This window comes from Desulfitobacterium sp. THU1 (genome assembly GCF_038181555.1).
In the GTDB taxonomy this organism is placed as follows: domain Bacteria; phylum Bacillota; class Desulfitobacteriia; order Desulfitobacteriales; family Desulfitobacteriaceae; genus Desulfitobacterium.
In genome coordinates this window covers 1-57,671 of sequence record NZ_JBBWUA010000003.1, presented here as the reverse complement: position 1 = coordinate 57,671, position 57,671 = coordinate 1, and the positions used below count along the sequence as shown (strand labels likewise).

Sequence of the window (57,671 nt, the reverse complement as noted above, 5' to 3'; positions counted from 1 at the left end):
TCAGGTTTCCCACAAGACTGGACAGTCTTCTACTGGGCATGGTGGCTGGCTTGGGCAGTATACGTTGGCCTTTTTGCAGCTCGGATTTCCAAAGGCCGTACGATTCGTTCCCTGATTGTTAACATGGTCTGTACCGCTACCGGAGGATGTATGTTATTCTATCTCGTTTTCGGTAGTTACCAAGTTGATGCAATCATGAACCATGGAGCACAAATTGCTGACATACTGGCCAATGAAGGCGGGCCAGCCGTAATTTCTTGGTTCCTCAACTCATTGCCTTTTGCTAAAGTTGTTATCCCTTTCTTTATCTTCGTAATGGCAATCTCCCAAGCGACAGGAGTAGACGCAGCTTCCTTTACCATGGCGAATATGGCTTGCTCTGAAGTAAAAGACGGCGTTGAACCTCCAAAATGGATTCGTCTTACCTGGGCAGGAGTACTCTTTGTAGCTACTGTGGCTCTACTCCTTGTTGGTGGGATGCAGGTCGTTCAGTTATCTTCAGTCTTAACGGCTGTTCCCGTGTTATTCCTGATGGTTATTCTTGCTGTTTCTACAGTGAAGTGGTTACGTGAGGATTTTGGGTATGATAAAGCTCTCACAACTACCAAGTTTGATAACGAGAACTTAGAGTCGATCCCTGTCAAAGTGGACGGGACTTCAAACACAACCAACATGTAATGATGTACCTTCTCCCTTGCTAGTGAACAATAATGCGTTCACTAGCAAGGAGATAGAAGGGAAGCTTTGTTAGAGAAAAAAATTCCCCCCTTTTTAAAGTGGAGGATTTTTATAACTTAATTGTAATGCAGAAGAGGAGATGAGTATTTTGAAAAGAACAGCACTAACCAACAAGTTAGTTGTATTAGGTGTTGATGGAATGGATCCAAGAATTAGCAAAAAGTTCTTGGCTGAGGGGAAAATGCCTAATCTACAAAAATTTATTGAACGTGGGTCAGCTAGAGAAGATTTGCATCTACTCGGAGCAATCCCGACTATTACCCCACCCTGCTGGACAACCTTGGCTACCGGTGCGTATCCTGGAACCCATGGCATCACTTGCTATTGGAGACAATCACCAGAAAGTCTCGATGCGGTAGTTTACAATATGGATTCTCGTAATTGTACCGCAGAACAAATTTGGAATATTACTTCTGAGGCCGGTCTCAAGACTCTTGTATGGCACTGGCCCGGGAGCTCTTGGCCTCCGACCTCACATAGTGAGAATCTTAGCGTAGTCGATGGTACACAGCCAGGTTCCGTCAACATGGGTGTTGCGCAACTTGACTGGGAAAAAGTTATCGTGGCATCACCTGAGATTCAAGAAGTACGCTATGCACCACGCGTGGATAAACCCGCAGGTGTAGGTTGTATCATTACCGATTTGGAAGATTCTTTAGACGCTGATGTTGATGACGAAATGATGGAACTTTGGTGGGGCGATACAGCTCGCCAAGGGGGAGAAATTCGCACCTATGTTATGGATGATGAAGATACAGAAGTTGTCATCGGCAGTAAGGTCGCCTATGATATTGTGAACTCTCCTCTTGTAGAAGCAAAAGGTTGGGCTAATGCTCCAGAGGGCGCTAAAGAATTTACGGTTTTAACTTCTGGTGGTGTTATGAGACGTCCTGCCTTAATTCTTAAAAATGAAGCGGGCGAATATGATCGGGTGGCTATTTATAAGAACAAGAAGGCAGAAGCGCCACTTGCTATTTTAGAACGAAATAAGATGGTAACTGGAATCATTGATGATGTGACTAAGAAAGAAGTGACAAAACCTGCTTGCCGTTCGATGAAGATCCTCGAACTTGATCCAGCGGGTAACAAAGTCAGACTTTGGATTAGTAACGCTCTTGATATCGAGAATGACCAATTGTGGCATCAGAAATCACTCTATAAAGATATCGTAGAAAATGTTGGAAACGTTCCACCGGTCAGCTTAATTGGCGGGGAAGATGCAGAATTAGTTGGTGAAATCTTTGAGCCATCTTGGGACCTTTACAACCAATGGCAAGCTGATTGTCTGAATTACTGCATCAAGGAACAAGGGTACGAAGTCGTTTTCTCACATCTTCACAATATCGATTGCGCAGGCCATCAGCTATGGCATCTTGGCAAGACTTTGCAACCCTGGGACTATACAGATGAAAAAACCTATCAAGGGTTCATTGAGCAGTTCTATATCCAAACCGACAAATATCTTGGCGAATTCCTGCACTTACTCGATGAAGATTTTACCGTCTTAATCTTAAGTGACCATGGCCTTATTGTAGGGGAAAACGTACCTCCAATCATCGGGGAATATGGTGGTCTCAATACAAAGGTCATGGAAGCACTAGGCTATACAGTTATGAAAAAAGATGAAAATGGCAATTCCATCAGAGAAGTTGATTGGGAAAAGACACGCGCCGTTCAAATCCGTAGTAATTACATCTACATTAACCTTAAGGGACGCGACAAAACAGGTATCGTCGATCCGAAAGATAAATACGATTTAGAAGAACAAATCATTTCGGATTTGTATAACTACAGAGATGATCGGACAGGTAAACGTGTGATCGGTATCTGCCTCCGCAACAAAGACGCCGTGTTAATCGGTGCTAATGGACCTGAATGTGGCGACATTTTCTTCTCAGTTGAAGAAGGCTACAACAGATTGCACGGAGATAGCATTTCCACCTCAGAAGGATACTTCGAAACCTCTGTTTCCCCGATATTTGTAGCAGCCGGTGCCGGAGTTAAGTCTGGGTTCACAACCGATCGGACGATTCGTCAAGTTGACGTTGCACCCTCTGTGTCAGTACTACTCGGCTTAAGGTATCCTGCACAATGTGAAGGGGCACCCATTTATCAGATCTTTTCGGAAGAAGTTTAACAAATAAATAGGTTAACTAATAATGAAGTATTTGGCAAAGCGCTCGAAAGAGCGTGACGCAAAGCTATAGGGTCTAAATTCATTTATGAACATGACAGCCTGGTTGCTATAAGTAGCTTAAAAAGTAGCCGAATTCCGGCTACTTTTTCTGTTTTTTTAGAAAACGCAATTTTAATTATCTCATCTCCATTTATGAAACAAAGTGACTTATGAGCGGCCAGACAAAATCTTCGTTTATGGTTGGAGCCGTAAAATTGCTGGAAGTTTGACCTAATTCTAAGACGGAAGGGGATTGCTGGATGAAATTTAAGAGTATTCAAACTCAATTTTTGGTGATTTCGGTCGTAATCATTTTAATTGCCTTAGCAACTGTCGGCGGCATCTCAAGTTATAAGATCACTCAGCAAGCGAGAACGGATTATTTTAACAACTCTAGTGAGCAAATGAAAGTGGCAGAGAATTCGATTGGAATTTTTTACGATCAGATTGATAAGAACATCAACATGATGGCTACCAATCCGTTGGTTATGGAAGCTGCAAACAGCGGTATTACATCCTATGTTAATACCACTGAAGAGATCCCGATGACCCCCTCTAAGAATGGAGGAGTCGAGCAAGAAATATACGAGATGTTTGATCACTATGCCTCAAGCCATCCGGGCACAATGTATGTATATTTTGGCACTGAAAATGGTGCATACCTCCAATGGCCGGAAACCAACGTACCAAGCATGAATTTCTTTCCACCTGAGAAGGGCTGGTATACCTCGGGCAAAAGCGGAAATGGCTCCATTGTGAGGACGGCGCCATACATTGACGGTATCTCTAAAACGATGATAACGAGTAATGTAAGATCCTTTGTGGATAAGAATGGAAAATTGGTGGGTACGATCGGAATCGATGTGGAGCAGTCCGTGATCAGTGATATGTTGAACTCCATGAAAACCGGCGAGACTGGTTTTTCGATGATTGTCCACAAGACAGGAATCGTGTTAGCAGATGGGAATAACCCAGAGAATAATTTTAAAAAACTAGAAGAAATCAATATGACAGGCATAGAGAAACTAATATCGGAGGATTTAGTTCCCTTTGAAGTAACCATAGAGGGAGAGAAATACATAGTTAATCCTCATCAAGTTTCAGGAACCGACTGGATTTTAGCCTCCTTCATTTCTGATAATGAGTTAACCGAGGGCGCAAGGAGCATATCCCTTATGGTCCTAATTGTTTCAGCCATCATGCTATTATTAACAATTCTCTTGATCACAATATCGACAAAGAAAATAACGACTCCTATCATTAAATCTACGCAGTATTTGGAGGTTATCGCTGGCGGGGACTTCTCACAAGAGGTTGATCCTAGATTCCTAGCTAGAAAAGATGAAGTAGGATCAATTGCGAACGCTATCAATGACATGAAAAACTCAATAAAGAAATTGGTTAATAGTATTAAGCATGAATCTTTGGAGATCGAGGAAAAAGTAAATGATGTCATGAATAACGTAATAGTTTTAAGCACGAGTCTAGAAGAAATTTCAGCTACAACTGAAGAAGTAGCTGCTAGTATGGAAGAAACTTCTGCTGCATCTGAAGAAATGTCTGCTACGACTCAAGAAATCGAAAAAGCGGTTCAGTTAATCGCTGAAAAATCTCAACAAGGAGCATCTTCGGCAAGGGAGATTACCATTAGAGCGGAAGACACAAAGAGAAATGTGACGGCTGCCCGCAAGAAAGCAACGGATATATTCATGGACACTCAAGAGAAACTGGAACAGGCGATTATTGAATCTAAAGTGGTCAGTCAAATCAATTTATTGTCAGAAGCCATTATGCAGATTACCGAACAAACCAATTTGCTTGCCTTAAATGCGGCTATTGAAGCGGCAAGGGCCGGGGAGGCAGGGAGAGGATTCTCAGTTGTTTCGGATGAAATAAGAAAGCTAGCCGAACAATCAAGAGGAGCTGTAATGCAGATACAGGAGGTTACCACAAAGGTAACAGCCGCAGTGGATAATCTCTCGCAGAGTTCTAACAGTTTATTGACCTTTGTGTCTGTTGATGTAAATAATGATTATGACGTTATGTTAGAAGTGGCAGACAAATACAGTGAAGATGCGATTTTCGTTGATAAGCTCGTCAGCGACTTTGACGACACGTCTGAACAACTTCTGGTATCTATTCAAAACCTAACTTATGCAATCAATGGGGTAGCTCAAGCGGCCAATGAAGGAGCAAGTGGAACCTCAGATATCGCAAATCGAGCAACTGAGGTCAATCTCAAAGCTAACGAGGTTAAAGAGCAGACTCTGAAGACAAGAGATAGTGCGAATAGGTTAGAAGCGGAAATTACGAGATTCAAAGTGTGATTTAGTAACTAACTCCATAATTCTATGAATGAATGAACGCTTTTTTAGGTATACTGATCGTAAACTCAAATGGAGGGGATCAGTATGTCTGATAAAAGTAAGAAAACCAAAAAGAATGCTAAGCAATCGGAAAAGCAGAACAATTTAGGAGAATAATCCGTGGAGTAGCCAAAGAGCTTGACACCAATCATTTAATTATGGTTGGTGTCATTTTGAGTTACAGCGGATTATAATTTCTAGAAACTAGGTAGTAATGACTATAAGGTTTTACTTAAAGAAAGTAAATATTATCTTTATTAAGTAGTTTCATTGACACAAAAAGACTTCAGTGCTACCATTATTACAAATATTAAAATAATAGAAAATTCACTTTATTACAAATGTGAAGCAGAGAAAGGGGTGCTATGTATGAGAGGTTGGGTATTTACAGAAACGCACGTTCCATTAAAGATGGTTGAAAAACCAGATCCGGTAGTCGTGCCCGGAGAAGTCATCATCGATGTTAAAGCCACTGGATTATGTCACTCCGATGTGGCTGCCCTAGAAGATCCGGGCTGGATGAATCTGATTACTGCTGCTCCAGTATATATGGGTCATGAGTGTGCCGGCGTCATCACTGAGGTCGGCGAAGGGGTAACCGGATTTAAAGTAGGGGATCGAGTCGGCGTTTGTCCTATTGCGAAAAGCACCGGGGAAGCGATCGGCTATCAACGCGATGGGGGCTACGCTACCAAGTGCTTGGTTCCTGCTGAATGCTTGGTTCATATCCCGGATAATGTTAGCTTTGAGCAAGGGGCAGCGGCTACAGATGCAGGAATGACTTCCTATCATGCCATGTTCAGGATCGGCGGTGCCAAGAAAGGTATGAAGGTCGGCGTTATCGGGATCGGCGGATTAGGTCAATTTGCGGCACGTATGGCTGTTCTAAGAGGCTGTAAGGTTTATGCGGCTGAAATAAATCCACAAGCACGCGAACTCGGTAAGGAACTTGGTATTAAAGAAGTTTATGAAAATGCTGCGGATCTGGCTCAAGTTGGCTGTGAACTCATCGTTGACTATGCCGGATTTGGTAGTACCACAGCTCAGGCCCTTGAAGCTGTGGCTAAATTTGGACGGGTTGTCGTGGTCGGTATGGGTAAGCTTGAAGCGACAATTAGTACCTACACCTTGATCCTTAAACAAGCCCAAGTATTAGGTAGCAATGGTGGCGACACTGAAGATATCAAGGAGGTCTATGATTTCTTCGCCACCGGTAAGCTCAACCTACAGCTTAGTACAATCACATTTGATGAAATAAAAGATGGCCTTGATCGCCTCAAGCGTGGCGAAGTCAAAGGACGGTTAGTCGCTTTACTCGATTAGTTTTTCTTGCAAATTTCCCCTAAAAATAATACTATACCTTAGCGAAACCTCTTAGGCCTTGGGAATAGGTCAAGGAGGTTTTGCTATTAATTCAATTATTATTAAAGCAGGAGATAAACAAATGTTTTGGCATATAAATTGAGAAAATAAGTGTATATCCTCGATTATCTCGTTTGGGATTTGATGCAAACTGCTTTATAATGTAATTGTGGGGACATTCACATATAAAGATCTGTCAGAGATAAATTTATATTTCACAAAACAGATTGAAATATGTAAAAAGGAAGTGATAATTATGTTAAAAGGAAGATGGTGTTGCTTCAAAGGTTTAGCGCCAACCTTCCCGGTTTCTAAAGCAAATAATAATGAATCTCTTCAGTGGAATGATCCTGTTGAAAGGGCTAAAGCAGCAGATGGGCAATTTAAAGCGTATTTAGAATGTAATTGTAAAGTGAAAAAATAATGCTTTGGAACATTTGAATGATCGAAAACCCGCTTGATTCTAGCTTTTAAAGCTAGCAATTAAGCGGGTTTTACATAGATGCAAGTGATACTTACCTACCTTTACAGGTAATACCAAAATACTTTACACACATCCGACAGTTCCAATCCGAACCCATTCTTGATCGTGAGCAGGTGGGTTTTCCGTCTTGGATGGCAAAAAGTGGCCAGCCATCGGTGCGTCCTTTAAGGATAGCTACGAAATGCTTGTCGGTCTGGATCTGGCGAAGAAGAAAATCATAAGGAACTTCCTTAGTCCAATTGATCCAGCCGATAACTTCAAACTTGTTATCTTCACTAGAATCAACTTCATTAGAAATAGATCCAATGAACTCGGCCTCAATTGAGTCAGCTCCAATGGGTTTATCTATATAAGTGGGTACTATTTGAAATATATGTCCGTTATTAAGCACATTATTACTAAGCTCATCATTACCTAACTCATCATTTTCTATCTTATCACTATCTAGCTTCTCGTGCCCCTTTGAAAGGGAAGCACTTGCTTGTTCCTCTGTTAGGTCGTCACGATTTCCGCGATAATGTATTTCGCGGATTTTATCGACGTATTTACTTTCGATCACCGGTCTCTTCAGCATGGAGATCCTTCTTCCGTTGCTTAATTTGTGGGGGTGCCATCCCAAGGAGCGTCTATCTGTTCTTGAGGCAAATCAAAAAGATCTCTCAACTCCTGCTCAGTCAGCTTTGATAGCATGGTCTCACCAGGCTGAATAACGGCATCAATAAGTTTTTTCTTTTTGGCTTGCATGGCATTGACCTTTTCTTCAATAGTCCCTTGGGTAAGAAGCTTAATAACTTGGACAGAACTGTTTTGGCCGATGCGATGAGCTCGGTCTGTAGCTTGATCCTCAACAGCCGGATTCCACCAAGGGTCAAAGTGGATCACTGTATCAGCGCCAATTAGGTTTAGACCTGTCCCGCCGGCTTTTAAAGAAATCAGAAAAACTTGGCCTTGGCCATTATTGAAGGAAGCTGCCATTTGGGTTCGGGCAAAGGCTTCTGTAGAACCATTGAGATAGAAAAATTCAATGTTTTCAGAGCTTAAATAGTCACGAATAATATCTAGCATGGAAGTGAACTGCGAGAAGACTAGTACTCGGTGGCCACTGCCTAAGGTATCGGCTAGAATCTCCTGGAAGAGCAGCATTTTTCCGCTTTCTCCGCTATAGTTTTCGATAAACATCGCCGGATGGGAACAGATCTGGCGCAGTCGAGTTAAAGCGGCCAGAATTTTAATCTGGCTCTTGGCAAATCCAGAGGTGGCCAAATCTTGAGCGATTTGACGTTTGGTTTGCTGCAGATAGGCAAGATAGATTTTCTGTTGCTCGTCAGTTAAGGATGCTTTGATCTCTGTCTCTATTTTGGGTGGAAGTTCTTTTAAAACTTCCTTTTTAAGTCGGCGCAAAATAAAGGGTTTGATGTGACGACTTAATTCTTGAAGAGCTTGAGGGTCTTCCCCTTTAAGAATGGGTAGGGTGTATTTGCGCTGAAATTCTTGGCTGGAGAGCAGGTAGCCGGGCATGATAAAGTTAAACAAGGACCAGAGCTCCGCAAGTGAATTTTCAATGGGTGTTCCGGTTAAGGCAAAGTAGCTTTTAGCTTTAATTCTTTGCACAGACTTGGCATTAAGGGTCTGAGGATTCTTGATGTTTTGAGCTTCATCCAAGAAACAATAAGAAAAAGTAAATTCGGAGAAATGCTCGATGTCTCGCCTTAATAACGCATAGGAGGTAATCACCAAATCAGCTTGATCTATGGTTTTGAACTGTTCCTGACGTTCCTGCGGTGTACCATCGATTACCAATATTTTTAAGTCGGGAGTGAATTTTTCTGCTTCCGCCTGCCAGTTGTAGGTCAGAGAGGTTGGCGCGATGACAAGGGCTGGGGAGATAGTATCAACATCTACAGCAGTAGCAGAGGATTTATCCTTCTCTGCTAAGATAAAAGCGAGGACCTGCAAGGTCTTGCCTAAGCCCATATCATCCGCTAGGATACCGCCAAGACCATAAGAAGCCAAGGTCTTAAGCCAGCGGAACCCCGTCTTTTGATAATCTCGTAGCACATTCATAAGTGAAGTGGGGGGATCATATTCTCCGTCCTGTGGTTCGAGGATGCTTTGGACGAGCTGCTTAAAAGCTCGATTGCGATGAATCCCGGGTAAGTTGGCTTGACGAAGAAAACTATCGATATACATAGCTCTGAATTTGGGTAACTGGAGAGTCTCACCCGTGAGATCATCTTCCTTGAGGTTTAGATAATCGAGTAGCTGGGCCATAGATTCCAGCTCAGGCTGCTTTAGATCGAGAAAAGATCCGTCCCGCAGGCGGTAATATTTTCTCTTCAAATGTAAGGACTGAAAGATTTGCGCCAATTCACCCTGATCAATATCGCTATACTGAAAGGATATTTCCAGTAGGTCTAAGGATTCATCTAAACGTACCCGACCAGAGAAGCTGGTCGAGGTCCTGATTTTGAGCTTAAAGTCTTCGGAATAGAAGGCCTCGACCAATTCTTGTAATTGGGGCAGCCACTCCATGATAAAGTCGAAAATCTTCTCATCATCTTCCAAACTGATGGTGCCTTGGGAAACGGTAAACTCCGCATGCTCGAAGATTCCTAAGATTTTCCTCTCCCGTTCAATGTCGCGGATGAGAATTTGTGAATGAGCCCCTTCCGCCAGTTTGAGATTTTTTTGCGAAGCGAAGGGATTGACCATATGGTCTCCGTAATGGAATTCCAGACGAGCACGGATACCGTTTTCGCCGATCCTATCGAAGAAAATCTGTGGACGAAGCTCTTCCCGGACAAATTGCTCAGCGAGCTCAGGTTCGATAGAGACAGATCCCAGCTTTTCCATGAGCGGTATGGCTTCCGAAGCAAAATGATCTTTCTGATTCGCGGGAAAGGTGAGGGTCAGATGAGATTTACCGGACAGGGTTTTAATGAAGTTTGGAAGGAACGCCTTTTGTTCGGGAGATACCTGGTAAAGCATCTTTTCATAAATATAATAGCGTCCATCATCGGTAAGCTGCAGAGGCAGTTTGCTTTTTAAGGCCAGAGCAAGATCGCGCTCTTTTGACTGGACCGCAAAATCCAAGGGGATGTCTCGGCGGGCGATTTGGACAGAGTAGGGATGACAATTAATGTTTTCATGGGAAGAAGTAAGTGTCAAGGTAAAACCCTTATCACCCAAGGCATCAAGAAATACCCCCAAGTAATATTTGCTTAAGATGAAAGGTTTTTGGCAGAAAGGGGAAGTGTAGGAAGAAGGGTAAATACTGCGAAGATTATTGACAGCTTCATATTGCTTGAGCATCTCATGAAGCATATCAATTATTTGCTGATCCTCCTCACTGAAGAAATGTTGATGAGGATCATAGGTGAATTTCATTCCGAATTCCAGTGCACGTCGGTCGTGGATTGCCGATAAGAACTCTGCTAAATTCTTAACCACATAAAGACGTTTTAGCCCTACCTTAAGTTGTAGGTAACCATAAATTTGCCGATTGCATACGACTTCTAGCTCGAGCTCGAGATTTAACTGCTCTTGAGTGTTTTTTTGCTCAGGTTTCGCAAATAAGGCCACAAAATCAGCTACTGTCTGACGCAAACCAGTATCGCCCGGCGCATCTATCTGTCTCTGAGCCGCTTTAAGGGTGGCAACAACGTGTTTACAGGCTCCTGAGTATTCATTAAATGCAGGACAAGTGCAATTATAAGAATAGACGGAACCGTTGTTGCGCACCTTGATATAAACATCATAAAGCCAATTGCCAATGACGACGGCTGAAATTATTTGTTTCTCAGGATTGAGAGATAAATGACTCACCTTTTGGTCAGATGCATAGGCTATACCCTGATCAAAAACCCTTTTACTAGAAGCAAGGGTGCGGATTTCTTGTTCCGTGATATGAATAAATGACATGAATAGATTCCTCCAAAAAACGAACAAAGTGCTACTAGCATAGCATACTCCAGCATTCTTCATCGAGTCAAATAAAGATATAGAATAGGCTGCGGAGAACTTCAATCTAGATTAATCAAAAGGACCTCCTAAACCTATTCAATTGGATAGGTTTAGGAGGTCACGGCTAGATTTGTTTAGCTTACTTTAGCCTAGCTTAGCTTAGCAGCATTGGTGCCCGCTTTACGGCCCCAGTGTATACAACCCATAATCGCAGTTCCAGAACCAGGATAGAAGGGCCCAATCCATCCTGCGGAGTTCATGCCAACTGCAAATAAACGGGGAATGGTTTTTCCATTGACATGGATGACTTCGGTTTGTGCATTGATTTTTAGTCCTCCGATAGAGCCCAAGTTGTTTGTTGTGTTTTTATAAGCGTAGAAGGGTCCTTGAATCGGTTCAAGTCCAGTTTTTCGGTCAAACTGGTTATCCTTTTTATTTTTCATATCTGCATTCCAAGTGGCTAAAGTGGCAGCCAGATTAGTCGGATCAACTTCTATTTTCTTAGCAAGCTCTTCAATGGTATCAGCCGTGACCAGAAAACCGCCTTCAATTTCTTTCTTTACGCTTTCGTCATTCCAGGGAGCCCCTGGTGCGGTTAAACTGCTCTTGCCAAAGATTGTGTAGGTTGGACTATCAAACATTTTTTCCTGTTGAAAGATGGCGCGGAAATTGAAGGCATAGGTGGTATCTTCGCAGACGAAGCGTCTACCTTTTTTATTAACATAAAACGCCGGGAGCATGGGAGCGATATTGGATAATCCAGCCCTTGTCCTTAGACTGATATCTATGGTTCCGCCTGTAAATACGGCGGCGCCGACTTCCATACCCATGCGTATACCATCACCGGTATTGGTCTTTGCTACGAGAGTTTGCTGGGTTGTTAATGCCCAATATTGCTGGGGATTTAGTTGTTTGGCCAGTTCGACATTTTGGTCAATGCCGCCACTCGCTAAGATTACACCTTTTTTAGCCTTAACGTTTATTTCTGAGCCGCCTTGCTTGGCAAGGACACCTATTACTTCGCCCGACTCGTTTGTTAAAAGCTTAGTTACTTCTGTTTGATATTCTATTACAGCACCCTTTGCCACCGCCGCATTTAATAAGATCTCTGCTAAGGCTTTACCGCCACCTTCGACATTATGCAGACGATCTGCATATAGCGACTCATCAATATAGGGAATATGAGAGTGTCCAACAATACTCTTGAATTTTACCCCAAGATTTGTTAACCATTTAATATCATCAGGAGCTCCATAGGCTAAATCTTTCACTAAACTTTCGTCAGTTGTTCCTTCGCCAGCTTTTAACCAGAGCTTGAAGTGTTTCTCAGGGGTATCGTCTTTGAAGGGTGTATTTGCTTTTTGGTAATCAGTTGAGGAAGCTTGAATTACGCCACCACACACGGCAGTGGTACCACCGGATTTTTCAGCTTTTTCTAATATAAGTACCTTTGCCCCGGCAGTTATTGCTTCTATAGCAGCGACTAATCCACTACCACCCGCACCAACGATAACCACATCGCTTTCTTTTTTCCACTCCATCTCGTCTTTGGGGGGTGCCGGAGGCGGTGCTGGGGGTGTTGCTGTCTTGCTATTGCAGGCAGTCAGTACTCCAAGAGATGCTACCCCTAATGCTCCAGCGGCAGCATGTTTAATAAAGTTTCTCCTGCTGGTTCCTTTTTCCACCAAGTTCATTTTTTCTCGGTCTTCCTTCATTGATATCCACCTTTCCTTTGATCCTTAAACTTTGAAATAGTTTTATGTGTACATGTTTATTCTTATTAAAATTTAATGAAATATATTACAAGCAGTTGATAGGTTACATCCCGGCGAAGGCTGAGCCGACTAATCGCTCTGGTATTTTTTGTTCATAATGTAGAGGTGATAGACCAAAAGAATGGATCTTGATAAAATAATGAGGATATTCAGGAGGAAACGGGGAAAATACCCTAGTAAATCATAGAGGTATTATGATAAACTATATAAAACATTTATTTCTTGATCTTAATTGCTTAATTATATATCGAATAGATTGCCGAGGAACGATCTAGTAGGTTACTCGTTTTATGAGAGAGGGAAGGGTTGGTGCAACTTCCTAAGGATGCGTGACTGAACCCAATCGTGAGGCTTTGATGAGGAATCAAACGGATCCCACCGTTATCGGGCTTGAGTGGCGTATTGCAATAAAGGTGGTACCGCGGAAGGCTTCTTTCGTCCTTGGAAAAGGAATGAAAGGGCCTTTTTTTAGTTGCTTGAGTCCGGTACGGACAAGAAGGCATAATACTATACCATCCTAGAGGAAGAATGACTGAGGGACCTTATTAATATAGTAGAAAGATTAGAGGGTGATACGAATGAAAAAAATCGGGTTTATAGGGGCTGGTAACATGGCTGAAGCTATTGTTAAGGGTCTAGCTCTGGCAGGTCATTATGAAATTCGAGTGACTAACCGTTCCAATCAGGCTAAGTTGGAAAAAATGAGGGAAGATTATGGGGTAATCCCAGCTTCCTTTGTGGAAACAATTAGGGATTCAGAGATTATCCTTTTAGCGGTGAAGCCTAAGGATGTAAATGAGGTTATGGCGAACATCAGCGAGATCATTTCGGATAATCAGCTGTTTGTTAGTGTAGCGGCAGGAATTCCTTTGGCATTACTGAAAAGACATTTGCCCCAGAATCCCCTTGTTAGGGCCATGCCCAATACCTCCAGTGCAGTCATGCATTCCATGACCGGTTTGGTCAAGGGGCAAGGGGTCAATCAAGGTCATACAAAAGCTGTAGAGGATGTCTTTGGCGCCGTCGGGAAGTTCATCTGGGTAACCGAGGAACAGATGAATCCCCTGATTGCCATGAGTGGAAGCGGACCGGCCTATTTTTATCTATTCACAGAGGCCTTGGTCAAGGCAGGGGTGGAGATGGGCTTCACTCCAGAGATAGCGGAAACACTTGCTAAGGAAACCATCCTCGGGGCAGCGAAAATGTTGGCTACCAGTGGCAAATCACCCGGCGAGCTGCGTGTGGCAGTTACTTCGCCTAATGGAACAACACAAGAAGCTCTGAATGTATTTGGGAAAAATGGTCTAGAGAAATTAGTAGCACGAGCAGCTAAAGCTTGCAAAGCTCGTGCTGAAGAGATGGAAAGGGTGTATCTTGAGTGAGTGAGCTACGGCGAATTATTATAAAAATTGGTAGTAGTAGCTTAAACCACCCTGAAGGTGGTCTTGATGATCGAGCAATTGATCGAATTGCACGATTGGTTGCGGAGATTCATAAGGTGGGTGTGGAATGTGTTCTGGTCAGCTCAGGTGCCGTGGCTGCAGGTGTTGGGAAACTGAAGTTAAAAGCTAAGCCAAAGGATGTGGCAGGTAAGCAGGCTGTAGCCGCAGTTGGTCAAGGAGTTCTGATTGAGAAGTATGCACTTGCTCTCGAAGCTTATGGTCTCGTCAGTGCTCAGGTTTTGCTTTCAAGAATCGATCTGGCGGAAGCTTCTCGTTATAAGAATGCTCAAAACACCTTAGAGCAATTGCTCCGTTTTCAAGTGGTGCCTATTATCAATGAAAATGATACGGTTGCCGTGGAGGAGCTTTGTTTCGGAGATAATGATCGTCTTTCGGCCTTAGTGGCTGGACTGGTGCATGGAGATTTGCTGGTGATTCTCACAGATGTGGAAGGCCTCTATTCCGCTAACCCCAAACTGGATCCTGCGGCTAAGCTCATTACGGAGGTTAAGGATCTTGCTGAAGTAATAGGTGTAGCAGGTGGAGCGGGAAGCTCCTTAGGAACCGGTGGAATGCTTACGAAAATTAAAGCAGCAGAGATTGCCACCCGTTTTGGTATTGGTATGTTTCTTATGCACTCCAAGCATATGGAGGATATGATTAAGCTTATTCAAGGTGAACGCCCCCTGGGTACTTATTTTCTACCAGCAACGCACCGTATTGTGGGTAAAAAACGCTGGATTGCCTATGGCGGTCTTTCCGAGGGGAACATTTTTATCGATCAAGGGGCAGTCAATGCCTTGCTTAAGGGAAAAAGCTTATTAGCCTCCGGTATTACGGGACTTGAAGGAACCTGGGAGCGCAAAGAGCTGGTGCGCATCAATAATCCAGATGGGCTTGAGGTTGCCCGGGGGCTTGTTGAACTAAATAGTGATGAACTAGAGCGGGTCCGCGGTATGCATTCCGATGTAATGTTAGACTTAATCCCTAATTTGGAGGGTGAAGAGGTCGTGCATCGTGACAATATGACGATGATGCTGGAAGGTTAGAAAGGAGAGATTAGGATGGATTTTTCACCGGAGCTGATGACAATTGGGCAAAAGGCTAAGGATGCCGCGCGTAAATTAGCCTATACAAGCACAGCGAACAAGAATAAAGCTCTTTTGGCCATGGCCGATGCGCTTATAGCCCAGGAACAGGAAATTTTGGTGGCTAATCAAAGGGATGTAGAGGGTGCTATTCAGAAAGGAATCAAAAGCTCCTTAGTTAACCGCCTAACCCTGACTTCTGAAGGGATTCGTCAGATGAGTGATTCCTTACGGGAAGTAGTAAACTTAGCAGATCCCGTAGGTGAAGGGGAGTTTTGGACTCGTCCCAATGGTTTGCGTATTCAGCGTACCCGTGTCCCCTTAGGTGTTGTGGCCATGATCTATGAAGCGCGTCCCAATGTAACAGTGGATGCGGCAGCCCTCTGTCTAAAATCCGGTAACGCCGTGATTTTGCGGGGAGGCTCAGAGGCTATCGAAAGCAATAAGGTTTTAAGTAGGGTTATTTCGCAAGCTGCCGAAGGTCAAGGGCTACCGACAGCCTGCATACAGCTCCTTGAAAATACCGATCGGCAATGGGTCCAACAATTGATGAAGATGAATGGTTACGTAGATGTCATTATTCCACGAGGGGGAGCAGGACTCATACAGACAGTGGTCAAAGAATCCACCGTACCTGTTATCGAGACAGGTACCGGGGTTTGTCATGCTTTCGTGGATCAGGAGGGGAATTTAGATAAAGGCGTCAGCATCGTTTTTAATGCTAAAACCCAAAGACCAGGGGTGTGCAACGCCTTAGAAACTGTGCTTATCCATGAAGCGGTTGCCTCAGAATTCTTGCCCTTGCTGGGCACTAAGCTCCGGGATTACGGAGTGGAAATTCGCGGATGTGAAAAAACCTGCTCTATCTTGCCCTATGCAGCTAAAGCGAAGGAAGAGGATTGGGGAACTGAGTATCTGGATCTTATCATCAGCGCTAAAGTTGTAAAGGATGTAGATGAGGCCATGGATCATATCTACCAGTATGGTACCAAACATTCGGAGACGATTATCACCGAGAATTACACGACAGCCCAACGCTTCTTAAATGAAGTAGACGCAGCGGCTGTTTACGTCAATGCCTCCACCCGCTTCACTGATGGAGGTCGATTCGGTTTCGGTGCAGAGATTGGTATCAGTACCCAGAAGCTACACGCTCGTGGACCGATGGGACTACGAGAGCTCACAACTATGAAATACATGATTTATGGAGAAGACCAGATTGTAACTTGATACGGCTAGCATGCTATCGATATATAAGCTTTATAATTTAACGATTCTTCATGGTTTCAATTGCCATTATAATTAGATTCCGACTCATGCATACTAATTTTGAGTTCAATGTGTATCTTTTCGTTGTATGAGGAGGAATCGATAATGGATAAGAGAATCCTGGAAAGCGTCAGGGAATTTTACAGAAACGTTAAAAATCAAGAATTCTCATTGGATTTGTTTCCATACCAAGCTTACTCACCCTATGAGCATGAGGGCAAGCATAATCATTATGAAATCTGAGGCTATTGGGGCAGTGTGAAATTTCGATTTTTATACGGCCTCCTTACATAGTCTTGAAAGATTTGGGTCGGGTAGCTTCTCACACATCGTTCTCTCAGTAAGCTGCGTGCACCCGTTCTAACGCTTAAGCACTTCGCTCCGTCGGGTGCCCCGCTAAATCGCCATCCTTGGCTCTCTAGCGGGTTGGAAACGTCCTGTTTCCAACCCGACTCCGCTGCGTGCTTTTCGCGAAGAACGGGTAGCTGCTCGCTTAAAATCGTTCACTATTGTGTGAGAAGCTACGCTTACAAGTTTTTAAAAGTTGGATTATTTTTTTTGTAAAGGGGCAGTGTGAAATCGAAATTTCACACCGTCCTTTTTTTCGACAGATTGCTATAAATTATATCAAAGGAAAATAATACATTATGTAGAATTCTACAGATTAGAATTTGAATAGGTCTAGGAGGAAACTTAATGAGAAGTATTCGTGGCAAATTTCTACTAATTATTGCAACAATCTTTCTATTTGTGACACTGGTTCAAGGATTTACTTTTGGTTCTTTCTATTTTGTAAGCCAAGGGATTCAGACGACGATCAAGACTGAGGAATTAAAGATTTCAGTGATTCAAGTCCAACAATGGTTGACAGATATAAGTGCAACGAGAGCGACCGGAGGCTATAATGACGGATACGATGAAGCAGAGTCCTGGGCCCAAAAATTTCAGCAGCAGCTCGATGAATTAAAGCAGCTTAATCCTTCTCGTGAGGTAGAGTATGAGGAAATCAGAACTTCCTTTGAAGGATATTATTCTGTAGGAAAGAAGATGGCCCAAGGTTATATAGACGGTGGTCCGGAAGCAGGAAATATTATCATGAAAGAATTTGATCAGACTGCTCAAGACATCAATGGCAGGGTAGACCTACTCCGCCAAGAGGCCATGGCAGGTGCTGATGTTAAGGAAGAGATGCTATCTCTAGTCGTACGAGTCTTAGTAGTAGGAGCAATTTTATTTGTGGCCAGTGTTCTAGTGAGCATTATTATGAGCAATCGTATCATTAAACCCATCCAGGAAATCCTTAAGGAGATGGAAAGGGCTGGGCAAGGAGATCTTCAAGTGCAGGTTCAAGTTCATGGAAAAGATGAGACTGCTCGTTTGGCGCAAGCCTTTAATGATATGCTCGCAAAACAAAGGAAAATTGTCACCAATGTAATTCAGACTGCCCAAGCCGTTTTAGCATCCTCACAAGAACTGTCTGCCACCGCTCATGAAAACCGAGGCAGGATGCAAGAAATCACTGTTTCCATAGAGGAGATATCTGCGGGAATGCAGGAGACTGCCTCCAGTACTGAGGAAACTAGAGCCGTAACGGAAAACGTTGCAGAAAACGCCGAAATTGTAACCCATCAGGTCCAGAAGAGTGCAAATGCCGGTCAACGAGTGAGAGATTTAGCCATCGAAGGAAAAGAAGATGTTAATCAGAACTTAGAGACCATGAGAGGCATTGAAATCGTGACCCAAGATATTGCAGGAACTATCGAACAACTGCGCTTAAGTTCTGAAAAGATCGGAACTATCTCCAACACGATCAGTGGTATCGCTGACCAGACTAATTTACTGGCCTTGAATGCAGCTATTGAAGCAGCACGGGCAGGAGAGCAGGGCAGGGGATTCGCGGTCGTTGCTGAAGAAGTTCGCAAGTTAGCCTCGGAAAGTAGTAACGCTGTGGAGGGCATATCCACATTAATTCTTTCTATTCAAAAAGAGATATCGGATGCAGTAGACAAGATGCATAAGGGAGCAATGGAAGTTGCTCAAGGCAAGGAAGTAGCTTATAAAGTTCAAGCGAAATTTGAAACCCTTGGGCAATCAGTTCAGGAATTGGATTCGATAATGGACACTATTTCTACATCGGCACAGGCCCAGTCCTTGGCTGTCAAACAAGTGGCTGAAGCGATCGTTGTAATTAGCACCACAACCCATCAGGTTGCCGTGAATAGCGCCAATGTAACCGGACATGTGGAAGAGCAAAATAATATTATGAACCAGTTAAGTGTTGCTAGTGAAGAACTGGCAAAAATGGCTGAGAGCCTAAGCGAATCAGTTCAAGATTTTAAAGTATAAATTGGGAAGAGAATTGCCGCTAAGGGAATGCAATAAAATTATTTATGGACAAGAATATTTAATCAGGAAATTGCACACTATAATGTCGAAGGGTACGTAATGGTTGAGCCAAGATTTATATATGCTTTGTCAAAGAGGTATGTATAAGTCGGTCAAAGATGATTTATAGGCTCCCGTTTATAAATTGTCGGAGAGAAGATTCTTTTAGGTAGGGAAAAGCTTTTAGTTAGTCGATTAAACCTTGATTATCTGAGGGTTCCAACTTATCTGCAAGGGTCGAGTTAAGATCATGCTGGGTTTTGGAAAATCTTTTGTATATAGACATACACCTCATGGCGCGTGGCTATATATAAAATTTTCGGTCTTACTTAGCCGCAAGGTTAAATAAGGTCGGGTAGATATCCAGTATGGTCGAACGAACCATCATTTGAGGTGGCGATTCTGCTTGGCTGTAGTCGAAAGATTATTACCGGGTAATAAGTTATCTCACGTGGTGTAAGATAGATCATTACGTGCTCTTCTTTTTCAGAAATAAAAACCTCCTCATCTAAATTGTAGGCTGAGGAGGTTTTTTGGTTGAATTTGAACGAATGCAGTCAATCTTCATTGGAAGTTTACCTAAAAACTATGCCCCTTGATTGCTCGGTGGGATATGGTGGACGTTAAAACTCCTCCGTACTTAATTCAAACCCTTCAAGGTTTGCTGCTTCCTCGATTTCGATAAGTAAATAACGCCTGCCATCTTTCTTGACCTGCTTAATGTTTTTTAAGTCCTGTGGACTGACAGAGATGCTCACGGAGTTATTCTCAATTTTAATCGATTTGCCTTTGAAGTTGGGTATGAGGTTGGAGGCTTTAAACTCATACTTCTCCGTCCCGGTGACTTTCAGGAAAGCGGTCTCCAGCCCTTCAGTGTTTTCAACTCCACTGGTCTGAAGGATTTTTTCCATATCCTTTAATCTCACACTAGGGACTTCTGGGCTTTCTTCTTCCTCATTTCTCTCAATAATCGTGTTCACACTTTCATAGATCCTAGCGATCTTCTCAGGCTCGATTTCTCTACCCGCGACTTCTTGAACAATTTCAAGGAACTGCTCTTTTTCCGTTTGGGCGGTAGTATGTAATTCGCAGCCCAGAACCTGAGTGAAGAATTCTGTGTTAGGGTCATTGGCTTTATTGGAGTAATAAACGACCTTATTCACATCAGCGGAATTGTCACTCCAGGAGGGGAACATAAATCCATCTAAGGGAGAGGTTAGATTGATCGTCACGTCCATCGGGATATCTGCTTTAAATACTTTACCTTCAAAGTCGAATTTAAGGGCAGTCTTGGGGATGGCTACTGGATTAACACTGCCCATGAAGAATTCAAAGGAAAATACGATATCATCGATTCCTGATTCATCTTCTCTGCTTTCCCTTTTCATGAGCTTATAGACTTCACCCCGTAGGAAGGAAACCATATAATCACCTTCGTAATGACAATTCTCAATGATTTTGAGAGTGATTTCTTCGGCTTGCTCCATAAAATCTTCGGTTTTTAGGGTTTCGAATAATACTTTTTGGCGAGGGTTTTGCCCTAATTTATTATCTGCGAATTCCAGTCCGAAGACTTTAGAATCTAGAGGGCCGGTAAGGAGCTTTTTAAAATTCTTGATATAAAGCTCTTGCTTCTCTGCATCCATTCTGTCAAAGTATTCTTTTTCGGTGCCGATAATCTGTTTGAGATCCCCTTTGACATAAATACTAACAACATCACCTAGTTTTAGCTTTGTGTTGTCTTGTTTAAGCTCTTTACGTATACTTGCTACATCGTTTCGGTTCATCATTTATTCCTCCTTATAAAAAAGCAAAAAGGCAACTTATATTAAGGTAGCAAATTTTACTGAAGATAGTCAATGAAGAAATAACGGATTAGTATTTGCTTTTTTGTTTGTCAAACAATAAGTGTCAAAAATACTGCGCCAACTTAGCTTATTTAGCCAACTTAGCTAATTTAATAGAATATTAGTATATGAAAGAAGAATAGCTTGAATCGTGTGTGAAAATATTAACAAGTAATCATTGACAGTAAATGGGAGGAATGCTATGTTTAATGTGTGGGATATTTCACAATAAAGTGACAACCGCTACCTGAAAAAGTAAAGGGAGGTTTAAGAATGTCTAAGGAAAAGAAAGATGAACTGAAAAGGGAAAGACTTTCTCGTCGAGATTTCTTAAAAAATGCGGGTCTCATGACAGCCGGTACTGCAGTAGGTGCTAGCTTCTTGCTATCAGGATGCAGCCAAGGAACGCAAACTCCGGCTAAAGATGCAAAGCCTGCTACTCAAGCAAAGCCTTGGTTACCCGAAAAATGGGATAAGGAAACGGATGTAGTAGTTATTGGTACGGGCTGTGGATTAGCAGCTGCTATTGAAGCTAAAAATGCTGGTTCTGATGTTATCGTTCTTGAAAAAAATGATTGGGCTGGCGGGCTGTATAAAACCGCAGGGGGTCATGCCATACTTGGAGGTACACGGATCCAGAAAGAAGCGGGATTACAGGATAATATCGAAGACTGGTTTGAAGATGAAATGAAAGCCAGTGGATACCGTGGTGTCCCGGAGCTGATTCGTACATATGTGGAAAGAGGACCGGAACTCATCGAATGGATGGAATCCATGGGCTTTAAATGGTATGCTACTGTCGGTAATTCAAGTCCGGAAGTCCATCGTGTTACTCGTTCCCATTATCCAGCAGCCAACCCAGGTGTATATGATGCTAAGCCCAATAGTCCTATGAGCTTTGGATTAGCCTGGACTACAGTCTGGGAGAAGAAGTTAAAAGAGATGGGAGTTCCTATTCTCTTCAAGCATCGTATGAAGAAGGTTTATCGTGAACCCGGAGGCCCAGTTCTAGGAGTAGCGGTAGAAACTCCAGAAGGAACAATCAGTATTAAAGCCCGCAAAGGGGTCATCCTTTGTACAGGAACCTGGACTGACAACTACCGAATGGCTCAAGCCTGGGATCCACGGGTCGTGGGGCCGGATTGCTTTGGTGATGGCGGTACTCCAGCCGATGGAACGCTGTTTGTAGATAGTGCCGGTGATGGTCACTTAGCCGCTGCCGAAGTTGGCGCTGGCTTCAGTGATATGTCCTTCACCTCATATATTTATCTGTTTTATGGCTCCAGATCCTACTGGGGATGGGAACCACCTGACTTTAAGACCGCTGCTTATTATTCAGATGGTAAGGGAATTTCGCGTTCTGCCGCATTCTTCGAGCGAGTTATTTTAGTAAAAAATGATGGTGTACGTTATATTAACGAACTGGAAGGGGCTAGAAAAGCGGATCCTGCCAAAGGTGAAGCCGGGGGCTTGAATGAAAACCCTGAATGGCCCTACACTGCCAAATATCTTAGCCTACCGCAAACCAGAAATGTTTGGGCAATTGCTGATTCTGAAAGTGCAGCTGCGTTAAAGTGGCCTATTGAAGATTTGAAGAACCCTAACCCCAAGAAAGGTCTTATGTTTGACCCAGCCTGCGTAGCCATAGCTGACAGTATTTCCGAACTGGCTGAAAAGATGGGAATTCCTGTAGCAGAATTGGAGAAAACCATCAACCGTTATAATGGTTTTGTCGATGCTGGTAAGGACGAAGATTTTGGCAAAACGACCATGTTTAAAATTGCCAAGCCACCTTTCTATGGTCTTAAGGCATCCTTGATCCGTCACACACAACGCAATGGCGTTCGTGTTAATACCAAATCCCAGGTCATCGAGCAGGCCGATCAACTAGCTGGATACAGCGGCAAAGCTACCGATGGAAGCATTTCCATCGATCAGGAAAAAGTTATTCCTCACCTCTACGCTGCGGGTGAGTTGGGCAATGCCATGGGTTGGCGGCGTCCTCATGGTTCCTTGGGCAACTATGCGACTGTAGCACGGATTGCTGGTGAGAATGCGGCTAAGGAGGCTCCGTGGGAATAAGACAGCAACGCAGTAGGCGAAATACATCTATCTAGAATAATTATCAGGGGAGGGGATCATACCCTCCCTTACGTATACCACGCAAAAATTACCCCGCAAAAATACGACCACGATACTCAGGAGTGTGAGAACTATGGCAGATAAGATGACATTGGATGCACAAGAAATCTCTACCGAGGCAGTGATGACACATCAAGTTACCCTAAGTATTGTTAAAGCTCCTCCTACAGAAATCAAGCCAGGAGCATTTATTACCATAAAAGTTAGAGTGACATGTCCGGAGAAATGCAATTTTAAAGCGGATAAAGTCCAAGTGATTGATCACGAGGGACAGGTGGTCAAAGAAGTTGCTCTGATTATCCCCCATGGGATGGACTTCGAGACGGATCCCATTGTCCTTAAGGTACCAACCTTGCCAGGCACCTATACTTGGAAAGCCCAATATCCAGAACAAGAAAAAGCGGGTATTTGTCATTTGGAGGCCTCGGTTCCCATTACCTTTTCTACAAAAACTCTTCATGAGTCAAGCATAGTTGTCTGGGATGTGAGTTCAACTGTTGTGATCAAGGACCTGATGAAATTCAAGGTTGGGGTGAAGTGCTCTGCAGATTGTCAGCTCACAAATCAGGTGATTGACGTCTTTAATCAAGAAAATATCAAGGTGGCGCAAGCTAAGCTAGGCCAAGTACCTTGGGAAGATACAGAGGGTTTATATTGGACTGAGGTAGAGCTACGAGCTCCCGATCTAGAAGGCATATATTATTGGTTGGTAAAATTCCCAGAGCCTAAGATGGGAACTCCCCATCTGGAAGGTGAGACAGCCTTTAGTTTCCGAGTGGTCAATCCACCTGAATGCAGAGTCAATGTCGAGGTCTTGGACCGCAAAGATAGGACACGAATCGAGGGAGCATCCGTAATTCTTCACCCCTATAGGGGCCAGACCGATGAACTGGGAAAGACGAGATTAGAGGTAACGAAAGGTGAATACCAGCTTTATGTATCTGGGTTAGGCTCCTATGGAAGCTATCAGAGCAAAATAACGGTCAATCAAGATACAATAATCGAAGTGGAGCTTGAGAATTCACCATTTATAGGAGATTAATATAAAAAGGATTATAAACCAGACCTCGCATTCATCTGCGGTCTGGTTTCTTTGTTCCATGTGAAAATTACTTTTATCCTCTACCATATAAAAGAAGGAGAATTAACTAAACTCAAACCATGTCCTAACGTAACCATTACAAAAGTGACTTATAATGAACTTAAGCGTTTTCAGTTAGATGTTTAGTTATCACAAATGCTGTTTACTTGATATTTGGAAAGGCCTGTGAATCATTATGGCAGAAGATATGAATCGTCAAGAACACTTGGAAATCTGTAAACCGCCTGGCGCCCATAAACACATAACGCCTTTCTCACAGCAGGTAAGGGTTTTTTCTACCGTAGAAAAGACATGATAAATTTAAAATTGTTATATAAAAGTTAGACTTTCTTCTTGCGAATTTTATATAATATATCTATACTTGTAATAATATAAATTATCTATTCTATGGTTGCCACCAAGAAATTAGGAGTGTATGTATAGATGAGTATGAAATTTGTAAAGAGAATACCCTCTGCCGAAGAGATTATTGAGAACTTACCTTTGACAAAGGAAGTCAGTAAAATCCGCGATCAGCGGGTTGATGAGATTAAGAAAATCTTAGCTAATGAGGATCGACGCTTCTTATTGATTGTCGGCCCGTGCTCAGCAGATCACGAGGACCCTGTTTGTGAATATATAGAACGATTAGCCAAGGTTCAGGAAAAGGTCAAAGAAACCTTATTAATTGTCCCGAGAATCTATACAAATAAACCCCGCACCACAGGAGAGGGCTACAAAGGAATGGTTCACCAGCCGGACCCAGAAAAAGCTCCGGATATGGTGGAAGGGATCAAAGCCATTCGTCGCCTGCACATTCGTGCAATATCTGAATTTGGTATGCCTGCAGCTGATGAGATGCTCTACCCCGAGAATTATAGTTATCTGGCGGATGTCTTGGGATATATTGCTATAGGAGCCCGTTCTGTTGAAAACCAGCAGCATCGTCTGACTGTGAGTGGAATTGATCTGCCCGTAGGCATGAAAAACCCGACCGGTGGTGACATTACGGTCATGTTTAACTCCTTGATCGCCGCCCAAAGTAATCATTCTTTCATTTATAATGGCTGGGAAGTTGAAACCACCGGCAATCCCTATGCTCACGCAGTTCTAAGAGGGGCAGTGAATGCCAATGGGGACAATATCCCTAATTATCACTTCGAAAACCTTATTCAGACCGCTCAAGAGTATGAAAAGCTTGAGTTAGCCAATCCTGCCATCGTTGTGGATGTGAACCATGCCAACTCCATGAAGCGCTATTATGAACAGCCCCGTATTGCCGGAGAAGTTTTGCACAGCAGGAAGTATGATTCCTTGCTTAAGAAAATGATCAAGGGACTTATGATTGAGAGTTATATAGAAGAAGGAAGACAGGGTATTGGGGAAAACATCTATGGTAAATCTATTACCGATGCTTGTTTAGGATGGGAAAGCACGGAAAAGTTAATATACTTTATAGCGGAGAATGTCTAATCTAAGAAAAGACTATATAAAAGTCCACTAATCTCATAATTACGAGAATAGTGGACTTAATTGTTTTAATAAACAATTAACCTCTGATGTAAAAATAGCAAATGGCTGCTTTCTTATTCATAAGATACTAAAAGGATATTGTAATTCTTTATAGAACTTCTGAATTAATACAATAACTCTTTGAACGAGACTTCGCTTTGAGGGAGGTTCACCCCCCTGAACGTTAGTACGGTGTTAAACCTTGGCTAGACGAAAGGATGATGCGCTATGAATAAAGAGACTTTTAAGAACCAGAAGTTCTCAATAGGATTGGGATTGGTCATCTTGCTTTTAATGGGCATCTTTTGGGGTGTGAGCCAGTCGCGGAATACGTCTGAGAATGTCCAAGCTGCTGAAGTGACCTTCGAGGCTCTGAATTCTGATAAATTAGGTGTTGATCTAGACAGCGCTTTTTTATTGACAAGCAAGGAACCCTTGAAAGAAAAATCCATAGAAAAAGCCTTGCGAACCAACCCGGAATTTTCTTACAGTTTGGAAGAGCAAGCCGGGGGCTTGACCTATAAGATTATCCCTAAAGAACCGCTTCTTGCCAATACCATTTACACACTATCCTTTGATCCCCAAGGGTTAAGTCAAGAAAACCTGAGTTGGGCTTTCCAGACCAAGGGTCAATTTCGTATCATGGGTTCCTTACCACGCAATGAGAGTACCCATATTCCGATGAGTACAGGAATTGAGGTTGCTTTTTCGCATGAAAACTTTGATATCGATCGAGTCAAGGAGCATTTTAGCATTTCTCCTAAGGTTGAGGGGATTTTTGAGAGGCACAAGAAAACCTTGGTCTTTGTTCCTGAGACATTACAACCGTCCACGCTCTATACAGTTACCGTGAAGAAGGGTTTCACTTTGCCCGAAACCACACAAACCTTGCAAGAGGATTATGTCTTTAGCTTTGAAACAGAACCCGCCAAGCAAGCAAGTCCTTCTTTCAGTTATGATTTAGATACAGAGTTAACAGAATTTAGCACCAGTGATATCCCTGCTTTCACGGCTTACTTCAATAATCAGGCTTATAAATCAGATGGAACCACTTTCCCTGTTCCACCTCTTCATATTGACCTCTACCGCTATCCTGACCATCAAGCATTTCGCACATCCCTTACTAAACGAGATCAAATTCCTCGCTGGTCTTATTTTACATGGAATGGGTATCGGGAAACTCTCGATCCCCAATTAAAGGTTGCAGAATACGATACTAAGTTTTTGCAAGTCAATGATTATGTGAATTACATTGTTTTTCCCGAAAAATTAGCGGCTGGATATTATGCAGCAGAATTCCAAGCGGGGGATACGACAAGACAAGTTTGGTTTCAAGTCACTGATTTAGCAGTATATCTTGCCCAAGGGGAAGGAAGTACCCTTTTTTGGGCCAACGATTTGCATCGTAAGGCTCCGGCAGCTAAAGCTGAGGTCGTTATTGAAAGCAAGCAGTTATCTGAAACGGCAGATGATTCGGGAGCGATTTTAATCCAACAAAAGCTAACGGGAAAAGACCGGGACTATGCCCTCGTGAAAAGTGAAAACAAAGAAGTATTGGTTCCGTTGGAGTCTTGGCCTCAGTGGTATAGCGAAAATAGCCAAGCGATGGATTACTGGAAGTACCTCTATCTTGATCGCGAGTTGTACCAACCTGACGATGTAGTACATTTCTGGGGAGTTTTGGCTCCTCGGGGTAAGACGGATATCCAAGGTCGAAGTATTGACCCGGTCAAGGAAATTACCCTAGAGCTAATTGGTGTGGATTATCCATATTATAATGAAGTTGAGGTCAGTCCAATACTTAAGCAGACCATCTTAATTGAGGACAAAACCTATCGTGGAGAACTAAAACTACCAGTGCTAAAACCCGGATACTATACACTGCAATTAAAGCTGGATAATACGGTCCTGCTATCCCGAGGCCTTGAAGTAGAGACGTACCAAAAACCTGCATACCAATTGACTGTATCTCAGGATAAAAAGGCTATATTTGCTGGGGAGACCATGAATTTTGCAGCAAGAACAACCTTCTTTGAGGGGACACCTGTTCCGGGACTATCCTTAAAATACTATATCCAAGGTAGCAATGATTTCGTGATCACTGATGAACAAGGGGAAGCGAAGATTTCGTACACCGCAACTGTAGATAAGGAAGCATATAATTCCTATGACTATGTTTCCTTAGGAGTGAACGCTTTACTGCCGGAAACCGGTGAAATCTATAACTCAGCTGAGTTCTATGTGTTCAAAAGCAAGGTGCATTTGACTGGAGAAGCGTGGCGTCAAGAGGGGGGCTATACCCTTAGCGCCAAACTCTCCACAGTGGACCTAGTGGATATCAATAATGGAGAATACATCGCAGAAGAGAATTTCCTCAAGGAACCTGTGGCCAATCATCCTCTTAAGGCTAGTCTCTATCAAGAGATTTGGACACCGGTTGAATCAGGCGAGCGCTATGACTTTATAAGTAAAGAAGTAGTCAAGACCTATTATTATGACTACTCGACCAGACACATAGGTGATTTAGACTTGATGACCGATGCCGCTGGGCAGATTAACTATACAGGAGGTTCCTTGGATCGCCAAAATTCTTATTATCTCGAGTTGGTTGTGGTCGACAAGGAAGGACGACCGTTTAAGAAGCGTATCCATATTGGTCAGGATAACGGCAATCCTAAGTATCAATATTATTATCTGCAGGATGAGGCGAAGAAGAGCGGCTACAAACCTGGGGAGCAGATTCAGGTGAATTTTAGGGTTAACGACAGTGAGCTATCTCCAACAGAAGGAGGTATTCTCTACTTTAGTGGCCAAAAAATGATTGAACAATACGAGGTTAGCAAAGAACCACATCATAGCCTTTTGTTTAAACAGGAACACATTCCCAATATAAATGTAGCAGGTGTCTATTTTGATGGCTACAACTATCATGAAACGGATCTCATAAGTATTCCCTTTGCAAAGGAGACTAAGGCCCTTCAGGTAAAAATTGAGACAAATCAAGCTGAATATCGACTAGGCAGTAAGGTGGAATTGAATCTTCAGGTCACAGATATGAATAAGCAAGCTGTGAAAGGAGCCCAAGTGAACCTGAATCTGGTTGATGAAGCACTATTTAGCCTGCGTCAACAAAAGACAGATTTCTTGGCTAACCTATACGGTGATCGGATTACCCTAAATCTCCTCACTAAGAAAACCCACTTTCACCCTGGGTTCGGCGGAGGGGCAGAACAGGGCGGTGAAGGCGGCTCAGAAAGAAAGGATTTTCGGGATACGGTACTGTTTACAACTTTGCAAACCGACGACAAGGGTCGGGCAAAGATTGAATTTCAATTGCCAGATAACCTGACTTCTTGGCGAGTAACTTATCATGCCTTTACACAAGATTTGCAAGCTGTTAGTGGCACGACTCAGATTCCCGTTCGTTTACCTTTTTTCGTGGAGATGAATTTGAATAAAACCTATCTCAAAGGTGACTCCCCAATAATCCTCCTTCGTGCTTACGGGGATCATTTAAAAAGCAGTCAAAAGGTAGCTTATGAAATGAAACTGGCGACTAAGGAGGGCAAGGAGGAGACCTGGCAAGGAAGTGCAGATTCCCATACAGCACTGGATTGGCAGCTACCTGTTCTGGAAAAAGGTCAATATACCTTAACCGTTGCAGCAGAAAGCGGTGGACTACAAGATGTGCTCACAAAGGAATTCCAAGTAGCCGAGTCTTACCAAGCCAGAACAATCACCAGTCATGAGCTGTTGACGGAAGGGCTAGTGGTCAAAGGCTCTCAGCAGGAACCGACAACTGTGGTCTTCAGCGATTATGAAAAAAGCCAGTACTTACGTGGTTTGTACCAGCTGGCTTGTAATAATGGCAGTCGTTTAGAACAAAAGCTGGCAGGGCTTGAAGCTAGAAAAATGTTGAAGGAGTATTTTCCTGAAGAAAAGTTATATGAAGGTGAAGGAGTCGAGACTTTACTCAACTATCAACAGACGGATGGTGGCATCAGCATTCTGCCCTATGGAGAAAGTGAGTTAGCGCTATCGGCCATGGTAGCTTCCAGTACCTCAGGAATATTTGACGAAAGGGCTTTAAAAAGCTATTTTTATCGGATGATGGAGAGGGAAAAGGAAGTTGATCAGAGTCTAGTTTTATTAGGACTGGCAGCTCTTCAAGAACCAGTGCTGCTCCAAATTGAAGATTATCTTCAGCAAAAAGATCTGGCGCCTGAGGTGAGAATTAACCTTGCTCTTGCTTTGCTGGAAATTGGAGATGGAGCTTTCGCTGAGAAAGTAGTTCGTGAATTGCTAGGCCTATATGGTCAGGACTTAGGAAGCTCAACAAGGATTAATGTGGGACGTGATCAGGACGAGATAATCCAGGCTACAACTCAGGTGGCTTTGCTGGCTGCTCGTTTGAATCAACCGGAAAAGAATAAACTGTATCAATATCTCTTGGAAAACCAAGGGAAGGAAATATTAAATCTGGTGGAACAAATTCAGATTCTTAAGTACAATCTCAAATATATGGAGGCTTCACCAGTAAGCATCACTTACGAGCTGAGCGGAGAGAAGATTACAAAAAGTCTACAGGGCGGGGAAATTTTCAAACTGATTCTACTTCCTGAAGACCTCAAGGAAATAAAATTTAGTCAAGTAAATGGTCAAGTCGGGATCGTGAGCACCTATAACCAAGCGATTAGAGCCGGAGAAACAGGCGATGGGTCAGATCTGAGTATTAGTCGTCGCTATCTCGTCAACGGTAGTGAACGAACTTCGGTAAACAGTTCTGATTTGGTTCAGATTGTTATGGATGTTAATATCGGTGATAAAGCACCTGGTGGTATCTATGAGGTCATAGACATTCTGCCAGCTGGGTTAGCTCATATTTCCCGACCCTATGCTTACCAAAGAAATAATAATAGTCCATGGGATTACCCGGTTGAAGTGAATGGTCAAAAACTTGTTTTCCAGTTAAGCAAAGGGCAGAAACAAATTAAATATCTAGCACGTGTAACCTCACCTGGTGAGTTTAACTGCGAAGCTCCGGTTCTAAGTAACATTATGAACAGCGAGACTTATACCAGCGGAGCCGAAGCTAAGCTTACAATTAGTTCAGATCAATAATCCATGTGCTTTCAAATGAGGATGTAATAACATGAAACTTTCAATTCGGTTCAACACAAAGCCTGCCCAGCTTATGATCAGCTTGATTTTATGTTGTTTTCTTCTGCTGTTAGTATCAGCATGTAGCAAGGGGGCAAAAGAAGGTGGGGTAGAACCCAGGGTGACGATGCTCAGCCAAAGTGACTCCAAAGCCCAAAAGGTCCAAAGCTCACCGACTAACGCTATACACCCAAGCTTTGTGACACAACAGGAATTGAATACGATTTTGGCAAATGGTTCGGGAAAACCTATAATACCAGAGGGCAGGATTGTAAGCGCTGTCCTTCCCCATCATTTGCTAGCCGGTCGTCTGCTAGTGGATGCCATGGAAGCTCTGGCTCTGCAGGAACCGAATTTGGTGATTCTGGTCGGTCCTAACCATTTTAATAAAGGAGAAAGAGTGCTTAGCGGATTCTCTAGCTGGCAGACACCAGAAGGAATTATGGAGGTTAGTGATGAGGCAGTCAAGCATCTCCTGGCGAAAGGTCTGGTCGTAAGAAACGAAGAAGTTCTCGCCAAAGAACACTCTATCGGAGCTCTCGTACCTATTCTGAAGCATTTCTTGCCGGAAGCGGAAATTGTCCCCATAATTTTGCATCATGATGTAAGTCTCAAGGAAGTCGACGCGTTATTAGAGGGACTGGAAGCTTTTGTGGGTGATAGGGCAGTATTAATCGCATCAGTGGATTTTTCGCATTATCTAGCCAGAAGCGAGGCCCAAGCCAAGGATCAAGAGACGCTAAGGCATATGATGAACTTTGATTTTCCAACTTTATTTAGTTTGGGTAATGATTACTTAGATTCACCCGCCTCCTTGGCAGCAGCTATTCGGTTGGCAGAACAAAATGGTATAAGAGAGTTCGATGTGCTAGACAATACTAATTCCGGCATCATCCTGCGCAATGACTTCATCGAAACCACCAGTTATTTTACATTGGTATTTACGGAAAAGGAGTAGGAAGAACACACAACTCACAGGCTTAATAGATATTGATATGAATTTTCCCTAATGCTATAATAAATCGTATTTTTCATTTAAGGAGGATTTCTAAACCATGTTGCATTCCGTTCGTATTCGGTAAGTAACCAGCAAAAGGCGGTAACCCATTCCAAAGTGGGGCTCTTTTGTTGTGCTTATCGGCGAATGAAGACATGGTTAAGGAAAGGAAAACCTTCACGGTGCACAAGGGCAACCAACGATAAGCCTTTTGTGATGCGTGAATTTAAGGCTTGCGAAGCCGGGTTTTCTTTAGCTGTTGCTGTCTTTATATCACGTTAAAGCTTACAGACTAAAGTCCATTTTGGACTGAGGTCTGTTTTTTGTTTGTTCGAATAAGTCAAATTGAAAAAGGAGAACTTGTTTCGTTGGTTATTAGAGATTTTTGTGCTAGGATAATTATGCCAACATTTTTCAAGATACGACGACTATTAGTAGAAAGAGTGGAGTTTCGAAGTGAGTATTTTAAAGCGTTTTATCAGTTATTATAAGCCTTATCGATTGCTTTTTTACACGGATATGACGTGTGCGATCATAGTATCTGCCATAGATTTAGCCTTCCCCATGATTCTAAGCTACTTAATTAACAGCGTATTTACCCAAAGTCGAGAAGCGATTCTGGACACCATTCTTATAGTAGGGATAGGCTTATTAGCTATGTATATCATCAAGTATTTTTGTCAGTATTTTATCGTTTCCTACGGGCATATCATGGGTGCGCGCATGGAGACAGATATGCGTCGGGATCTGTTTACCCATTTTCAGAAGTTATCCTTTTCCTATTACGATAAACGCAATACAGGGGATCTTATGTCCCGGCTGGTTGCCGATTTGTTCGATATCTCAGAGTTAGCTCACCACGGGCCAGAAAACCTTTTCATATCTATTTTGAAAATCGTCGGATCCTTTGTTATCCTAATGACCCTTAATGTCCAAATGACACTTTCACTCTCCATCGTAACCCTCTTGATCATTGTTTTTAGTCTCTATAAAAACAAAGTGATGCAGCCCATCTTCAGTGATAATCGTGTCAAAATAGCCAAGGTGAATTCCAGTGTCCAAGACAGTTTGGCGGGAATTCGGGTTGTGCAATCCTTTGCCAATGAGGCCATCGAGAAGAAGAAATTCGCCCAAAGCAATGAAGCCTTCCTAAAATCGAAAACAGGTGCCTATAAGACCATGGGAGGTTTCCACGCTTGGAACTCTTTCTTTCAAGGGCTACTCTACATCGTAGTAGTAGTTACCGGGGGAATTAATATTGCCAACGGGACCTTAAGGGCAACTGATCTGGCAGTGTATATTCTTTATATCAATATTTTTATTAATCCTATTGACGTTTTGATTAATTTTACCGAGCAATTCCAAAAGGGCTACGCGGGCTTTAAGCGCTTTGTGGAAGTCTTAGAGACCCACCCGGATATTATGGATGAGCCTGAGGCAAGACCTTTAACCCAGGTCAAAGGGGATATAGAGTATCAGAATGTCACCTTCGGCTATGATGAGGAGGAATCCCATGTTCTCAATCAGGTCAGTCTGCAGATCAAAGCAGGAGAGACTATTGCTTTGGTCGGTCCTTCTGGCGGGGGGAAAACGACGTTGTGTTCCTTGTTGCCAAGGTTTTACGAGGTAACTTCGGGGACCATAACCATCGATGGTCAGGATATTCGCAAGGTGACCCTTGAATCCTTGCGCAATGCCATCGGCGTCGTGCAGCAAGATGTCTATTTATTTGATGGAACCATCAAACAAAATATTGCCTATGGTAAAGCAGGAGCCACCGATGAAGAAATTATGGAGGCGGCAAAGAAGGCTAATATCCATGAGTTTATAACATCCCTTGAGGAAGGTTATGATACCTATGTGGGTGAGCGGGGGGTAAGACTTTCCGGTGGACAAAAGCAGCGTCTGTCCATTGCGCGAGTCTTTTTGAAGAATCCGCCCATATTGATCCTGGATGAAGCCACTTCAGCTCTGGATAACGAGAGTGAGCGTTATATTCAGAAATCCTTGGAAGAACTGGCCCAGAACCGGACGACCATTGTCATTGCCCATCGCCTGAGCACCATTCGCAATGCCGATGAAATTATCGTGATTACGGATGAAGGAATTAAGGAAAGAGGAAACCATCAAGAGCTCCTATTATTAGATGGGATCTATGCTCATTACTATACGATGCAATTCGAGGGTCTGGATGGATAAATAGACTCTGAAATGCTGAAGACTAAGAGAGTGAGGAAAATGCAATGGAAGAAGCAAGAGGAGAGGGCCAGGAAAACATCAAGAACGGTACTATAAAAAAGCTGGCTATTTTAACAGGGGGCGGAGATTGCCCCGGGTTGAATGCGGTGATTCGTGCTGCGGTGAAAACAGCCTGCTACCGTGGAATTGAAGTTATTGGGATTCAGGATGGCTTTCGCGGAGCTGTAGAGGGAGATTTTCGAACCCTAGGCCTCAAGGATGTCTCGGGGATTTTGCCTCGGGGAGGTACCATTCTAGGAACCACCAACAGAGATAATCCTTTTGCGTACCCAACTCTAGTCGAAGGAACGTTGCAGATTCAGGACCGCTCCGAGGAAGTGCTCGGCAGATTTAAAGCTGAAGGAATTGACGCCCTCATCGCCATTGGTGGAGACGGCAGCTTAAGTATTGCCCTAGAGTTCGCGAAAAAAGGGCTTAACGTAGTAGGAGTACCCAAAACCATTGACAATGATCTCATGGCCACGGATCTAACCTTTGGCTTCCAAACCGCTGTCGCCACTGCTCAAGATGCCTTGGATAGACTTCATACCACAGCAGAGTCTCATCATCGCATAATGATCTTGGAAGTGATGGGACGTTATGCTGGTTGGATTGCCCTCTATGCAGGCGTTGCCGGTGGAGCGGATGTTATTTTGATTCCTGAGGTTCCTTACCAACTGGAAAGTATCGCTAAAGCGGTCAAGAGAAGAGCTGATCAAGGAAAGCACTTTAGTATTATAGTGGTAGCTGAAGGAGCCAAACCCTTTGGTGGGGAAATGGTCGTGGAGAGGACTATGCAAGGTAGAACAGACCCCATCAAATTAGGTGGAATCGGGGCCAAGTTGGCCGCTGAATTGGAAGTGCTGACAGCGATGGAGACTCGAGTGACAGTGCTTGGGCATTTGCAGCGAGGCGGTTCGCCTATAGCTGTGGATCGGGTTCTCTCTACCCGGTATGGAGTCGCCGCAGTGGAAGCTGCCCTAGATAAGGATTACGGCATGATGGTCGCTTTGCAGGGGCAAGTTATAGTGAGGGTGCCTATAGAAGAGGCTGTTCATCAATTGAAAAAAGTAGTAACAGATGATCCCGTTTTACTGGCTGCACGTAGTATGGGAATTGAGCTCGGGGATTAAAGTAAGGCAAGATGGGCAAGGTGTCATCTTGAGCATGTGCGAGGGATCGTTGATCTTGATTTGAGGTCAAGATTATTCGCATTCGTTCAGGATGACATGTTGCAGGTGATAAGTAGAGACATTACATGGAGGGATAAGCTTGGCCACAGCGGCATTAATCATCGCGATTATTCTCTTTATCGTGGGTTTATTGGGTACAGTGCTCCCGATTTTGCCGGGGGCTATCCTCATCTACGGTGGAATGCTGATCTATGGCCTGATGACTGGCTTTGCGACCTTGGACTTGACTTTCTTTCTCATTCAGGGTCTTGTGTTCGCCTTTATTTTCCTGGTAGATTACTGGGCTACTGTAGAGGGTACACGTCGCTATGGTGGAAGCAAGCAGGCTGGCTGGGGTGCAGCTCTCGGTATGATCTTTGGTTTATTCTTTATGCCTCTAGGAATCGTCATTGGTCCTTTCCTAGGAGCAGTGGTCGCAGAATTGCTGCGCAAGACGGAGCTCAGTCAGGCCATCCGCGTGGGCTTTGGTACCTTGGTCGGGCTCCTTGGAGGGACAATCATCAAGCTCGGAGTAGAGATCCTAATGATCATTTACTTCTTTATGAAGATCTAGGGTGAGGCTTGGGAAATACACGCCCAAAATAGAGTTTTGAACCTCTTGAGATACCCCGTAAAGGAGTCTCATCTGACAAATGACCCCTTCGAAAGTAGGGGTCATTAATATTTCTTCATCTTATGCCTTGGTAAAAAATGTTACATCATGCAGGAAACTAGCTATTGTATGGATAAACAGGGATATAATGGAATTGAAGAGGGGATATCCTATGATTTAAATACGTAAAGATCGCTACACCATACTATCCAAAGTAGCCTTAGAAACACTTCGAAACTACGCGAAAAAGGTAAGGCTCCAGGAATGGTTATTCTCAGGGGAAGCTGAAGGAACCCACCTCTCGGAACGGTCGGCCCAAAAAATATTTAAAGATGCATGTGAAAAAGCAGGAATCAAGAAAAAGGCTTCAATTCACTCTCTAAGACATTCCTTCGCAACTCATCTGTTACAGTCAGGAACTGACTTAAGGAATATTCAGGAAATCCTAGGCCATAAAAGCTCAAAAACAACAGAAATATATACCCATGTCACAAAGAAGGATATCCTTCGTATTCGAAGCTCTCTAGATTCATAAAAATGTAGAAGTACAGCTATAGAAAAGTATTCGCGAAAGAGATGCGGATATATATATCTAGGTACAATTATTATGAAGTGCGGGAAATTGACGTTTTAGGCATATCGTGCAAGTCGCGCCGTCCATGGCGCTGACGGAAAGGATTTTAGTATCCCTTCGAAGTAGTAGGATAAATTCAAGGAGTGCGCAATGAGTATGGATATTAAGCTTGCTGAAATGAAACAAGAACAAGCCATTTTTGAATGTGTAAATATGGCTTATAGCATGTACATTGAAAGAATGGGTAAAAAGCCTGCGCCTATGCTTTCGGATTACTCTAAACTTATTGAGAAGAATGTTGTATATATAGCAACAGATTCGGAAGAATTTATGGGCATTATTGTCATTTTCCCAAAAGGGAATTCCCTATTTATAGAAAATGTAGCAGTTCACCCAGATTTCCAGGGAAGAGGAATTGGACGTAAATTAATTGAGTTTGCTTTAAATTTTGCAAGAAAAGCGGGTATGCAAGAAGTCAATCTTTATACAAACGAGTTAATGACTGAAAATATTAGGTACTATCTTGGGCTCGGGTTTGTCGAAGTGGGACGTCGATTAGAAGACGATTACAGACGAGTGTATTTTGTAATACCTTTATAACTCAAGTATTTTTAGGGCATGGAGGAAAGTGGGAGTTAATTAGAGAAATATATCGACGATATTGATAGACTGTTCATATTGTCAGAGCTAATTCGAATTTTATGATTTCGTATTATGTTGGCATGTTTGAGGCAGCGCCGTCCATGGCGCTGTCTGAGTCTGGGGTCACGATACGTCGTAGAACAGAGTGTTACCAAAATCCGAGAAAACATGAAGGTAGTATGCAGACTTCGGTAATACGTAGAACGTTATACGACTGACGCTCTATAAGAAAAAATATAGGAAGACGGGTGCTTAGGGAGCATTATGAGCAAAGTTGAATCGTTCGCCCCGAGTATTGATGATAGGTCAAGAATCTTAATACTTGGCTCAATGCCCGGAGTTAAATCAATTAAGGAACAACAGTACTATGCAAATCCAAGGAATCATTTTTGGAAGATCATATATTCAATCTTCTCAACGCCTTTAGACCAAGAGTATAATGACCGTATCTTCTTTATACGGGAAAAGGGGATCGCCCTTTGGGACGTTATTAGTACATGCTACCGTGTTGGTAGTTTAGACTCTAATATTGAGAATGAAACAGTCAACGACTTTAGAGGGCTAATTGACAATTATCCAAACCTTAAATTAGTTGTTTTTAATGGAACAAAGGCGTTTGAAGTGTATAAGAAACGGGTGGGGTTTGACCAGCCTAGCATTGATTATAAATTATTACCCTCAACAAGTCCGGCAAATACAATGAAATTTGAAGCAAAGTTGAAAGAATGGGGAACAATTGTAGACTACTTAACAATCTGACTTAGGCACTTTGGTAATTCATAATCCTACAGAAGGTCTTGCGGGCGGCGTCCATAGTACAACAGAGGAGTCCCGCCACTAGAGGATGATGCATGTAGTTGGGACGCTTCAGAACGTTATGTGACATTTCCTGCAGGACCCGCCCGCCGTCCGTGGCGGGATTAGGCTACTGTACTAGATTTCTATTTATCATAGCAAGAGTACAGTATGCATTGGATAGACTTGGAGGATTAATAATATGAATCAAAAGATAAGGAAGAAACTTTTATTTGTACTCCTGACTTTAGCAATTTTGGCTGGTGGAATAATCTATGCGATTAACTGGGCATTTTTTGACATCCAAAGAATTAGTGGTCAAGAATATCTAGCTGAATCTACTTCGCCAAATGGAACATATACAGTGACAGCCTATTTAAATAATGGCGGAGCCACAACTGATTATGCAGTATTATGCAGAATGAAGAATAATATAAATGGCAAAATCAAGAATATTTATTGGCAGTACCATTCGAAACAAGCTGACATGGTATGGATAAATTATGAAATAATCAGGATTAATAACATAGAAATCAATGTTAATTCTGAGATCTATGATTATAGAAGGAATTAAGAAATGTCGCATCTTCAAAAATGAAAAACACATAGGTGAGAGGAGTAATTATGGCTTGATTATTTGATGTATTTTATGGGTGTATCTTCCTTGATTCCATAGCACTGCTTCATAAAGTAGGGCATGCTATTCCAATTCCCTAGATTATAGCCGTAGTAGCTTGGAGGCACTTTTTTCAGGACCAGTTCTCCTTCTTTTTCTACCATATGGTATTGCTTAATTGCTCCAAGGTTATAGTTTTGCGGAATAGATGCCTGGTAGTAGCCGTGCAACGTAACTCCGAAGGTTGCAACAGAGATAAGGCTAAAAAGCGCGCCCATGCTGTACCGCAGAAACTTGCCTTTTCGTTCAGACCCTTCGACTCGGGACCGAGTAAAAAGATAATGTACAAGGGTGAGTAAAACAATTCCACCGGCTGTTAAGGCAAGGAGCTTTTCCTGAAGGCTTAGTGTAACCAAGAAAAAAGCCAAAGATAAGTATAGATTGTTCCTCCGGAAAGCAAGGAAGGAATAAAACATAAAAACGCTCAATAAGAGCAGTGAAGGAAACATGACCTTATAAGCTGCTGCATAACGAGCCTCCACCACAACCAACATGATTTGAGCGCCGATTGCATTGATGCTGTTAAAGAGCAAGAAAGGGTAGTTTTTCTTTACGAGCAGGAAAGCTGAAGTGTAAACAACGGAGAAAAGATAAAGAAAAGAGAAGCCTATAACACTCAACCCGTAAATGGAGAGAAGATTTCCTTGAGTTAGATCGATAGGAACCTCCTTATAAAGAAGAAAGTAGATATACCCGATTAAGGCCAAGCTCAAACTAATGCTCAAGAATCGGTTAAAGATGATCTGCAAACTGTGAAGGGGCTTTACCATAAGCCAAAAGATACAACTTAAGCCGATAAGTAAAACAAAGGGAGCAGCAGGTAAAGAAAACAGATTTGTCTTGAGAAGTTCAGTAATCACTTCTATGAGTACTACATCATTCCCCGCGGTTTTTTCCCAAAGTAAACGTTTGAAAGAACCAAAGGTGACGATTCCATAACCCAATAGCATAACCCCATAGAAGGGAAGAAACGTTTTAAAGGGTAATTTTTTGCGGTATAAGGAAAGATAGATGGATATCATCACGGTATAACCGATCCCGATCATCCCTACTTGCTGAGTAGAAGAGCCGACAAAGAAGCCCAGGAGAATAAGCAACCCCTTTCTGAGTTGACTGTCGGAGTTGATTTGGGTATAGAGCAGATAGGAGTATAATAGCGCTAGGGTCATGGGATAAAGATAATTAAAGGCACAGGCAGCATAATAAACCGTGGTATGGGCAATTCTTAGAGGCAAAAACAGAAAGAATAAAGAACTGCAAAGTAGGGCAATCCAAAAAACAGGGTTGCCCTTTTTGGCATTCAAAGAGGATTCAGAGAACGTCGCCATCTTGGCTAGGACATAGACGACCAGAACAAGTACAAGGGGATTGAGAAGGCGGAAAAGCTCGATCTGCGGTTTAAGAATCAGAACCATAGCCCCACCAATCCAAGCACGACCATTGGAATTCAGTTCATCTAATATGGCTTTCGGCAGGTAGCTTAGCCCATATTGGGCATCACGGCTGTAGTATAAATCATCTGCATATAGGAAAATGTAGCGATGAATCCAGATCATAGCTAAAAGAAATAAGATCAGGATTAATCCTTCTCTCACAGTTAGTTTAGAACTCTGCTTCACCTTAATGAATGCATCTTTAAGCAAGATATCACTCCAAGTTTTGTATAAAAGTAGAGGGCTTACGTCAATAATTGAGTAAGAGCAAGCAATTATTGGCATTGCTCAAACTATAAAATCTCTAGTTGGAGGAAGTTCTTTGATCTCAATTATCCTGCCCGTATATAACGAAGAAAAGCAAATATACGCTAGTGTGCAAAAAATCCGCAACATAGTATTAAGCGCAAAGATTAGAAACCAAATTATCCTGATTGACGATGGATCAACGGATGGATCGTGGTCTGAGATGCAGAGATTAACTGAAGACTTTAATAATGTATTCCTTCTCAAATTCAGTAGAAACTTTGGTAAGGAGGCAGCTCTGTGTGCGGGACTAGAGGCTGCAACCGGTGATGCTTCCTTGATCCTTGATGCAGATCTCCAGCATCCTCCTGAGCTGATTCCGGAGATGGTTCGTCTCTGGCGTGAAGAAGGATATGAAGTGGTCGAGGGGGTCAAAGTTAGGAGGGGTAATGAAACCCTTGGAGGGAAAATTGCCGCCTTGACCTATTACCGCTTGTTTAATAAAGCCACTGGAATTAATCTAACCAATGCATCGGATTTTAAACTCTTAGACCGTAAGGTCGTAGAAGCTTGGAAGACTCTAAAAGAAACCGATACCTTTTTCCGAGGGATGTCGGCTTGGCTAGGGTACCGACGAATCCAGATTCCTTTCGAGGTTCAAGAGCGTAGGGAAGGGATATCTAAGTGGTCTTTACAAAGTTTAGTCAAGTTGGCTATCGATTCTATAACATCCTTTAGCACCATGCCTCTACACATTATTACTGGACTAGGGATTGCGCTTCTGCTTTTTGACGTGGTCTTAGTTGGTCAGACTCTCTATATGAAGTTTAGCGGTCAAGCCTTTACCGGTTTTACGACAGTCATCATCTTAACCCTGGGAATTGGCAGCTGCATAATGATCAGCCTTGGCATTATCGGAATTTATATTTCTAAGATCTACGACGAAGTTAAGGGAAGACCACGCTACATCGTCACTGAGCAGAAAAAAAGCGAGGTCAAAAGTATCCGTCGAAAAATTCAATAAGCCTTATTCAATGATGCTTATTCAATTGTTTTAGGGGGAGGGGATTGTATTTTTTCCAAATACCTAATCGTGGGTGGATCCACGGCACTTCTGGAACTTCTTATCTTCCTCGGATTGCGTCGGGTAATGGAGTTTGATGTGGTCCCAGCAAATATTTTAGCCGTTGGGATTGCCACAGGAGTAAACTTTTTAATGAATCGCAATTGGTCCTTTCGCAGTAATACTAGGGTCAGTCGCAGCTTGCTTTTGTATATCACGCTCATCCTGTTTAATATGGTTTTTACAACTTGGATGATTACCCTCCTTGTGAGTTGGGGAGTGATAGATTTTTGGGCAAAATTTTTTATGATGGGCGCAGCAACAGTGTGGAATTTTCTCCTCTATCGGAAAGTTGTTTTTGTTAATTGAAAAAAGCATCAGAGAGTCTTAGACTATCGATGCTCTTTCTACTCACCCTTCAAAGGTATAATGATAGTTTGCCTATGTACGTGAATACCTTGTTAATGATATCTTTCAGATCTAGTAAAATACTGACTTGATTGTATTAGATCTCTTTCGAAAATATCCTTTAACTCATAGGGGAGTACACTATCAATTAATTCTGCAAGCTCCTCTGGAGACTCTTTCATACCTCTTTGCCCCCATCTGAAAGTAAGTTCACTCGCAATAAAGGCTGCAGCATCAATCTGAAAGAGTAAGTGGGCAGTTGGTTGGATCTTTTTATACTCAATTAGTGTTGTGGTATAGATTTCTATTGAGTGACGATATGCATATCTCCTAATTGCGTTGTAGTCCTCGGAATAGGCGGCATGAGCATATATCGCTTTTTCTTTATTCAGTTCAGTAAATAATTTGATATGTGCCTGTAACCAAGTAAGTGTACGCCCGACTTCATGGAGAGTTTCCTTAGCCAAAAGCTCAAAATGCCAAGTGACTACCGAATATTTATCCTGAAAATACCGATAGAAAGTCTGACGAGAAATGTGACACTCATCACAAAGTTGTTTGATGCTAAGATGGTCAAAATTATTTTTTTCCAGTAGGTAACCAAGGTCGTGAAATATTCGCAATTGCACTTCGTGGTATTTTTTCATCTTGCAGTGCTCCTTAATATAGAATTCCTGTTTTAAAGAACCCCTTACATTAAGTTGAACTCAATTGTCATTATAAATAGAATTAAAAACTAGATTCCTTTAGAACATCAATTCAGGAGAAAAAAATGACATACTTACATAAGAATATAGCCGATAATGCCACTTGGAAACAATTTGAGTCAGAAATACAAGATAGATGTTGAAAAAGATATTTAAGAATTTACAGTTTAATCAAAGTGTAACTTCAAATAGATTGATATGCTTGTTACAATTATAACATGGATTACATTAATTGGAGTAAATTTGGGAAATTTACTTTTCGTTCAATTGTGTAAAGATATAAGACTGTATCACTACCACGTTTAGTATTAAAAAAGGAGGTGGGAGCTTAAATAGATTAAGGCTTAGTTTGTGAAAATAATATTTAGGAAAAAGGAGAGGAAAGAAATGTCAGAGAAAAGAACAGACGCTGATGGAAAGCAATTATCCCGGAGAGACTTTTTGCGGAATACCGGTATCTTAGCCGGAGGAGCAGTTCTTGGCACGGGTTTATTAGCAGGCTGCTCGGAAGGTACGGCCAAAAGTACTCCTACTCCTGCTGAGGTGTGGGACTATGAAGCAGATGTTGTTGTCGTTGGTTTAGGTGGTGCAGGGGCTGCAGCTGCCATTGAAGCTCATGACGCCGGAGCCAAAGTTCTAGTATTGGAAAAACAAGCTAAAGATAAGCATTATCCGAACACGAGAATGAGTGGCGGCGTATGGCACAATCCCGACCCCACCGGTGATAGAGCAGCGCGGGTTGAATATATCAAAGCTATGATGAGCGGTGAGAATATTCCCTGGAAAAATGAAGGTGAGCAAGAACACGTATCCGCCGCTATGGCAGAAATGTTTGCTGATGGAATCATGGAAGTTGAAAAGTTTTTAATGGCTCAAGCCCCTGATCTAGATCCTGCTGGTATGGCTCCTGGTGGAGAGGCTTCTTTCCCTATGTTCCCCAAGTTTAAAGAAGCTAAATATGGTAAGACCATTAGTACTCGATATAAAGATTTTCAAAATGCTAACCGTGAGGTTCCAGCCTACGAGCAACCTAAAGAGCAAAAATCAGCCGGGGAAGCTTTTTATTGGGCCCTTGTAGAAGAAGGAATCAAAACAAAACGCCCAGAAATTCAACTTTTATTTAGCGCTCCTGCAAAGAAATTGATTCAAGGTGAGAACGGAGAAATCCAGGGTGTTATCGCTACACAAGAAGGCAAAGAAATTAAAATTAAAGCCAAGAAGGGAGTTGTTCTTTCAAGCGGTGGGTATGAATATAATATGCCCATGCGAAGAGCCTTCCTAGAGGGACCTGGAGTATCGGGCTGGGGGTTCTATGGTACAACCTTTAATACGGGTGATGGCATCGAGATGGCTATCCTTGTTGGTGCAGGGCTAGTCAAGGTGGCTAAAGCAGCTTCCCGGATTGAATCCGCTTTCCCCCATGGAGAGCACTTTGAGAAAAAAGGTCTCAAGATGGGATCTAACACAAGTGTAACCTCTTCTAAAAATAGCGTGATTGTCGATAACTTCGGCAAGAGATATACCGATGAGCATATTATCACAGATTCCAAACGACCTTACCGTTATCAATTTTACAAGGAAGCTGTACATTATGATCTTCTCACCATGAATTATCCTCGTATTCCAAGTTGGGTTATTTTTGATGAAACCCGGCGAGCTTCAAGTGCAGTTGTTAATATGACGGGATCCACAGTGGGCTATGGTTTCCTACCATGGACCAAAGATAATATGGATGCCATTCAAAGGGGATGGATACTCAAAGCAGATACTCTTGAAGAATTAGCTGAGAAGATCAAGGCTGATCCTGAAAACCGTGAGCTTATTGATACCAAAACTCTAGTAGATAATGTAAAGAAGTTTAACGAATTCTGTGCTGCTGGAGAGGATAAAGAGTTTGGTAGAACTCCGGCAACGATGGGTCCGGTTGAAAAACCACCTTTCTATGCTATGAAGCTTTATCCGGGAGGACCCAATACCAAGGGCGGAATTGATGCCAATGCCAAGAGAGAAGCTCTTGACTGGAATGCTAATCCTATACCAAGACTCTATACCGCCGGTGAAATATCCTCTGTATTTAAATTTACCTATCAAGCTGGAGGTAACTTAACTGAATGTATCGTTTGCGGACGTGTTGCAGGTAAAAACGTAGCTACCCTAACTCCCTGGTCATAAAATCTAAAATAAGACCTATGGATAAAGAGGGCCGGGAAATGTCTAGGCCCTCTTTACTAAATCTAAAACGATCAACAAGGAGAAGACTGCTATGGAGAAGTTCATACATGACTCAGAGCATATAACCACAATCGAGCTGATAAATCCAGTTCCAAAGGAAGTCGATGCTGGAAGGGATCTATTATTCCGAATAAGGGTTAAGAGTGGATGCAGTAGTGACCTTTTGGGTTGTAAGATTATAATTTTTAATGCTTTGAGTGAAGTAGTAAAAGAAGCTGAGCTCGCACTATTTGACGGAGCAAATAATGAAACCCATGATATATGGATCAAAGCTCCAGATCAACCCGATGAATACCTTTGGACTGTACTTTTCCCTGCTCAGCAAAAAGAAGGTATGTCATATAAAAAAAGTTCAGTGCTAATTTCGTTTACGGTTAAGCCGCATGTAATTTCGCTTAGTGTCTGGGGTGTACCCTCTCCTGTAAGCCAAGGAGAAATATTCAAGGTTAAAATCGGTGCCAAGTGTTCAGCTAGCTGTTCTCTTGCGGGTCTTCCTATAGTTATCGAGGATGAAAACCATCAGCAGGTGACTATTTGTAAGTTAGGAGAAGAAGTGCTACCCCAGACCAATGGAACGTACTGGTCAGAGCAAGAAATCGACGCACCAGAAGACGAAAGTCTCCACAAATGGGTTGTTCAAGGTCATACTCAATACCTAGAGCTACAACACCAAATCAATGCAGAGACCTTCTTGTTCCGTACTGCAAAGCCACCGGAATATAAGGTTACGATTGAGGTGTTAGATAAATACAACAATACACCTATAGAGGGCGCATACGTCATGCTGGGTTTATACAAAGCAACAGTGGATGAATATGGTATTGCCAGTCTCGAAGTGCCTGGAGGCAAGCAGGAGTTGTATGTTACAAAAGATAATTTTCTATCCTCCCAGGTGACTGTTGAGATTATAGAGGAAACCAAGATAAAGGTTGATTTGGAGTATTATCCTGTACTGTAGGCAAGAAATTGAAAAGTAGAAGAGGAAATAAGGAATCGGTATTATTAAGCAGGAAAAAAATAATCCAAGGGGTGATCAACCTGAAAAGACACAACGCAATGAGGCTAGTATTCCTTTTGTCCATATCACTCGTGATGGTGGGAATCATTGTCGGATGCTCAGCAACCGCTGATTCCACTACACCTCCGAAGACGACGGATACAGCTAGAGTTTCAACTCCACCAGCAACCGAACAGCCCACTCCACCAACTACAACATCTGGCGCGTGGTGGTCAGCGGACATGGACTGCTCTCTATGCCATTCTAAGAATGTGGAATCTATGGGAAACAGCATTCTTACTATTTCAGTACATGCCCAAGCAGGTCAAAAATGTGTGGATTGTCATGGGCTAGAAAACCTTCAAGAAGCACACAAAGGTGATTCTAAAATCCCTGAGACAATCAATGTTAGAATGCCAAAAGAAATGTGTTTTGAGTGTCATGGATCTTATGAAGAGATAGCAGCCCGAACAGTAGATAGTACTGTGCTACAGAAAAAAGACGGCAGTTATGTTAATCCTCATGTTCGACCCAATGAAAACCATGAAGAAAATGTTGAATGCTATAAATGCCATAAAATGCATATGGAATATGATAATAAAGCAAATTGCTTGAGCTGTCACCACACTGGGGAACTGACCTGTTATACATGCCACTAAATCTACTGAAGTGCTACAAAAGGGAACTTGCCCCTCAATAAGATACAAGAAGGCATGACAAAGATTAAGGCGCTACATCTTGAACAGTAAACATCTTGTTCAAAATGTAGCGCCCCTTTTATTAGATTTCCTGACTCAATAAGCTACAATATGCCGAACTTCCCAGTACAATTTATTTTAAAGGATGATCCCAACCCTTAAGGCCACCTTTAAGATGATAAATTTGATTGAAGTTTCTCTTTAGGAGAATTTTTACAGCTCTAATACTTCTGGCACCTGAGGCACAATAGACGATCAAAGGACGATCTTTATATTTTCCAAGTTCACTGATTCTGACTTCCAATACATTAAGTGGAATATTTTTTGCTTTTCCAATGTGACCGTCCACATATTCTTCTTTATAGCGAACATCAAGGACGACAGAATCTCGATTGTTTTTGATTAGCTCATAGGCTTCATCAGCATTAATATTTTTAACTTTCTTGTTTAGTAGGACAGAATAAGTATTAAACAAAAATCCTATTAGCACAGCAAAGATAAAGATCAAAATATATCCCCAGAGACTGTTGTTAAATAGTTCCAAATATTACTCCTCCTTTAATTGTGACTAGACTAGATGTTTTCCTAAACAGGGCAAAGCTGCTATTTGTTTTGGATAAGCTATTAATTCGAGATACTCATAAACAACTCCTTCCAAAAATGAAAACAATCGCAACAAGTGATTTATTCAAGTTGGGATGATAAACTATCAATAGAACACCCCGCCGGAGAATCGTTCGAACGCGCGCTAAGGAGGCTACAAAATGGATATCGAAATCAACAATGTGGCTAGTCATGAGGATTTTCAAGAAATAGAGCTCAAGCTTAAACTTCATGACCCCCAACTTGTGGAGAGCATATTGAAGGACTCCCTAATTATAAAGTTAAGTCGGGGCTTCAGGCCCTTAGTCAAAGAAAATATCACAACCTATTATGACACCTTCGATTATCGCTTGCTTGACAATCAAGTATGCTATAGAATTCGCAATTCGGCAGGGGAGTATACTGCTACTATTAAAGGTTATGGTTCTTCCCGTGAAGGCCTATCCATTCGTAGCGAATGGAATCGTAAGTTGAGTGATAATAAGCCATCTTTAGAACCTTTCATAGATTTAGATATTGGGCAAGAGCTGGAAAGAAATATAGGCAAAGGCGACCTTTTACCGATTTTTACAACTCGTTTTAAACGCACTTCGCTTGATCTTATTTGTGAAGATGGCAGTGTGATTGAATTGGCCCTTGATCTTGGAGAGATTGAAGCAGACGCAAAAAAGGAACCGATTTCTGAGCTTGAACTTGAACTTAAAAGTGGCCACATGGAAAATGTGCTGGAACTGGGTAACGTGCTTACGCAGAAATATTCATTGACCCCAGAAGATCAAAGCAAATATTATCGCGGACTAATACTTGTTGGGCTATTGAACAAGATTTCAACCGGTGACTGAGTCTATTGAGCAATAACTTCCACGACAGATTTATCATGATACTTACGTCTAATGATATGAAAATGAGGATAGTCAAAACGGGAACCATTTGTGCAGGATTATACCGAATTAGTTTTACTAGGAGGTTATTATGAGGAAATTATCAATAACAATAGGATCATTACTGCTTAGTGTAGCCTTAATAGTTACAGGCTGTTCGATTTTGCCGGGTTCAAATAATGATCCGAAACCACCCGGTTCAACTAACAACTCTCAGGAAATGACCAAGGATAAGATTGATTCAGCCTTAGGGGGAAATAAAGATATCTTTAACATTACATGGTCACCGGACAACACCCAAGTGCTATATCTCCAGACCGGAAATGCTGAGAAGAAAGGCCTAGATGAAGCCTATCTATGGCAGGTAGGAGAGGAAAAAGCTCAATTCGTTAGGGATGTTCAGCCCACGACTCGTAGTTTATCCTGGTCGCCTGATAGCAATTACTTTATCATCAGTGAAAAGCTAGGCGATGGCTCCAGCAATGGCATCATAAATGCCGAAACCTTAAAAGAAGGTTCTTTTAAGCCCACTAGCATGCATACTCCTGTTTGGAGTTCCGATAGCAAGGCTATCGCTTATGGCAGTGAGTTCCATGGATATGGAGATATTTGGGGATCCTTAGAGATTTACACCCTTGGTGAAGAGGACAGTGAATATTTCTGGCGGGCAAAAGACACCTACTACAAAGTAGAGTCTTGGGATCAAGAGGGAAACATCAATTACACTGAAGAGGATATCCTCAGCAAAGAAACCAAAAAGAAGAGTACCAAAAATATTCGACCTAGCATTTCTGGAGTGCATCTCGGGGATACGCGCGAACAAGTGATAGCAGCCTTAGGAAAGAATTATAAAGAGACTGCACCGAGTGGAGAAACAGGTCACTTCCCGGAGCAAGTCTATCGTTGGGACTATGAAGGCTATAAAGTGTTTATCGGGGAAAAGTCTGGTGCTGTTTTGGAAATCACTGCATCCTCCCCAGATGCGGTTACGAATCTAGGGGTAAAAATGGGGGATAGCGCTGAAAAATTATTCGCAGCCTATCGCTCGAAATATGTAGAGCCGGAGAGCATTCATGGTGGAACCCTTTATGGAATCTTTAAGGTAGAAGGCGCTGCTGCCCTAGCCTTTAATTTTGACACCGATCCAGCTCAATATCCGAGACAAATCAAGCCAACCAATAAAATCACAGGAATGACGTTGACCTATCCTGAGATTATGGATGATTCATTTTAAGGTAGAATTAAGTCAGGTATTGTTAGGTAAATAAGTTGGGTAGTCAGGTATTGTTAGGTAAAGTGATCCTGCATGTTAAGAGTGCAGGGTCACTTTTTTGCTAGACTTCCACGTTGTTTTTGTATGTCGAGCTAACAGTTGAGTCACTATATTTAGGCCAGAAATACAACTTCGTTGCAAATTGTGAAATAACCTTTCTACATTGGGTACACTATGAAACAATCATGAATAGATTAAACTCTGTAAGGAGAACGAAACATGATAAGCCTAACTTTTCAAGAAATCGACAATCAGCTTATGAAAGATAATAAACCCTCAGACTACATAATTGAATTAAGCAATACAGGTATATTTGAGACCGAATACCCCTTTACCCTGCTGGGAACGTTAAAAAACACACCCCAATCTCCGAAGCACCATCCCGAAGGTAGCGTCTGGAATCATACCCTCATGGTTCTAGACAATGCTGCCGAAAGAAAGCATAACAGCAAAAGCCCTCAGGTATTCATGTGGGCTGCCTTGCTTCATGATTTAGGTAAAGCTCCCACGACCCGTATACGCAAAGGGAGAATCACTTCTTATGACCATGATTTAGAGGGGGAGATGCTAGCCAGTCAATTTCTAAGTGAGTTAACCCAAGATGCGCAATTCATACAGCAAGTGGCCAAAATGGTCCGCTGGCATATGCAAATTCTCTTCGTAGTCAAGGGACTGCCTTTTGCCAATGTTAAGAAAATGGCCGCAGAGGTCTCCATTGAAGAAATTGCTCTTCTGGGTTTATGCGACCGTTTAGGTAGAGGAGAAATGAATCAAGAAAAAAAGCAGGAAGAAGAGCAGACCATAGAGAAGTTCTTAATCAGGTGTAGGGAGATCCTTCAATAACTTCGATTCAACAGCACACCTTTACTCAATATATGTACAAAAATTGTATAGAGTAAAGTTTAACATTATTTAAAAAGGAGAATCAGATTATGCGTGAATTCAAGGAGATTAGCCCTGAACAATTTATCCACAGCCCATTTCAACTTTTAGATAAAGAGTGGATGCTTATCACCGCAGGCAATGAGACCAAAGTCAATACTATGACAGCCTCTTGGGGGGGATTTGGTGTACTATGGAATAAGAATGTGGCCTATATTTTCATTCGCCCTACCCGTTACACGAAGGAATTTGTAGATCATTCAGGAAGCTTATCGCTATCTTTCTTTGATTCCAAACACAAAAAGCAATTGGGCTATCTGGGCCGTGTATCAGGCAGAGATGAAGATAAGATTAAAGAATCCGGCTTAACTGTTTTGAAGGCCGAAGATGGGACGCCTTATTTTGAAGAAGCAAGAATCACCCTCTTTTGCAAGAAGCTTTATGCTCAAGAGTTAAAGCCCGAGTGTTTTACTGAAGCAGGAATCGATGAGAAAAACTATCCGCTCAAGGATTACCACACCATGTATGTGGTCGAAATCGAAAAAATTCTTGTGGAGGAATAACTAATAGAAATTTTGCTATCGCATAACGAAAAAACTAGATTTGACCATTGAGTTTAGCAGAGTGAAGATCTGAAAACAAATGTATTTGAATAGCCATGATTTGGAGATATTGCTCAATAAAGAGGAATAGGCTCCGAGTCATGGCTTTCTATTTATATTAAATATTTTACATCTATCTTGACATCGGAAGAGAATGATGTATTATTGTATTAAGGGCTTAATACAATAATACATCAAAACAAGAGGTGAGACCATGTCATGGGAACTAAAAAATGACAGACCCATATACACCCAACTCATTGAACAGATTCAGTTAAACATTTTTTCTGGAGTGTACCCCTTAGGATCGAAGCTCCCATCGGTTCGGGATATGGCCCAAGAAGCAGCCGTTAATCCCAACACCATGCAGAGAGCCTTAGCCAGATTAGAAGAAGATGGATTGATTATTACCTACCGCACGAGCGGTCGGTCGGTAACGGAGGATGCACGAATGGTAGAGCTGGTAAAAACAAAAGTTGCCCAAGAGCAGATTCTCGAATTTCTCGAAAAAATGAAAATGATGGGCTTTGACCGAAAAGAGGTTTTAACTATCATCAATAAGTTAGCGGAGGAGATGAGATAATGACTCCGATCCTAGAATGCAAGGGATTGACAAAAAAATATGGTTCCAAGGTCGCCTTAAGTAATTTTAATTTGACTTTAGAGCTAGGTCAGATCGTGGGCCTGTTAGGACCAAATGGTAGCGGCAAAAGCACCCTCATTAAGTTGGCCAATGAGCTATTGACCCCTACTAGTGGTGAGATTCTTATTGCGGGAAAGAGACCTGGAATCGAGACTAAGAAGCTTATCTCGTACCTCCCGGAAAAAACCTATCTCAACGATTGGATGAAGGTTCATCAAATTATTGAACTCTTCCAGGATTTTTACGAGGATTTTAAGCCGGAGAAGGCTTACGATATGCTGAAAAACCTCAATATAAATCCCAACGATCGCTTGAAAACCATGTCCAAGGGAACCAAGGAGAAGGTCCAATTGATTCTGGTCATGAGCCGTGAAGCGGATCTTTATCTTTTAGATGAGCCCATTGGTGGAGTGGACCCAGCAGCACGTGACTATATCTTGAAAACGATTTTAAGTAATTATAACGAGAAGGCAACTGTCCTTATCTCCACGCACCTCATTTCAGAAATTGAAAATATTCTTGACTATGTGGTATTCATTAATCAAGGGCAAGTAGCATTGACCTCGACAGTGGATGAAATTCGCAGTGAAAAGGGTAAGTCTGTTGATGCCTTATTCCGGGAGGTGTTCAAATGTTAAGCAAACTTATGAAATACGAACTTAAGGCCACAGGGCGAATCTTCCTGCCCTTATTTCTGGCTGCCCTAGCCTTTGCCCTGATTGCACGCTTAACGCACGCCTTCAGCGCGGGACAACAGTGGGGAACACCTGCTGTGATCAGTATGGTCATGTATATTTCGGTAATGGTTGGCATGTTTGTTATGACCTTGATTATGACCATTCAACGCTTCTATAAGAACCTTCTCTCCGAAGAAGGCTACCTCATGTTTACTTTACCTGTTAAGCCTTGGCAGCACATCGTCAGCAAAATGCTGATTTCCATGTTTTGGGTCGTGCTCAGCATTGTTATTGCTATGATCTCCATTGTCATGATCGGCTATCGAGCGGGGGACTGGGGACGGTTCATCGGAGAGTTAGGGCCGTCCATACAAGAAGTATCTGATTTTCTAGGCGCTTCTATCTATCTGTATTCCTTCGAGGCTATCCTTGGAATCATCTTTTCTTTAGCCTCGGCGATTTTGATCCTCTATGCATCCATTGCCATCGGCAGCTTATTCAATCAGCACCGCGTCCTAGCTTCCTTTGCTGCTTTTATCGGTCTCAATACTTTAACCCAAATTATCACCATGGTAATCACAACAATCCTAGGCTATAACTATGACCACAATTTTGTAATTAACTCAGCAAATTTCCATTCGATGGAGACTCAGATTCACTTCTTTATCGTCTTTACCCTTATTATTTCTGCTCTAATAACCACAACTTACTTCTTCATCACAGAGAGAATATTAAGCAAGCGCTTGAATTTAGAATAAGGACCAAAGTATAGAACAAAGGCGAAAAACAATGCCCCGAGCGCATCCAGGATAATATCTAACATGGTATCATCGATTCCTACCCCTTGATAGAGGGTGCCAAAGATACTATCCATAGAATACTCATAGATCTCCCACACTCCACCGGCAGCAACAGAGAAGGAAAAGGCAAATAGTGCGGCAAGGATACGGTTGTGTCGACTCTCTTGCTCAAGGGTAGGATTCAGGTACATCATTAATAATAAACCCATCTGAGCAAAAATTAATCCAGAAGACCCGTGGAGCATCTTGTCCCACCACCAAAATCGTATATAGAAATGGTTGGCGGTACCGAGAAACATTGAAGCATAGAAAAAGAGGAACAAGACTGTAAGAAAGCCTTGGGGGATGAGTAGCTTGTATTTTTTCTCCAACAGAAATGGAATAGACATGAATAGCCATGTGAGAAGGCACATCCCCGTAGATAACCAGTTGAAACTGGCAAGATGGACAAGAAACATGGGGATAATCGAGGCGCATAATAAGATATAAAGCCAAAAGATAAATGATCTTTTCCTATCCATTATCTACTCCTTAAGCTTGAAGTTCTTGATAACACACCATATATTGGCTATAATTTCCTTAGAAGAGGATTTTAATGCAAAAGCTAGAGGCGGGGAGTATGAATTCCTGCTTTTGCTTTTTGTCAGCACTTATTTAGTGATTAGAATGTCTTTTTTAGTGATTAGAATATCTTTTTGAGTACCAAACTATTAATATACAAGAATCCGTAGAAGGGAGTTAACCTATGGATCAGGCACTAATCCGGACCCATCAATTAACTAAGCGCTATGGGGATGTCCCCGTGGTTGACGGCCTTAATCTTGAGGTTAAGGGAGGGGAGATTTTTGGCTTTCTTGGTCCCAATGGAGCAGGGAAGACCACGACCATCAAAATGTTGACTGGTCTGATGGAGCCTAGTGCAGGAGAAGCCTTTATCTGTGGATATGATCTGCGCAAGCAGTCAACTGAAGCTAAAGCCATGATGGCCTATGTTCCTGATCAACCTAAACTCTACGGCAAGCTTTCGGCTTGGGAATTTCTACAGCTGATGGGGGCTCTTTATCGGATACCTAAGGACATTACTCGGAAAAGAGCTGAGCAACTCATGGAGATGTTTGGTCTTTCACAACGAGCGGATGAACTCTTAGAAGGATACTCCCATGGTATGCGCCAAAAAGTCGTCCTAGCTTCTGCCCTCATTCACCAGCCCAAGGTAATACTCTTGGATGAACCGACGGTAGGGCTTGATCCGGCCAGTGCTCGGCTTTTAAAGGATGTCTTACAAGAACTAGCCAAGCAAGGAGTAGCGGTCTTTATCTCTACGCATATCTTGGAAATTGCCGAACGAATGTGCCATCGGGTAGGTATTCTCAAATCAGGACAACTTATCGCCCAAGGAAGTCCTGAGGAATTGCGTCAAAAGGTCGGTCATGGTGGAGAAAGTCTCGAAGATATCTTTCTGGAGCTCACGGGTGGACAGGAAAATGACGAACTACTCAAAAGCTTGGAGGGGGATCGCCAGTGAGCCAGTCCTTCGGTCAAGATTTTATGCTGCTCTTAAGAAGCCAACTTCGCGTGTCTTGGAACAAATTTCGGTACCGTGCCAAGAAAACCATCCTTGTGGGCTTGTTGATTGCATTAGGTATCCTTGCCTTCATTTCTTCTTTGGGTTACCTAGCTTACGGGGCTTTAGAATCGATGACTTACGAAGCCCTTCAGGGATTTCTTTCCTTGCTCTTTCTGGGGGGATTAGTAAGTCAGATCTTCTTTGGGATTACGGCAGCCTTTGCTACTCTCTATATGTCGGAGGATTTAGAACTGCTTTTTATGGCACCCGTTTCCCTCAAAGCTGTATTTGCGGTTAAGTCTCTGACTGTCATCGGTAGCAATTTAGTTGCGGCCGCTTTCTTCGTGTTTTTGCCGGGTTTTTTTTATGGTCTATTTTTTCAGGCAGGGGTTGCCTTTTATGTCTTAGTAGTATTGGTAACTTTAGGGTTATTAGCCTTGGGAACGGCTATCGCTGAGCTTCTCAATATGCTGGTCATGCGCCTTGTCCCACCCCATCGTAGTAAGGAAGCTGTTGGTTTTATCGGTGCTTTGGCGGGTATTATGATTGCCCTATTTTTTCAAATTCCTAATATGCTCATGAATCAGGATGAAAAAGTCGATATGTCGGCTTGGTTTACAGGCAATCAAGAGCTCCTAAACGTCATGAATTATTTTCCTTGGGGCTGGGGTGCCCAGTCTTTAGTAGCTGGGATTTCGGGAGAATTTTTAAGCGGTCTCGGGTGGAGTCTCCTGATCCTCTTTGTGGGAGTCTTGCTCTTCATTCTTGCCTTTAATTTAGTGGAACGGGGGTTCCGCAGGGGATTTATCTCCCTCAGTCAAGGAGAGGGTGGACGGCAGAGGACTAAACAGCGGAAAACTAGCTCGATGACTGTTGCTTCAGATTCCTCTGTAGCAAAGCAATCTCAGCAATCTCCTGTCAAGAGCTTTTTAACTCAGGATGAAGTAAGTACACAGAAGGCCTCCTTGCTGTACGGTGCTTGGTCTGTCGCGAAGAAAGACTTGCTTTACTTAAAGCGGGATAGTCGAGAGTGGTTTGGTTATCTAACTCCTTTGATTATTATGGCCTTCTTCATTGCCCAGTACCTCTTTGCAGCCACTCCGGGTTCGGAGAGCTCGCTGATCACGATCTTCATCATGTATACCATTATGTTTAGCGGAAACATGGCCCTCCAATCCTTTGGCCGAGAAGGGGAATCCGATTGGCTTTTGAACAGCGTTCCTCTAGGGGGATGGCCCGTGGTTTGGGGGAAACTGTTGGCGGCTGTACTGCCCACGTTAGTTTTGATGGAAGCTTTGTTGGTGGGAACAGCGGTGGCTATTAATCTAAGCACCACTATGATCCTAGCCTTGGCCATCGGTGCGATCTTCCTCTCTTTTGGTTCCAGCTCCATCGGACTGTTTTACTCGATCAATAACTGCCGGTTTAATCCGGATAGTCCGCAGCAGCGCATTTCACCCGGTGGTTCTTTATTTATGTACTTCGTCAATATGCTGTTCGTTCTCTTATTGTCCATAGGACTTCTCTATCTATTCCGTCCCGATGAGTTGGTAGTATTTCTGCAAGGACTTCCTCCCTATACCTATGAAGGCGGATTCTGGTCAGCCCTTCTCTACGCTCTTTACCTCCTTAGTCGCCCCTTGCTTTGGACCACTTGGGCTCGGGTGCTCATTGGGGCTCCGGTTACCTTAATCGTATGGGCAACCGTATTTTTTGGATTTATGGCTGCCACGGTGCGACAAAGTAGAAAAGGCTTCCGAGTAGAAATAATTACGAGTAAGAAGAAAAAGAAGAAGTAGAGGTGTTTAAGCATCTCTTTAAAGAATAATGAAGGTAGGAGTTAAGAATGACCCGTGAAATTCATCACATTCTTCAAAATCAACAACATCTGGAACAATTACTGAAGGTAAAGAAACTTAACCTTCTCTACTTCAGTTCTTCCAGTTGCAACGTTTGCCATGTCTTTATGCCCAAGGTATTGAAATTAGCGAACGAATATAATATCCCAGTGGTGGAAATCGATATCGAGAAACATAGGGAAGTGGCCGGTCAAACCTTGGTCTTTACTGTGCCCACTCTTCTAGTTATGCACGAGGGAAAGGAAATACTCAGAGAAAGTCGTTTTATCGACCTCCAAAATGTTGCCCGCTTGGTTGAACAAGTCATAGAGTGAGGGAAATCAAATAGCATAGATGAGGAAAATAGCATGGATGACGAGAAAATGAAATAAAGTATTTGCCTTAAAATGAAGGGTTTTTAAAAACAATATAGAATTGTAAATAATATAAACTAAGGCACCCTATCAAAATTGTTTTGATAAATATGAAGGAGGGTCACTGATGAAAAAATTATTTAAGTGTACAGTCTGCGGTTTTATTGGCGAAGGTGAAGTTGCACCAGAAAAATGTCCTAAATGCGGTGCTCCAGCGGAGAAGTTTGAAGAACTTTCAAGCGAAGCCGCTGAAAAAGTTTACCGTTCAGACAAGACTAACGTGATCCACATGGAAGTTATCGCGTTGGCTGACAAGATTATTAAGCTTAGCCAAGAAGGCATCGAAGATAATTTGGATCCTAACTGTGTGATTACCTTCGAAAAAGCGATCAATGAAGCTTGGACCATGAAACAAAGATGCAAAGCTGAATTAGCTGCCCATATGAAAGTGGGTAAATGGTAATCCTGTAAACTGCTGTAGGTGATTCAGGTTCTCTTGATTTGACTATGCAATTTGCAAAATTAGGGCTTAGACGTGAAGTGTTAGACTCACGGCTAAGCCCTTTTATATAATTTGTTTAAGGTGATTTCTGATTAATGTTTCTACTTGATAGTTGTTAATAAGATTCTAGCAATAAATGGGTGACTACTATATAATGAAGACAAGATTATTTGAAATCTGGGTAATATAAAATAACTAGATTTTTAAATGGACTAAAGAAATTGAGGTGAAGATATGATAACTTTTGGGATGATTACACCAATGGTAGCCGTTATTTTACTTATTATTGCTCTCCTTATTTTTGGCCCAGGAAAGCTTCCTGAGGTCGGAAAGTCGTTGAATAAGAGTGTTAAGAATTTTCGGAGGGAAATGAATACAGTTGATGCTGAGATCATCAGTGAGGAGAAGAAGGTAAACCCTAAGGAAGAAAAAGAAGAGTAGACTGAAGGAAAATATGCCCATTGCTCTGCAATAATCTCCAATGGTATATTAAAAGGACTTTCATAGTAGAGTCTACACATAAAACAATTTGAAACTAGAGATAGACTTGAGAGGGAGATGCAGAGGATGGAATCGAATAAAACTTGCGTATTTTGCAATAAAGGTGGGCAATTGATACACAGCTCAGAACAAAATTGCGACGTTCACAGCCAATGTATTGTGTCTAACTTGGGTAAAGATAATCAGATTGCCATCTCAATCGCCAAGGAATTTGACATGATTCCGAATTACAGCCAGTGTGGATCGG

The 57,671-nt window shown here is 42.4% G+C and carries 49 protein-coding genes, 1 riboswitch and 1 other annotated feature (1 of these 51 running past the window's edge); of the genes, 40 read left to right on the top strand and 9 right to left on the bottom strand.

Annotated elements, in window-relative coordinates; all coding sequences use genetic code 11:
- The 5 genes from AAC978_RS04040 to AAC978_RS04020 all read left to right on the top strand — a co-directional run.
- Positions 1 to 678: the final stretch of a BCCT family transporter gene (locus tag AAC978_RS04040; protein WP_341546727.1), read on the top strand. It extends 939 nt beyond the left edge of the window; the window shows 678 of its 1,617 coding nt (coding positions 940–1,617); its start codon lies off the left edge, out of view; its stop codon occupies positions 676 to 678.
- 148 nt (positions 679 to 826) lie between these two features.
- Positions 827 to 2,875 carry an alkaline phosphatase family protein gene (locus tag AAC978_RS04035; protein ID WP_341546726.1) on the top strand — a complete coding sequence of 683 codons (2,049 nt, stop codon included), beginning with the start codon at positions 827 to 829 and terminating at the stop codon, positions 2,873 to 2,875.
- Between the two features lie 23 nt (positions 2,876 to 2,898).
- Positions 2,899 to 2,986: riboswitch (cyclic di-GMP riboswitch) on the top strand.
- Positions 2,987 to 3,174: 188 nt separating this feature from the next.
- Complete coding sequence (locus AAC978_RS04030; protein ID WP_341546725.1) at positions 3,175 to 5,241, top strand: methyl-accepting chemotaxis protein; 2,067 nt, start codon at positions 3,175 to 3,177, stop codon at positions 5,239 to 5,241.
- Between the two features lie 408 nt (positions 5,242 to 5,649).
- Positions 5,650 to 6,603, top strand: coding sequence for a zinc-binding dehydrogenase (locus AAC978_RS04025; protein ID WP_341546724.1), 954 nt, complete (start codon positions 5,650 to 5,652; stop codon positions 6,601 to 6,603).
- A 295-nt stretch (positions 6,604 to 6,898) separates the two neighbouring features.
- Positions 6,899 to 7,066 (top strand): hypothetical protein, encoded by a 168-nt coding sequence (locus AAC978_RS04020; protein ID WP_341546723.1) that lies wholly within the window; start codon positions 6,899 to 6,901, stop codon positions 7,064 to 7,066.
- A 91-nt stretch (positions 7,067 to 7,157) separates the two neighbouring features.
- On the opposite strand, the gene AAC978_RS04015 is transcribed toward AAC978_RS04020, so the two are convergent.
- The 3 genes from AAC978_RS04015 to AAC978_RS04005 all read right to left on the bottom strand — a co-directional run bounded on the left by AAC978_RS04015 (position 7,158) and on the right by AAC978_RS04005 (position 12,804).
- Positions 7,158 to 7,700 carry a hypothetical protein gene (locus AAC978_RS04015; protein WP_341546722.1) on the bottom strand — a complete coding sequence of 181 codons (543 nt, stop codon included), beginning with the start codon at positions 7,698 to 7,700 and terminating at the stop codon, positions 7,158 to 7,160.
- A gap of 20 nt (positions 7,701 to 7,720) precedes the next feature.
- Positions 7,721 to 11,047, bottom strand: coding sequence for a DEAD/DEAH box helicase (locus tag AAC978_RS04010; protein WP_341546721.1), 3,327 nt, complete (start codon positions 11,045 to 11,047; stop codon positions 7,721 to 7,723).
- A 191-nt stretch (positions 11,048 to 11,238) separates the two neighbouring features.
- Positions 11,239 to 12,804 (bottom strand): FAD-dependent oxidoreductase, encoded by a 1,566-nt coding sequence (locus AAC978_RS04005; protein WP_341546720.1) that lies wholly within the window; start codon positions 12,802 to 12,804, stop codon positions 11,239 to 11,241.
- Between the two features lie 313 nt (positions 12,805 to 13,117).
- Positions 13,118 to 13,310: a binding site (T-box leader), on the top strand.
- A 132-nt stretch (positions 13,311 to 13,442) separates the two neighbouring features.
- Here AAC978_RS04005 and proC point away from each other — a divergent pair.
- The 5 genes from proC (at position 13,443) to AAC978_RS03980 (ending at position 19,009) form a co-directional block, all read left to right on the top strand.
- Positions 13,443 to 14,246 (top strand): pyrroline-5-carboxylate reductase, encoded by an 804-nt coding sequence (gene proC / locus AAC978_RS04000; RefSeq protein WP_341546719.1) that lies wholly within the window; start codon positions 13,443 to 13,445, stop codon positions 14,244 to 14,246.
- Positions 14,243 to 15,355, top strand: coding sequence for a glutamate 5-kinase (proB, locus tag AAC978_RS03995; RefSeq protein ID WP_341546717.1), 1,113 nt, complete (start codon positions 14,243 to 14,245; stop codon positions 15,353 to 15,355). The genes proC and proB overlap by 4 nt, the downstream gene beginning before the upstream one ends.
- Positions 15,356 to 15,370: 15 nt before the next feature.
- A complete protein-coding gene (locus AAC978_RS03990; RefSeq protein ID WP_341546716.1) occupies positions 15,371 to 16,624 on the top strand; it encodes a glutamate-5-semialdehyde dehydrogenase in 1,254 nt (417 codons plus the stop codon).
- 144 nt (positions 16,625 to 16,768) lie between these two features.
- A complete protein-coding gene (locus tag AAC978_RS03985) occupies positions 16,769 to 16,906 on the top strand; it encodes a hypothetical protein (protein WP_341546714.1) in 138 nt (45 codons plus the stop codon).
- A gap of 453 nt (positions 16,907 to 17,359) precedes the next feature.
- Positions 17,360 to 19,009 (top strand): methyl-accepting chemotaxis protein, encoded by a 1,650-nt coding sequence (locus AAC978_RS03980; protein ID WP_341546712.1) that lies wholly within the window; start codon positions 17,360 to 17,362, stop codon positions 19,007 to 19,009.
- Positions 19,010 to 19,671: 662 nt separating this feature from the next.
- Here the strand turns inward: AAC978_RS03980 and AAC978_RS03975 are convergent.
- Positions 19,672 to 20,835, bottom strand: a complete 1,164-nt coding sequence (locus AAC978_RS03975) for a DUF4317 domain-containing protein (protein ID WP_341546937.1) — start codon at positions 20,833 to 20,835, stop codon at positions 19,672 to 19,674.
- A gap of 333 nt (positions 20,836 to 21,168) precedes the next feature.
- Here AAC978_RS03975 and AAC978_RS03970 point away from each other — a divergent pair, with 333 nt between their 5' ends.
- From AAC978_RS03970 to AAC978_RS03920, 11 genes are all read left to right on the top strand, one after another.
- The gene (locus AAC978_RS03970; RefSeq protein WP_341546711.1) at positions 21,169 to 22,977 is read left to right on the top strand and encodes an FAD-dependent oxidoreductase; all 1,809 of its coding nucleotides are present in this window, start codon (positions 21,169 to 21,171) and stop codon (positions 22,975 to 22,977) included.
- A 133-nt stretch (positions 22,978 to 23,110) separates the two neighbouring features.
- Positions 23,111 to 24,079, top strand: coding sequence for a hypothetical protein (locus AAC978_RS03965; protein WP_341546709.1), 969 nt, complete (start codon positions 23,111 to 23,113; stop codon positions 24,077 to 24,079).
- Between the two features lie 483 nt (positions 24,080 to 24,562).
- Positions 24,563 to 25,591, top strand: coding sequence for a 3-deoxy-7-phosphoheptulonate synthase (locus AAC978_RS03960; protein WP_341546707.1), 1,029 nt, complete (start codon positions 24,563 to 24,565; stop codon positions 25,589 to 25,591).
- A gap of 267 nt (positions 25,592 to 25,858) precedes the next feature.
- Complete coding sequence (locus AAC978_RS03955) at positions 25,859 to 30,751, top strand: Ig-like domain-containing alpha-2-macroglobulin family protein (protein WP_341546705.1); 4,893 nt, start codon at positions 25,859 to 25,861, stop codon at positions 30,749 to 30,751.
- Between the two features lie 31 nt (positions 30,752 to 30,782).
- Positions 30,783 to 31,748 (top strand): AmmeMemoRadiSam system protein B, encoded by a 966-nt coding sequence (gene amrB / locus AAC978_RS03950; protein WP_341546703.1) that lies wholly within the window; start codon positions 30,783 to 30,785, stop codon positions 31,746 to 31,748.
- Positions 31,749 to 32,243: 495 nt separating this feature from the next.
- Positions 32,244 to 33,986, top strand: coding sequence for an ABC transporter ATP-binding protein (locus AAC978_RS03945; RefSeq protein ID WP_341546701.1), 1,743 nt, complete (start codon positions 32,244 to 32,246; stop codon positions 33,984 to 33,986).
- Positions 33,987 to 34,030: 44 nt separating this feature from the next.
- Positions 34,031 to 35,158 (top strand): 6-phosphofructokinase, encoded by a 1,128-nt coding sequence (locus AAC978_RS03940; protein ID WP_341546698.1) that lies wholly within the window; start codon positions 34,031 to 34,033, stop codon positions 35,156 to 35,158.
- Between the two features lie 139 nt (positions 35,159 to 35,297).
- Positions 35,298 to 35,771, top strand: coding sequence for a DUF456 domain-containing protein (locus tag AAC978_RS03935; RefSeq protein ID WP_341546696.1), 474 nt, complete (start codon positions 35,298 to 35,300; stop codon positions 35,769 to 35,771).
- Between the two features lie 220 nt (positions 35,772 to 35,991).
- Positions 35,992 to 36,345 (top strand): tyrosine-type recombinase/integrase, encoded by a 354-nt coding sequence (locus AAC978_RS03930; RefSeq protein WP_341546936.1) that lies wholly within the window; start codon positions 35,992 to 35,994, stop codon positions 36,343 to 36,345.
- Between the two features lie 189 nt (positions 36,346 to 36,534).
- Positions 36,535 to 36,984: a GNAT family N-acetyltransferase gene (locus tag AAC978_RS03925; protein ID WP_341546695.1), complete on the top strand. Its 450-nt coding sequence runs from the start codon at positions 36,535 to 36,537 to the stop codon at positions 36,982 to 36,984.
- A gap of 306 nt (positions 36,985 to 37,290) precedes the next feature.
- Positions 37,291 to 37,785, top strand: a complete 495-nt coding sequence (locus tag AAC978_RS03920) for a DNA-deoxyinosine glycosylase (RefSeq protein WP_341546693.1) — start codon at positions 37,291 to 37,293, stop codon at positions 37,783 to 37,785.
- A gap of 1 nt (position 37,786) precedes the next feature.
- On the opposite strand, the gene AAC978_RS03915 is transcribed toward AAC978_RS03920, so the two are convergent.
- Positions 37,787 to 37,912 carry a hypothetical protein gene (locus AAC978_RS03915; RefSeq protein ID WP_341546691.1) on the bottom strand — a complete coding sequence of 42 codons (126 nt, stop codon included), beginning with the start codon at positions 37,910 to 37,912 and terminating at the stop codon, positions 37,787 to 37,789.
- Positions 37,913 to 38,023: 111 nt separating this feature from the next.
- Here AAC978_RS03915 and AAC978_RS03910 point away from each other — a divergent pair, with 111 nt between their 5' ends.
- Positions 38,024 to 38,395 (top strand): DUF5412 family protein, encoded by a 372-nt coding sequence (locus AAC978_RS03910; RefSeq protein ID WP_341546689.1) that lies wholly within the window; start codon positions 38,024 to 38,026, stop codon positions 38,393 to 38,395.
- Between the two features lie 59 nt (positions 38,396 to 38,454).
- Here the strand turns inward: AAC978_RS03910 and AAC978_RS03905 are convergent, their stop codons facing one another.
- Positions 38,455 to 40,140 carry a DUF6056 family protein gene (locus tag AAC978_RS03905; protein WP_341546688.1) on the bottom strand — a complete coding sequence of 562 codons (1,686 nt, stop codon included), beginning with the start codon at positions 40,138 to 40,140 and terminating at the stop codon, positions 38,455 to 38,457.
- Positions 40,141 to 40,252: 112 nt separating this feature from the next.
- Here AAC978_RS03905 and AAC978_RS03900 point away from each other — a divergent pair, with 112 nt between their 5' ends.
- On the top strand, positions 40,253 to 41,200 hold the full coding sequence (locus AAC978_RS03900) for a glycosyltransferase family 2 protein (protein WP_341546687.1): 948 nt from the start codon (positions 40,253 to 40,255) through the stop codon (positions 41,198 to 41,200).
- Between the two features lie 69 nt (positions 41,201 to 41,269).
- Entirely contained in the window at positions 41,270 to 41,608 is a 339-nt protein-coding gene (locus AAC978_RS03895; protein WP_341546686.1) for a GtrA family protein, read from the top strand.
- Positions 41,609 to 41,700: 92 nt separating this feature from the next.
- On the opposite strand, the gene AAC978_RS03890 is transcribed toward AAC978_RS03895, so the two are convergent.
- The gene (locus AAC978_RS03890) at positions 41,701 to 42,294 is read right to left on the bottom strand and encodes a TetR/AcrR family transcriptional regulator C-terminal domain-containing protein (protein WP_341546685.1); all 594 of its coding nucleotides are present in this window, start codon (positions 42,292 to 42,294) and stop codon (positions 41,701 to 41,703) included.
- Between the two features lie 447 nt (positions 42,295 to 42,741).
- Here AAC978_RS03890 and AAC978_RS03885 point away from each other — a divergent pair, with 447 nt between their 5' ends.
- From AAC978_RS03885 to AAC978_RS03875, 3 genes are all read left to right on the top strand, one after another.
- Positions 42,742 to 44,526, top strand: a complete 1,785-nt coding sequence (locus tag AAC978_RS03885) for an FAD-dependent oxidoreductase (protein WP_341546683.1) — start codon at positions 42,742 to 42,744, stop codon at positions 44,524 to 44,526.
- Between the two features lie 91 nt (positions 44,527 to 44,617).
- Positions 44,618 to 45,544, top strand: coding sequence for a hypothetical protein (locus tag AAC978_RS03880; protein ID WP_341546682.1), 927 nt, complete (start codon positions 44,618 to 44,620; stop codon positions 45,542 to 45,544).
- A gap of 98 nt (positions 45,545 to 45,642) precedes the next feature.
- Positions 45,643 to 46,242: a cytochrome c3 family protein gene (locus tag AAC978_RS03875; protein WP_341546681.1), complete on the top strand. Its 600-nt coding sequence runs from the start codon at positions 45,643 to 45,645 to the stop codon at positions 46,240 to 46,242.
- A 172-nt stretch (positions 46,243 to 46,414) separates the two neighbouring features.
- On the opposite strand, the gene AAC978_RS03870 is transcribed toward AAC978_RS03875, so the two are convergent.
- Positions 46,415 to 46,825 carry a rhodanese-like domain-containing protein gene (locus tag AAC978_RS03870; protein WP_341546680.1) on the bottom strand — a complete coding sequence of 137 codons (411 nt, stop codon included), beginning with the start codon at positions 46,823 to 46,825 and terminating at the stop codon, positions 46,415 to 46,417.
- 220 nt (positions 46,826 to 47,045) lie between these two features.
- On the opposite strand from AAC978_RS03870, the gene AAC978_RS03865 reads away from it, so the two are divergent.
- The 7 genes from AAC978_RS03865 to AAC978_RS03835 all read left to right on the top strand — a co-directional run bounded on the left by AAC978_RS03865 (position 47,046) and on the right by AAC978_RS03835 (position 52,600).
- Positions 47,046 to 47,726, top strand: a complete 681-nt coding sequence (locus AAC978_RS03865; protein ID WP_341546679.1) for a CYTH domain-containing protein — start codon at positions 47,046 to 47,048, stop codon at positions 47,724 to 47,726.
- Positions 47,727 to 47,856: 130 nt separating this feature from the next.
- Positions 47,857 to 48,999: a TolB family protein gene (locus AAC978_RS03860; RefSeq protein WP_341546677.1), complete on the top strand. Its 1,143-nt coding sequence runs from the start codon at positions 47,857 to 47,859 to the stop codon at positions 48,997 to 48,999.
- Between the two features lie 258 nt (positions 49,000 to 49,257).
- Positions 49,258 to 49,881: an HD domain-containing protein gene (locus AAC978_RS03855; RefSeq protein ID WP_341546675.1), complete on the top strand. Its 624-nt coding sequence runs from the start codon at positions 49,258 to 49,260 to the stop codon at positions 49,879 to 49,881.
- Between the two features lie 89 nt (positions 49,882 to 49,970).
- The gene (locus AAC978_RS03850; protein WP_341546673.1) at positions 49,971 to 50,483 is read left to right on the top strand and encodes a flavin reductase family protein; all 513 of its coding nucleotides are present in this window, start codon (positions 49,971 to 49,973) and stop codon (positions 50,481 to 50,483) included.
- Positions 50,484 to 50,736: 253 nt separating this feature from the next.
- Entirely contained in the window at positions 50,737 to 51,105 is a 369-nt protein-coding gene (locus AAC978_RS03845; RefSeq protein WP_341546671.1) for a GntR family transcriptional regulator, read from the top strand.
- Positions 51,105 to 51,803: an ABC transporter ATP-binding protein gene (locus AAC978_RS03840; protein WP_341546669.1), complete on the top strand. Its 699-nt coding sequence runs from the start codon at positions 51,105 to 51,107 to the stop codon at positions 51,801 to 51,803. The genes AAC978_RS03845 and AAC978_RS03840 overlap by 1 nt, the downstream gene beginning before the upstream one ends.
- On the top strand, positions 51,797 to 52,600 hold the full coding sequence (locus AAC978_RS03835) for a hypothetical protein (protein WP_341546667.1): 804 nt from the start codon (positions 51,797 to 51,799) through the stop codon (positions 52,598 to 52,600). Before AAC978_RS03840 ends, AAC978_RS03835 begins: the two co-directional genes overlap by 7 nt.
- Here the strand turns inward: AAC978_RS03835 and AAC978_RS03830 are convergent.
- Positions 52,549 to 53,031 (bottom strand): hypothetical protein, encoded by a 483-nt coding sequence (locus tag AAC978_RS03830; protein ID WP_341546665.1) that lies wholly within the window; start codon positions 53,029 to 53,031, stop codon positions 52,549 to 52,551. The genes AAC978_RS03835 and AAC978_RS03830 overlap by 52 nt on opposite strands.
- 356 nt (positions 53,032 to 53,387) lie before the next feature.
- Here AAC978_RS03830 and AAC978_RS03825 point away from each other — a divergent pair, with 356 nt between their 5' ends.
- From AAC978_RS03825 to AAC978_RS03800, 6 genes are all read left to right on the top strand, one after another.
- On the top strand, positions 53,388 to 54,167 hold the full coding sequence (locus AAC978_RS03825) for an ABC transporter ATP-binding protein (RefSeq protein WP_341546663.1): 780 nt from the start codon (positions 53,388 to 53,390) through the stop codon (positions 54,165 to 54,167).
- A 23-nt stretch (positions 54,168 to 54,190) separates the two neighbouring features.
- Complete coding sequence (locus tag AAC978_RS03820) at positions 54,191 to 56,008, top strand: putative ABC transporter permease subunit (RefSeq protein WP_341546935.1); 1,818 nt, start codon at positions 54,191 to 54,193, stop codon at positions 56,006 to 56,008.
- Positions 56,009 to 56,055: 47 nt separating this feature from the next.
- Complete coding sequence (locus AAC978_RS03815; protein ID WP_341546662.1) at positions 56,056 to 56,382, top strand: thioredoxin family protein; 327 nt, start codon at positions 56,056 to 56,058, stop codon at positions 56,380 to 56,382.
- Between the two features lie 166 nt (positions 56,383 to 56,548).
- A complete protein-coding gene (locus AAC978_RS03810; RefSeq protein ID WP_341546661.1) occupies positions 56,549 to 56,884 on the top strand; it encodes a rubredoxin-like domain-containing protein in 336 nt (111 codons plus the stop codon).
- Between the two features lie 273 nt (positions 56,885 to 57,157).
- Positions 57,158 to 57,364 (top strand): twin-arginine translocase TatA/TatE family subunit, encoded by a 207-nt coding sequence (gene tatA / locus AAC978_RS03805; RefSeq protein WP_341546659.1) that lies wholly within the window; start codon positions 57,158 to 57,160, stop codon positions 57,362 to 57,364.
- 126 nt (positions 57,365 to 57,490) lie between these two features.
- On the top strand, positions 57,491 to 57,671 hold a 181-nt coding region (locus tag AAC978_RS03800), incomplete at its 3' end, for a hypothetical protein (protein WP_341546657.1).

Excerpts from the sequence above, each read along its gene's own strand:
- AAC978_RS04030 (WP_341546725.1), top strand. The coding sequence starts at position 3,175 with ATGAAATTTAAGAGTATTCAAACTCAATTTTTGGTGATTTCGGTCGTA.
- AAC978_RS04025 (WP_341546724.1), top strand. The coding sequence starts at position 5,650 with ATGAGAGGTTGGGTATTTACAGAAACGCACGTTCCATTAAAGATGGTT.
- AAC978_RS04020 (WP_341546723.1), top strand. The coding sequence starts at position 6,899 with ATGTTAAAAGGAAGATGGTGTTGCTTCAAAGGTTTAGCGCCAACCTTC.
- AAC978_RS04015 (WP_341546722.1), bottom strand. The coding sequence starts at position 7,700 with ATGCTGAAGAGACCGGTGATCGAAAGTAAATACGTCGATAAAATCCGC.
- AAC978_RS04010 (WP_341546721.1), bottom strand. The coding sequence starts at position 11,047 with ATGTCATTTATTCATATCACGGAACAAGAAATCCGCACCCTTGCTTCT.
- AAC978_RS04005 (WP_341546720.1), bottom strand. The coding sequence starts at position 12,804 with ATGAAGGAAGACCGAGAAAAAATGAACTTGGTGGAAAAAGGAACCAGC.
- proC (WP_341546719.1), top strand. The coding sequence starts at position 13,443 with ATGAAAAAAATCGGGTTTATAGGGGCTGGTAACATGGCTGAAGCTATT.
- AAC978_RS03990 (WP_341546716.1), top strand. The coding sequence starts at position 15,371 with ATGGATTTTTCACCGGAGCTGATGACAATTGGGCAAAAGGCTAAGGAT.
- AAC978_RS03985 (WP_341546714.1), top strand. The coding sequence starts at position 16,769 with ATGGATAAGAGAATCCTGGAAAGCGTCAGGGAATTTTACAGAAACGTT.
- AAC978_RS03980 (WP_341546712.1), top strand. The coding sequence starts at position 17,360 with ATGAGAAGTATTCGTGGCAAATTTCTACTAATTATTGCAACAATCTTT.
- AAC978_RS03975 (WP_341546937.1), bottom strand. The coding sequence starts at position 20,835 with ATGAACCGAAACGATGTAGCAAGTATACGTAAAGAGCTTAAACAAGAC.
- AAC978_RS03970 (WP_341546711.1), top strand. The coding sequence starts at position 21,169 with ATGTCTAAGGAAAAGAAAGATGAACTGAAAAGGGAAAGACTTTCTCGT.
- AAC978_RS03965 (WP_341546709.1), top strand. The coding sequence starts at position 23,111 with ATGGCAGATAAGATGACATTGGATGCACAAGAAATCTCTACCGAGGCA.
- AAC978_RS03960 (WP_341546707.1), top strand. The coding sequence starts at position 24,563 with ATGAGTATGAAATTTGTAAAGAGAATACCCTCTGCCGAAGAGATTATT.
- AAC978_RS03955 (WP_341546705.1), top strand. The coding sequence starts at position 25,859 with ATGAATAAAGAGACTTTTAAGAACCAGAAGTTCTCAATAGGATTGGGA.
- amrB (WP_341546703.1), top strand. The coding sequence starts at position 30,783 with ATGAAACTTTCAATTCGGTTCAACACAAAGCCTGCCCAGCTTATGATC.
- AAC978_RS03940 (WP_341546698.1), top strand. The coding sequence starts at position 34,031 with ATGGAAGAAGCAAGAGGAGAGGGCCAGGAAAACATCAAGAACGGTACT.
- AAC978_RS03925 (WP_341546695.1), top strand. The coding sequence starts at position 36,535 with ATGAGTATGGATATTAAGCTTGCTGAAATGAAACAAGAACAAGCCATT.
- AAC978_RS03920 (WP_341546693.1), top strand. The coding sequence starts at position 37,291 with ATGAGCAAAGTTGAATCGTTCGCCCCGAGTATTGATGATAGGTCAAGA.
- AAC978_RS03915 (WP_341546691.1), bottom strand. The coding sequence starts at position 37,912 with ATGTCACATAACGTTCTGAAGCGTCCCAACTACATGCATCATCCTCTA.
- AAC978_RS03910 (WP_341546689.1), top strand. The coding sequence starts at position 38,024 with ATGAATCAAAAGATAAGGAAGAAACTTTTATTTGTACTCCTGACTTTA.
- AAC978_RS03890 (WP_341546685.1), bottom strand. The coding sequence starts at position 42,294 with ATGAAAAAATACCACGAAGTGCAATTGCGAATATTTCACGACCTTGGT.
- AAC978_RS03885 (WP_341546683.1), top strand. The coding sequence starts at position 42,742 with ATGTCAGAGAAAAGAACAGACGCTGATGGAAAGCAATTATCCCGGAGA.
- AAC978_RS03880 (WP_341546682.1), top strand. The coding sequence starts at position 44,618 with ATGGAGAAGTTCATACATGACTCAGAGCATATAACCACAATCGAGCTG.
- AAC978_RS03875 (WP_341546681.1), top strand. The coding sequence starts at position 45,643 with ATGAGGCTAGTATTCCTTTTGTCCATATCACTCGTGATGGTGGGAATC.
- AAC978_RS03865 (WP_341546679.1), top strand. The coding sequence starts at position 47,046 with ATGGATATCGAAATCAACAATGTGGCTAGTCATGAGGATTTTCAAGAA.
- AAC978_RS03860 (WP_341546677.1), top strand. The coding sequence starts at position 47,857 with ATGAGGAAATTATCAATAACAATAGGATCATTACTGCTTAGTGTAGCC.
- AAC978_RS03855 (WP_341546675.1), top strand. The coding sequence starts at position 49,258 with ATGATAAGCCTAACTTTTCAAGAAATCGACAATCAGCTTATGAAAGAT.
- AAC978_RS03850 (WP_341546673.1), top strand. The coding sequence starts at position 49,971 with ATGCGTGAATTCAAGGAGATTAGCCCTGAACAATTTATCCACAGCCCA.
- AAC978_RS03845 (WP_341546671.1), top strand. The coding sequence starts at position 50,737 with ATGTCATGGGAACTAAAAAATGACAGACCCATATACACCCAACTCATT.
- AAC978_RS03840 (WP_341546669.1), top strand. The coding sequence starts at position 51,105 with ATGACTCCGATCCTAGAATGCAAGGGATTGACAAAAAAATATGGTTCC.
- AAC978_RS03835 (WP_341546667.1), top strand. The coding sequence starts at position 51,797 with ATGTTAAGCAAACTTATGAAATACGAACTTAAGGCCACAGGGCGAATC.
- AAC978_RS03830 (WP_341546665.1), bottom strand. The coding sequence starts at position 53,031 with ATGTCTATTCCATTTCTGTTGGAGAAAAAATACAAGCTACTCATCCCC.
- AAC978_RS03825 (WP_341546663.1), top strand. The coding sequence starts at position 53,388 with ATGGATCAGGCACTAATCCGGACCCATCAATTAACTAAGCGCTATGGG.
- AAC978_RS03820 (WP_341546935.1), top strand. The coding sequence starts at position 54,191 with ATGCTGCTCTTAAGAAGCCAACTTCGCGTGTCTTGGAACAAATTTCGG.
- AAC978_RS03815 (WP_341546662.1), top strand. The coding sequence starts at position 56,056 with ATGACCCGTGAAATTCATCACATTCTTCAAAATCAACAACATCTGGAA.
- AAC978_RS03810 (WP_341546661.1), top strand. The coding sequence starts at position 56,549 with ATGAAAAAATTATTTAAGTGTACAGTCTGCGGTTTTATTGGCGAAGGT.
- tatA (WP_341546659.1), top strand. The coding sequence starts at position 57,158 with ATGATAACTTTTGGGATGATTACACCAATGGTAGCCGTTATTTTACTT.